General features: G+C 39.1%; 49 protein-coding genes. 12 read left to right on the top strand and 37 right to left on the bottom strand.

The annotated features are described in order from the left end of the window. Positions 1-166 precede the first annotated feature (166 nt). Positions 167-2,656, top strand: a complete 2,490-nt coding sequence (locus tag DVR12_RS27135; RefSeq protein ID WP_116978966.1) for a YfhO family protein — start codon at positions 167-169, stop codon at positions 2,654-2,656. Between the two features lie 116 nt (positions 2,657-2,772). Here the strand turns inward: DVR12_RS27135 and DVR12_RS27130 are convergent, their stop codons facing one another. Continuing rightward, positions 2,773-3,423, bottom strand: coding sequence for a DUF1349 domain-containing protein (locus DVR12_RS27130; protein ID WP_116978964.1), 651 nt, complete (start codon positions 3,421-3,423; stop codon positions 2,773-2,775). Positions 3,424-3,532: 109 nt separating this feature from the next. On the opposite strand from DVR12_RS27130, the gene DVR12_RS27125 reads away from it, so the two are divergent. Then, entirely contained in the window at positions 3,533-4,294 is a 762-nt protein-coding gene (locus tag DVR12_RS27125) for a response regulator transcription factor (RefSeq protein ID WP_116978963.1), read from the top strand. On the opposite strand, the gene DVR12_RS27120 is transcribed toward DVR12_RS27125, so the two are convergent. From DVR12_RS27120 to DVR12_RS27095, 6 genes are all read right to left on the bottom strand, one after another. Continuing rightward, the gene (locus DVR12_RS27120) at positions 4,291-5,046 is read right to left on the bottom strand and encodes a glycosyltransferase family 2 protein (protein ID WP_116978961.1); all 756 of its coding nucleotides are present in this window, start codon (positions 5,044-5,046) and stop codon (positions 4,291-4,293) included. The genes DVR12_RS27125 and DVR12_RS27120 overlap by 4 nt on opposite strands. Positions 5,047-5,049: 3 nt before the next feature. After that, the gene (locus DVR12_RS27115) at positions 5,050-6,297 is read right to left on the bottom strand and encodes a glycosyltransferase (protein WP_116978960.1); all 1,248 of its coding nucleotides are present in this window, start codon (positions 6,295-6,297) and stop codon (positions 5,050-5,052) included. Between the two features lie 4 nt (positions 6,298-6,301). Beyond that, the gene (locus DVR12_RS27110; RefSeq protein ID WP_116978958.1) at positions 6,302-7,300 is read right to left on the bottom strand and encodes a polysaccharide deacetylase family protein; all 999 of its coding nucleotides are present in this window, start codon (positions 7,298-7,300) and stop codon (positions 6,302-6,304) included. An 11-nt stretch (positions 7,301-7,311) separates the two neighbouring features. Then, positions 7,312-8,004, bottom strand: a complete 693-nt coding sequence (locus DVR12_RS27105) for a methyltransferase domain-containing protein (protein WP_116978957.1) — start codon at positions 8,002-8,004, stop codon at positions 7,312-7,314. After that, positions 8,001-8,936, bottom strand: a complete 936-nt coding sequence (locus DVR12_RS27100) for a glycosyltransferase family protein (RefSeq protein ID WP_116978955.1) — start codon at positions 8,934-8,936, stop codon at positions 8,001-8,003. The genes DVR12_RS27105 and DVR12_RS27100 overlap by 4 nt, the downstream gene beginning before the upstream one ends. Before the next feature lie 86 nt (positions 8,937-9,022). After that, the gene (locus tag DVR12_RS27095; RefSeq protein ID WP_158563390.1) at positions 9,023-9,694 is read right to left on the bottom strand and encodes a C40 family peptidase; all 672 of its coding nucleotides are present in this window, start codon (positions 9,692-9,694) and stop codon (positions 9,023-9,025) included. 146 nt (positions 9,695-9,840) lie between these two features. On the opposite strand from DVR12_RS27095, the gene dnaE reads away from it, so the two are divergent. The 6 genes from dnaE (at position 9,841) to DVR12_RS27065 (ending at position 18,386) form a co-directional block, all read left to right on the top strand. Continuing rightward, a complete protein-coding gene (dnaE, locus tag DVR12_RS27090; protein ID WP_116978952.1) occupies positions 9,841-13,485 on the top strand; it encodes a DNA polymerase III subunit alpha in 3,645 nt (1,214 codons plus the stop codon). A 104-nt stretch (positions 13,486-13,589) separates the two neighbouring features. Next, a complete protein-coding gene (gene trxA, locus DVR12_RS27085; protein ID WP_116978951.1) occupies positions 13,590-13,907 on the top strand; it encodes a thioredoxin in 318 nt (105 codons plus the stop codon). A 218-nt stretch (positions 13,908-14,125) separates the two neighbouring features. Continuing rightward, the gene (gene trxA / locus DVR12_RS27080; protein ID WP_116978950.1) at positions 14,126-14,443 is read left to right on the top strand and encodes a thioredoxin; all 318 of its coding nucleotides are present in this window, start codon (positions 14,126-14,128) and stop codon (positions 14,441-14,443) included. 98 nt (positions 14,444-14,541) lie between these two features. Then, on the top strand, positions 14,542-16,671 hold the full coding sequence (locus tag DVR12_RS27075; protein WP_147323554.1) for a M43 family zinc metalloprotease: 2,130 nt from the start codon (positions 14,542-14,544) through the stop codon (positions 16,669-16,671). Further along, positions 16,668-17,846 carry an aminofutalosine synthase MqnE gene (gene mqnE / locus DVR12_RS27070; protein ID WP_116978948.1) on the top strand — a complete coding sequence of 393 codons (1,179 nt, stop codon included), beginning with the start codon at positions 16,668-16,670 and terminating at the stop codon, positions 17,844-17,846. The genes DVR12_RS27075 and mqnE overlap by 4 nt, the downstream gene beginning before the upstream one ends. 18 nt (positions 17,847-17,864) lie before the next feature. Continuing rightward, complete coding sequence (locus DVR12_RS27065; protein ID WP_116978947.1) at positions 17,865-18,386, top strand: DUF192 domain-containing protein; 522 nt, start codon at positions 17,865-17,867, stop codon at positions 18,384-18,386. 516 nt (positions 18,387-18,902) lie between these two features. Here DVR12_RS27065 and DVR12_RS27060 read toward each other — a convergent pair. After that, complete coding sequence (locus tag DVR12_RS27060; protein WP_116978946.1) at positions 18,903-20,060, bottom strand: thioredoxin family protein; 1,158 nt, start codon at positions 20,058-20,060, stop codon at positions 18,903-18,905. 131 nt (positions 20,061-20,191) lie between these two features. Between DVR12_RS27060 and DVR12_RS27055 the strand changes: the two genes are divergently transcribed. Next, positions 20,192-22,075 (top strand): DUF4139 domain-containing protein, encoded by a 1,884-nt coding sequence (locus DVR12_RS27055; RefSeq protein WP_116978945.1) that lies wholly within the window; start codon positions 20,192-20,194, stop codon positions 22,073-22,075. A gap of 98 nt (positions 22,076-22,173) precedes the next feature. On the opposite strand, the gene DVR12_RS27050 is transcribed toward DVR12_RS27055, so the two are convergent. The 3 genes from DVR12_RS27050 to DVR12_RS27040 form a co-directional block, all read right to left on the bottom strand. Then, positions 22,174-22,554, bottom strand: coding sequence for a GreA/GreB family elongation factor (locus DVR12_RS27050; RefSeq protein ID WP_116978944.1), 381 nt, complete (start codon positions 22,552-22,554; stop codon positions 22,174-22,176). A 15-nt stretch (positions 22,555-22,569) separates the two neighbouring features. Continuing rightward, the gene (locus tag DVR12_RS27045; protein WP_199417218.1) at positions 22,570-24,135 is read right to left on the bottom strand and encodes an FMN-binding glutamate synthase family protein; all 1,566 of its coding nucleotides are present in this window, start codon (positions 24,133-24,135) and stop codon (positions 22,570-22,572) included. 273 nt (positions 24,136-24,408) lie between these two features. Then, positions 24,409-26,697, bottom strand: coding sequence for a DUF7133 domain-containing protein (locus DVR12_RS27040; protein ID WP_116978943.1), 2,289 nt, complete (start codon positions 26,695-26,697; stop codon positions 24,409-24,411). A 151-nt stretch (positions 26,698-26,848) separates the two neighbouring features. Here DVR12_RS27040 and DVR12_RS27035 point away from each other — a divergent pair, with 151 nt between their 5' ends. After that, positions 26,849-28,111 carry a NupC/NupG family nucleoside CNT transporter gene (locus tag DVR12_RS27035; RefSeq protein WP_116979007.1) on the top strand — a complete coding sequence of 421 codons (1,263 nt, stop codon included), beginning with the start codon at positions 26,849-26,851 and terminating at the stop codon, positions 28,109-28,111. 177 nt (positions 28,112-28,288) lie between these two features. Here the strand turns inward: DVR12_RS27035 and DVR12_RS27030 are convergent, their stop codons facing one another. The 16 genes from DVR12_RS27030 to DVR12_RS26945 form a co-directional block, all read right to left on the bottom strand. Beyond that, positions 28,289-29,206: a hypothetical protein gene (locus DVR12_RS27030; RefSeq protein ID WP_116978942.1), complete on the bottom strand. Its 918-nt coding sequence runs from the start codon at positions 29,204-29,206 to the stop codon at positions 28,289-28,291. Between the two features lie 15 nt (positions 29,207-29,221). Beyond that, a complete protein-coding gene (locus tag DVR12_RS27025) occupies positions 29,222-29,773 on the bottom strand; it encodes a hypothetical protein (RefSeq protein ID WP_116978941.1) in 552 nt (183 codons plus the stop codon). A 34-nt stretch (positions 29,774-29,807) separates the two neighbouring features. Continuing rightward, positions 29,808-30,806, bottom strand: coding sequence for an outer membrane protein assembly factor BamB family protein (locus DVR12_RS27020; RefSeq protein ID WP_158563389.1), 999 nt, complete (start codon positions 30,804-30,806; stop codon positions 29,808-29,810). Between the two features lie 52 nt (positions 30,807-30,858). Then, on the bottom strand, positions 30,859-31,257 hold the full coding sequence (locus DVR12_RS27015) for a hypothetical protein (RefSeq protein WP_116978939.1): 399 nt from the start codon (positions 31,255-31,257) through the stop codon (positions 30,859-30,861). A 329-nt stretch (positions 31,258-31,586) separates the two neighbouring features. Continuing rightward, on the bottom strand, positions 31,587-32,930 hold the full coding sequence (locus DVR12_RS27010) for a Gfo/Idh/MocA family protein (protein ID WP_116978938.1): 1,344 nt from the start codon (positions 32,928-32,930) through the stop codon (positions 31,587-31,589). A gap of 26 nt (positions 32,931-32,956) precedes the next feature. Beyond that, complete coding sequence (locus DVR12_RS27005; RefSeq protein WP_116978937.1) at positions 32,957-33,655, bottom strand: 3-keto-disaccharide hydrolase; 699 nt, start codon at positions 33,653-33,655, stop codon at positions 32,957-32,959. A gap of 10 nt (positions 33,656-33,665) precedes the next feature. Continuing rightward, positions 33,666-35,309, bottom strand: coding sequence for a RagB/SusD family nutrient uptake outer membrane protein (locus DVR12_RS27000; protein WP_116978936.1), 1,644 nt, complete (start codon positions 35,307-35,309; stop codon positions 33,666-33,668). Positions 35,310-35,335: 26 nt separating this feature from the next. Beyond that, positions 35,336-38,614, bottom strand: a complete 3,279-nt coding sequence (locus tag DVR12_RS26995; protein ID WP_158563388.1) for a TonB-dependent receptor — start codon at positions 38,612-38,614, stop codon at positions 35,336-35,338. A gap of 198 nt (positions 38,615-38,812) precedes the next feature. Continuing rightward, positions 38,813-39,844 carry a FecR family protein gene (locus tag DVR12_RS26990; RefSeq protein WP_116978934.1) on the bottom strand — a complete coding sequence of 344 codons (1,032 nt, stop codon included), beginning with the start codon at positions 39,842-39,844 and terminating at the stop codon, positions 38,813-38,815. 82 nt (positions 39,845-39,926) lie between these two features. Continuing rightward, positions 39,927-40,484, bottom strand: coding sequence for an RNA polymerase sigma-70 factor (locus DVR12_RS26985; RefSeq protein WP_116978933.1), 558 nt, complete (start codon positions 40,482-40,484; stop codon positions 39,927-39,929). A gap of 274 nt (positions 40,485-40,758) precedes the next feature. Further along, entirely contained in the window at positions 40,759-41,220 is a 462-nt protein-coding gene (locus DVR12_RS26980) for a hypothetical protein (protein WP_116978932.1), read from the bottom strand. A 30-nt stretch (positions 41,221-41,250) separates the two neighbouring features. After that, positions 41,251-41,838, bottom strand: coding sequence for an SMI1/KNR4 family protein (locus tag DVR12_RS26975; protein ID WP_147323553.1), 588 nt, complete (start codon positions 41,836-41,838; stop codon positions 41,251-41,253). A 92-nt stretch (positions 41,839-41,930) separates the two neighbouring features. Then, positions 41,931-42,524, bottom strand: a complete 594-nt coding sequence (locus DVR12_RS26970) for a hypothetical protein (protein ID WP_116978930.1) — start codon at positions 42,522-42,524, stop codon at positions 41,931-41,933. A 75-nt stretch (positions 42,525-42,599) separates the two neighbouring features. Continuing rightward, positions 42,600-43,010: a hypothetical protein gene (locus DVR12_RS26965; RefSeq protein WP_116978929.1), complete on the bottom strand. Its 411-nt coding sequence runs from the start codon at positions 43,008-43,010 to the stop codon at positions 42,600-42,602. Positions 43,011-43,394: 384 nt separating this feature from the next. After that, a complete protein-coding gene (locus DVR12_RS26955; RefSeq protein WP_116978927.1) occupies positions 43,395-43,697 on the bottom strand; it encodes a hypothetical protein in 303 nt (100 codons plus the stop codon). 332 nt (positions 43,698-44,029) lie between these two features. After that, the gene (locus DVR12_RS26945) at positions 44,030-44,233 is read right to left on the bottom strand and encodes a hypothetical protein (RefSeq protein ID WP_116978925.1); all 204 of its coding nucleotides are present in this window, start codon (positions 44,231-44,233) and stop codon (positions 44,030-44,032) included. Positions 44,234-45,131: 898 nt separating this feature from the next. On the opposite strand from DVR12_RS26945, the gene DVR12_RS26940 reads away from it, so the two are divergent. Both DVR12_RS26940 and DVR12_RS26935 read left to right on the top strand, forming a co-directional pair. Further along, a complete protein-coding gene (locus DVR12_RS26940) occupies positions 45,132-48,287 on the top strand; it encodes a SusC/RagA family TonB-linked outer membrane protein (RefSeq protein WP_116978924.1) in 3,156 nt (1,051 codons plus the stop codon). A gap of 22 nt (positions 48,288-48,309) precedes the next feature. Continuing rightward, positions 48,310-49,722 carry a RagB/SusD family nutrient uptake outer membrane protein gene (locus DVR12_RS26935; RefSeq protein WP_158563387.1) on the top strand — a complete coding sequence of 471 codons (1,413 nt, stop codon included), beginning with the start codon at positions 48,310-48,312 and terminating at the stop codon, positions 49,720-49,722. Between the two features lie 151 nt (positions 49,723-49,873). Here the strand turns inward: DVR12_RS26935 and DVR12_RS26930 are convergent, their stop codons facing one another. The 10 genes from DVR12_RS26930 to DVR12_RS26880 form a co-directional block, all read right to left on the bottom strand. Continuing rightward, positions 49,874-50,425, bottom strand: a complete 552-nt coding sequence (locus DVR12_RS26930; RefSeq protein ID WP_116978922.1) for a hypothetical protein — start codon at positions 50,423-50,425, stop codon at positions 49,874-49,876. 546 nt (positions 50,426-50,971) lie between these two features. After that, the gene (locus DVR12_RS26920; protein ID WP_116978921.1) at positions 50,972-51,493 is read right to left on the bottom strand and encodes a hypothetical protein; all 522 of its coding nucleotides are present in this window, start codon (positions 51,491-51,493) and stop codon (positions 50,972-50,974) included. A 187-nt stretch (positions 51,494-51,680) separates the two neighbouring features. Beyond that, positions 51,681-52,160, bottom strand: coding sequence for a hypothetical protein (locus DVR12_RS26915; protein ID WP_116978920.1), 480 nt, complete (start codon positions 52,158-52,160; stop codon positions 51,681-51,683). 168 nt (positions 52,161-52,328) lie between these two features. After that, positions 52,329-52,697 carry a hypothetical protein gene (locus DVR12_RS26910; RefSeq protein WP_147323552.1) on the bottom strand — a complete coding sequence of 123 codons (369 nt, stop codon included), beginning with the start codon at positions 52,695-52,697 and terminating at the stop codon, positions 52,329-52,331. A gap of 126 nt (positions 52,698-52,823) precedes the next feature. Further along, a complete protein-coding gene (locus tag DVR12_RS26905) occupies positions 52,824-53,252 on the bottom strand; it encodes a hypothetical protein (RefSeq protein ID WP_116978918.1) in 429 nt (142 codons plus the stop codon). Positions 53,253-53,343: 91 nt separating this feature from the next. Further along, positions 53,344-53,679 (bottom strand): hypothetical protein, encoded by a 336-nt coding sequence (locus tag DVR12_RS26900; protein ID WP_116978917.1) that lies wholly within the window; start codon positions 53,677-53,679, stop codon positions 53,344-53,346. Between the two features lie 252 nt (positions 53,680-53,931). After that, positions 53,932-54,546 carry a hypothetical protein gene (locus DVR12_RS26895; protein WP_147323551.1) on the bottom strand — a complete coding sequence of 205 codons (615 nt, stop codon included), beginning with the start codon at positions 54,544-54,546 and terminating at the stop codon, positions 53,932-53,934. A gap of 123 nt (positions 54,547-54,669) precedes the next feature. Next, positions 54,670-55,440: a toxin-antitoxin system YwqK family antitoxin gene (locus DVR12_RS26890; RefSeq protein ID WP_116978915.1), complete on the bottom strand. Its 771-nt coding sequence runs from the start codon at positions 55,438-55,440 to the stop codon at positions 54,670-54,672. Positions 55,441-55,942: 502 nt separating this feature from the next. Continuing rightward, positions 55,943-56,377 (bottom strand): hypothetical protein, encoded by a 435-nt coding sequence (locus DVR12_RS26885; protein ID WP_147323550.1) that lies wholly within the window; start codon positions 56,375-56,377, stop codon positions 55,943-55,945. Beyond that, the gene (locus DVR12_RS26880; protein WP_116978913.1) at positions 56,334-57,317 is read right to left on the bottom strand and encodes an RHS repeat domain-containing protein; all 984 of its coding nucleotides are present in this window, start codon (positions 57,315-57,317) and stop codon (positions 56,334-56,336) included. The genes DVR12_RS26885 and DVR12_RS26880 overlap by 44 nt, the downstream gene beginning before the upstream one ends. Between the last annotated feature and the right edge of the window lie 354 nt (positions 57,318-57,671).

Below are 57,671 nucleotides of genomic sequence, written 5' to 3'. Positions count from 1 at the left end.
GCATCCAACGAATGGCTATAATTAGTAATACGCAGGATCTCACTAACAAGAAAGCATAAATTACATATAAAAGCGAATTTTAACAGAAACCGTATCCAGCGCATATTGAAATTTCGGATAAATTACAGTTATTTTTGTTTCTTTAAAATTAAATCCAAAATATCCAATGAAGCAAAACTGGCTAAAAGCCATTCTTCCGCATCTGGCTGCGATAGGAATTTTCCTCTTCCTGGCATTTGCGTATTGCTCTCCTGTTCTTGAAGGCAAGGTCGTGAACCAGGGAGATATGAAGAATGTACAAGGAATGGCAAAAGAGGCAAAAGATTTCTACGAGGCTACAGGAGAAAGACCCTTATGGACAAACAGCATGTTTTCCGGCATGCCATCCTATGTAATCTATACCGGCCCCGGGGCTAATAAAATTGCCTATGTCAACAACCATGTAGTGTCTCTCTATACCCCAGCTCCTGTAAACATGCTTTTTCTGGCGATGCTTTGCATGTATATACTGCTTTGTGTATTAGACTTTAAATATTGGATAAGGATAATGGGGGCTATAGCATTCGCTTTCTGCTCCTACAACGTGATCATCATTGATGTAGGCCACATTACCAAAATGTATGACATCGCGCTGATGCCAGCTGTTATGGCAGGTATCATCCTTACTTACCGTGGCAGATTGCTGACAGGTGCTACACTTACAGCTCTGGCAACTGCAATGCTTGTTTATAATAATCACCTCCAGATTATCTATTATACCCTCATAATGGTATTATGCCTGGCTGTTGGTGCTTTTGTTCATGCCCTGAAGGATAAACAGATACCACAGTTTTTCAAGGCTTCTGCTTTACTCGTTGTTGCCGGTATTTTGGCTATTCTTCCTTCCATGGATAGTTTGCTGATCCTCCGTGAATATACCGATTACACCATGCGGGGTAGTCAATCTGAATTGACTTTAGATAAGGATGATATTAATCAGAAGAAATCTACCGGTCTGGATATCGATTATGCATACGATTGGAGTTATGGAAAAGCCGAATCCGGCACATTCCTGATTCCTGGTTATGTAGGTAATTCCAGTGGCCAGCGCTTAAGTTCCAAGTCTAATTTCGGGCAACAAATGGTAAGCCTGGGTGTTCCGGAAGCACAGGTAGAACAATTTTTAGGACAACAAAAGCTTCCACTCTACTATGGCGCGCAATCCAAAGGTACCTCCGGCCCTGTTTATGTAGGTGCCATTATTTGCTTCCTGTTTGTGCTTTCCATGCTCTTAGTTCGCAGCTGGCTGAAATGGTGGTTGGTTGCTATCAGCGCAATAGGCTTTATTCTCGCCTGGGGTAAAAACCTGGCGTTTATCAATGATTTCCTTTTCTATCATTTACCATTATACAACAAATTCAGAGCACCGGCTCAGGCCCTGGTAATACCTAGCTTTGCATTTGTAGTACTTGCCTGCTATGCATTACAGGAAGTGGTAAATGGCCAGTATTCCAAAGAACAATTATTGGCTGCACTGAAAAAATCGCTGTACATCACCGCCGGAACTATTGTTGGGTTTATTGTTATTGCCAACATGATCGGATTTACCAGCGCGAGCGATAGCACTATGCTGCAATATTTTGCTCAGATGATGGGTGGTGAGGAAAATGGAAAACTATTAATCCGTGCATTGGAGAAAGACCGTAGCAGCTTATTGCTTAAAGATAGCTTCCGTTCAGCAATATTTATCCTGATAGCTGCAGCTGCAATCTGGGCATTTATTCAGGGTAAACTGAAATGGCAGCCTGCAATTCTGATCATTACTGCTGCTGTGGCCATTGATCTTATTGCGGTTGATAAAAACTACCTAAACGACGAAAGCTTTGTAGATGATATGACCTACATGCAGGAGTTACAACCTACTGAAGCAGATCAGCAAATCAAACAGGACCCTGACCCTTATTACAGAGTTTTCAATGTTACCACTTCTCCATTCGATGATGCGTCGCCTTCTTACTGGCACAAAAACATCGGTGGCTATAGCCCTGCAAAATTGTGGATTTACCAGGATCTGATCACCCATCAGATTGCGAAAAACAATATGAAAGTACTCAACATGCTAAATACCAAGTATTTCATTGTTCCGGGTGCTAAAGGTCAGCCAATGGCACAACGTAATCCTGATGCTTATGGTAATGCATGGTTTGTAAAAGATATTGTTTGGGCCCCTGATGCCAATTCAGAAATGAAAACATTGGATTACCTGAATACACGCGATTCTGCAGTAATTGATAAACGTTTCCAGGCACAGGTAGGCAACTTTAAACCAGGAGCAGATAGCAGTGCTTCCATCAAACTAACAAAATATGGTCTGAATAAACTGGAGTATGCATCGCATAATTCACAGGATGGATTGGCTGTATTCTCTGAAATCTACTACCCTGCTGGTTGGGAAGCTACTGTAGATGGTAAACCTGCAGACATTATCAGAACTGACTACGCACTTCGCGCTATTAAAGTTCCGGCTGGCGACCATAAAATAGAAATGAAATTTGAGCCTAAGACTTACTTCAAAGGCTTGAAGATAGCTGGAATTTCAAGTATTACGCTGATTATACTGGTATTGGCGATGATAGCCTATGAGATATTCCGTTTCATAAAAACACAAAAGAATTAATTCAGATCAGATATCTAAAAAATAAGCTGCTCAATTGAGCAGCTTATTTTTTTTCAGACAATGAAGATAAAAACCTGCGGCTAACGCGGGTTTATATGTTTAATTACCAACTTCAATTACTCTGCATGCTGTTTCAACCAATTTAACCTGCGTTGATCGGGTAAATGGGTTACTTTAAATTCTTCAAATTTTGCCTGAAATCCTTTACCATCTGGCGATGCGGCCATTACTCCAACCATTACCGGACGGTTATCCTGCATGGGTGCATTCCTGGTCATTACATAATTTTTATCGTCGTACGAATAATAGATTTCAATTGCATCCAATCTCCTGACTGCTTTAACCCAAATAAACGGAGGAGTTTTATCGAGCGGCAAAACGCTCCAGTCACTGGTATGGTGCGTTACCACTGTACTTACATTATACTTACCCTCAAAGAATTCGATACCGGTTTTGATGTAATTCTCCTGGTCAATTCTGATCATTAAGCCCATTTGATCGAATCTTGCTTTATAATCACCGGTCAACTTCACCTTCACTTCAAATTCTCCACCATAAGTTGCATAATAAAATGGGGCATCATCTACCGTAAAACCGTAGTGGGAAATACGCCAATAATCTGTTTGTGGCGTAACAAACATCGACAAAGCATTGCCCTTAATATCCCATTTGGATGGTTCATTAAACCATTGCATCTTCTCCAGCGATTGCGCTGATAGTCCTTGCATCGCCGACATCATCAGTATACTTAAAGCTATCTTCTTCATATCATTTTATCAATTTAAAAATCACTAATTAACCATAGTAAATAACTAGTTTTGCAAAAGTAAATGCTTAATAATGAATGTACAATGGTTATAAATAACCATATTAACTATGAATATTTTACAACAGCTTAATGATAAATTACTCCTGCAGTCATTTGAAGATATAGACCTGCCTTCACAACTGGTTTACTGTCAGTTTATTGCTCAGGTTTATGCGCGCCTGGAGAATTCCATCAGTGTATTAAGCGATTTAAAAGCCAATAAAAGCTATATCTATACAGGCGGTACTGCTGCCGCTTTGGGGATCAGCTATCATGAAAAAAGTGAGGAAATAGCTTCCATCTGGGAAGAAGATATCTTTAAAAAAATACGGGAAGATGACCTTCTGAAGAAATATACCCTAGAACTCAGGTTCTTTCATTTATTGAAAAACCTGCCTGTGACCGAAAGGTCGGACTACCAGGTTGTAAGTACTCTGCATATGCTGGATAAAAACAATCAGTTGGTGAAGGTAGTACACAGGATGTTTTATGTTCAAAGCACAGAAGATGGAAATATCTGGCTGGCATTATGCCTCTATAATTTGTCGCACGATCCGGGCAATTCTGATGCCTATTACGGCGTAATTGTAAATACCAGAACAGGCACTGTGATTCCGCCGGATGAACATGAATTTAAAAATCTGCTGTCGCCCAGAGAAAAGGATATTCTTTCACTTATCAAAAGAGGCAAAAGAAGCAAGGATATTGCTGCTCAACTTTCAATCAGTATTAATACGGTGAACAGGCACCGCCAAAATATTTTAGAGAAGCTCCATGTACGAAATGCCATGGAAGCATGCCGCATCGCTGAATCTGTGAAGTTGATCTAATATCTCTTAGAGAAAATATATCTCAATCCAATAAACAGATGGTGAGTAAAATTTGGTAAATGGCCGTAGTATTTACTTAAAATCTTGTAACGTTCCTTCCAGGCAAGCTGCTGCCGTTGTTTGGAAGTACCACCGACTCTGAATCTGGCAACAACTATATGTGTATTACAAACAGAATGAGAACCTTTCAGGCTGCGAATCATCCAGTCGATATCTGCACACACCTTGTAGTTAAGATCATATAACGGACTTAATGACTTACGGATAATGAATGCCTGATGTGAAACCACCATGCCGTATTTCAGGCTTTTCCAGGTAAGCTGATCCGGTACTTTATGCGGAGTTTGAGTAGAACGAAGACCAATGTCTTTCCCCTCTTCATCCATAAACATTGCTTCTCCATAATAAACATCTGCATTATGGCAGGTCGACATCATAGCAGCAATAACATGCTCATCTGTTAGTACATCATCAGCATTCAAAAACAGCAAATACTCTCCTGTCGCCAATTGCATACCCTTATTCATTGCATCATAAAGTCCTTTATCCTTTTCTGAAACAATGGTTGCTATTTTAGAACGATATTTATTTACTACCTCCAGCGTATTGTCTTTTGAGGCCCCATCAATAATCAGATATTCGATATTCGGATAGGTTTGCGAAACCACGCTCTGAATGGTTGCTTCGATATATTTACCTGCATTGAAACATACAGTAATAATACTTACAAGTGGTTTTACTGAAACGCTCACTGGTCAGTTATTTTTAGATTTTATGACAGATTGAAATAGTTCATAGTACTGGCGTGCTACAACAGGCATTCCATAATTCGTGATTATATGAGCCCTGGCAGCTTTTCCAAACTCCTCACTGATTACAGGATTTTGGAGCAGTGTTAAGGTTTGCTTTGCAAATTGTTCCAGGTTACCAGGCGGAATAACATATCCGGTTTGCTGATCCAACACAATTTCCTTACATCCTCCAACATCAAAGGTAATACATGCCGTTTCACAACTTCCGGCTTCTATCAATACGTTTGGCAGGTTATCTGCGCGGGTCGGGTAAAAGAATATATCACTGGCACTGTAGCATTGCATCATTTTACTGGTTTCCTTCACATAACCGGTGTATATAGGTTTCAGATGTTTGAACGTTGCCGGTAATTCATCTCTACCTATCATTAATAAATGAACAGTTGAACTAAGCTGCTCATCTATTAGTTTCAATATTTGTAATAAATCGGCACCTCCTTTAAATTCGCTCTGGAACAACCGTTCAGAAACAAAAGTTATCACAGGTGCGCCTGCAGGTATTCCCAAAGCCTGACGGGCCAGTTCCTTATCCTGTGGTTTGAAATAATTTGTATCGATAGGATTTGGAATATGATAAAGAGGTTTATTCCTGGTCAACGGACTTTCTGTTGTCATCTCATATAACCAGTGTGACGGAGAAACAAAAGACAGGTCACTGTCGGCATACAGTCTTTTCTTCCTGTTTATTAAAAAATTGCCGGTTGGCAATCCCATCTTAGGTGAATGTTTATGTTCATTCTTCCCTACCCTTCCCTGTTTCCACGACTCTTCTCCAAAGGTATGAGCAGCATTCCCGGTTAGTGCCCACATATCGTGCAACGTCCATACCACAGGGGCTATTGCTGAAAGCTTTGGTAACAATGCCGCATCAAAGTAGCCACCATGAATATTGTGCAGGCTAATTACATCGGGTTTAAAGTATTGGGCATGTCTTAATATTGAACCGGTAGAAAAAGGGAAATACAGATATTGTAATCCGATTTTGTTGCTCAATACATTAATCCCTCTTTCGATTACATTTCTGATTGTTCCAGGTCGTGTAGCCGTTACATTTAGTCCTTTTACTTTATGTATACCGGCCAGGAAATGATTATGGGTATGATAATATTCTGCAAGTCCTTCTGCTATTCGTTGTGCCGCAATGGCTGCACCTCCGCTGTCTTCATATTTATTGATAAAAAGTACTTTCACCTAATTAATATTTAAAGAACTGTTGCATTTTATTTTTGAATTCCGGCAGTTCCCAGTTCCTTACAAGAATACGAGGCAAGGCGTAAGAGTTGCTCCACGAATGCACTTGCCCGTGGTAGTTGGCACATACCATTTTTAAACCGAGAGCTTTTGATGCCTTGATGCTGTCTGCATTATAGTATCGTTTGCTACCCAGAAACTTTCTGCTGCCAAAAGGATAGGAAAAATGTTCGATAGGAATGCGCAAATGCTCTTCCAATAAACGTTTTGATTCTCCAATTTCACTCAGTTGCTCATCGTACGACAGCATGCCTACAGCAGGGTGTCTGTGCGTATGGCAACCTATTGTAACGTAGGGCGACTGGCTCATTACCTTTAATTCATCCCATGTCATCATACGATGAGTGGGCCTGCCTTCAGCAGTAGTTCCAGCCCAATCATATAACTGCGCCATTACAGATTCTATTACATCAGGTTTGCAAAATCTCAGCACCTGTTGTAAAGCATAATAGGTTTCAGTAATTGCAGAGAAGGAGTCAGTTGGGTACTCCCATGCCTGGCCAGCTATATTGACATCTAATTTTAATGGTAACGGGTCTGTTGTAAGAAGTACCCGTTCGAGGTCATCCCACCAAAGTTCATAAGGAGTATTGAGCTTAGAGGTGGTGATATAAAACAGTGCCGGTACTTCATGTTTGGCATGAAGAGGCAGTGCTTCATGATAATTATCTGCATAGCCATCATCAAATGTTATAAAAACAGCTCTTTCGGGAAAGGGCTTTTTATTGATAACATGATCGAGAAATTGTGTGGCATCGAGAACATTATATTCAGCAGCCAGATGAGCGAGATGGGCATCATAATTAGCAGGTGATACTGCTAACTCCTGGGGGTCCTGCATGAGTTTTGTGACCCGGTGATACAGCAGGATCACTGCAGGGCGTTGCACCTTATTGGCAACATAATGTACAACATTGAATATTTTATCGCTTAATCCGCTCATCTGATTTTCGTTTATCTTTTAACAGCTCTTACTGCAATAATGATTGGATAAACAGGGTCCTGGTATTTTAATTCTTCTTCTGTAAGCTCTTCAACCGCCATGCCATGCAGGATAGCGGTACAGGTAAGCACATTGCCAAAAGAAGTTACTTCAATATTATCTGCACCAAAAACATCTCCAAAAACCCGGGTAGCTGATTGAGCTGTAAAACGCCAGTAATCGCCCCAGCGCTGTGCATCGTAGGCCGAAATTTGAGTAGCACCGGCCAGCGTTGCCAACAGCACTCCACCTGGTTTCAGTAAATGATAGGCTCCTTCAATTGCTGATTTAAAGTCGTAAATAAAATTGAAAGTCTGGGTACAGATAAAACAATCAATATTATTTTCGGGCAGCGATACCTTGTTGGTAAGATCACCTACAATAGTTACCTGATTACCGGCTTGTACGTGCAATACTTCAAAGCTTTTGACGTTTTCACCAAACTGTTTTGAGTAACTGCTTTCAGCTATTTCAAGTACGCTTCCTTTAATATCGGCTTTATGTGAGCCTAGAAAATTTTCTATATAATAACGATCTACGGGAGTGCCTCTATCGAAGCCAAAGGTTGTAGAAAGGGGCTGAAGTCTTCTCAGATTGTTCCAGGGTGCAGGAGCGATGATATCCCGCTTTACTTTCTTGAATATTTTCCTGAGCTTTTTAATCATGATCCTGCAATTTTTTTCCAGTATTGCTTTAATCTGTTTTTGATTTTAGCAGAAATTGTCATACCGGCATTATATCTGAGAAAATCTGCAAACACTTTTTCCATCTTCTCATTATTCTTTACAGGAATATCATTTACAGGTATTTCATGCTGATAGATTTCTGTATAAAGCCAATCTTCCTCTTTGAAATGATGGGTAGCAGCAGCTACGTTGCCATCATGTCTGACCAGTGAACGATTGGGATAAAGTGTAAGCATATCGTGAATATAAGCGGTTCCTCTCCATCTGATGGCCCAGGAGCTTACTTTTCCATTTTTATGTTGATGCAGCATTCTGAAGAAAGGATATGCTCCCCAGAAGTCGAACTGCCTCTTCAGCCTTTTGGCTTTGATTTGTTCAATTACTTTTTCGGTATCCGGTTCAAATTTGTTCCAGGCTCTGGCCCAGGTTCCCCATCCGAGGCTGCCCGGATCATGAATCAGGAAAGTAGAAGCAGTTTCACTGGCGGGTAGGGTTGCCGGGTAAAGGTAACCATGAACGGCCATCACCTTTTCTTCGTCAGCATATTTATTAAGCCCGTCATTCATGAATTTAAGGAAATAGGGAGAAACTGTAAGGTCGTCTTCCAGCACAATAACCCGGCCGTGGCGTGCAATAACTTCGGTAACACCATCAATTACGGCTGTTGCCAGGCCTTTATTCTGTTCGGCGGCCAGTATTACTACTTCCTTGCACCATTGTTTACTCCTAACAATTTCACGCACTTTATTGATTTGCGTTCTTTGTTCAGGACTTGCATTAGCTTTAGGACCGTCGCAATATACATAAAGGGTACTTTCACCGGCTTCTTTGTTCTGATTTAAATGTTGCAGTGTACTTAAAGTTAAATCAGGCCGATTGTACACAAATAATACGATGGGAGCTAATTCCATGATAGGTCTTATACTGCTGTTGCAGAGATCAAGTTAAAACAGTAAAAATCGGATAAAATTAACAATAAAACAAATGTATTGAGGGCTTATAATCTACCTCCTCCGGCATAATACTTCTTCCAGTATGGCTCTTTAAGATCGCTGATAATAACACCATTACTGGTAGAGGCATGCACAAATTTATCATTCTCGAGATATATGCCTACATGGGAAATACGACGGTGGTGAATTCTGAAAAATACCAGATCGCCTTCATGCAAGTCTTTGACACCCATTCGCTTAACCTGGGTAAACAAATCGGCCGAATTTCCCGACAATCCCATTGCGAAGACAGTATTCATCAGGGTATTTACAAAACCGGAGCAATCTATTCCTGATTTTGTTTTTCCTCCAAGACGATAGGGAGTTCCCCACCAATCTTCAATAAAACTGTATAAACGCTGATTCAGGACCTGTTCAACAGCTACATCCAACAGTTGTGCATATTTGAATTGCCAGCCTTGGGCCATTTCCAGGTTTGCACTGCTTCTGGTGATGTTTTTACTGATGCTGACATCTTTCTTCTCCGTTTTGGGAGTATAGGTATTACGTTTAGTAGAAATACCGTCTAAAAATTCTACCCGCCTGTTGGCGGCAGATTCTGTGGTTGTAGGTGTTGTGGCCTTTTTACTGGCGGTGGTTTTCTTCAGTGAAGCGCAAGAGCTAAGTGACAATGCACATATCGATAACTTCACAAGATGTCCCTTTACTCTGATCATAGTCGGTCTGGTAAAAATTTTCGCTAAAATACATGTCATTTCTCAAACTTTTGATTTTTAAGCGATTGAATTTTTAAGAAGAGTCTATTCTATTCAAAATCGAAAATAAACTCCTACTTTTGTCGCTTGACGAAATAGAATAGCCGATGATTTTTTCTCACTTACACGTTCACACCCAATTCTCCTTACTGGATGGTGCCGCAGATATAAAGTCGCTTTACAAAAAAGCGATGGCTTCCAATCAACCCGCCCTGGCTATCACTGATCATGGAAATATGTTTGGAGCCTTCCAATTTGTTGCAGAAGCCTATAACAACAAATTAAACCCAGGCGATCCAAAGGATAAACGCTTGAAAGTGAAGCCTATTGTAGGATGTGAATTTTATGTAGTAGAAAACCGGCATAAACGTGCCTTTACCAGGGATGAAAAAGACATTCGTTACCATCAGGTATTACTGGCAAAGGATGACGAAGGATATAGAAATCTTATCAAACTTTGTTCTTTAGGGTATATTGAAGGATTGTACGGTAAATATCCCCGCATCGATAAAGAACTGGTACTTCAATACCATAAAGGCTTAATTGCTACCACCTGTTGTTTAGGGGCATCTGTTCCGAAAACAATCCTGAAGCATGGAGAGGAAGCCGGTGAGAAGGAATTCCGCTGGTGGCTCGATATCTTTGGAGAAGATTTTTATGTGGAATTACAACGCCACGGAATCCCTGAACAGGATCAGGTAAATGTGGTGCTGTTAAGGTTTGCAGAGAAATACAACGTGAAGGTAATTGCTTCCAACGATTCGCACTATGTAGATCAGGCCGATTCCAATGCCCACGACATTCTACTCTGTATCAATACCGGTGAAAAGAAAAGCACTCCTACCAATAAAGAGTTTTCAGACGATGAGTCGTCTATGAAAAACAGAAGGTTTGCATTTTACAACGACCAGTTCTATTTCAAGACTACGGAAGAAATGACCCAGTTGTTTCATGATCTTCCGCAAGCTATCGACAATACGAATGAAATAGTTGATAAAGTGCAGTTGCTGGATCTGAAGCGAGACATTCTCCTCCCCAACTTCCCTATTCCCAAAGAATTCTTTACGCAGGATCAGTATTTAAGGCACCTGACTATGGAGGGAGCCCACAAACGCTATGCTGAGATGACTGCCGATATTGAAGAGCGGATCAACTTCGAACTTCAGGTAATTGAGAATATGGGATTTGCCGGCTACTTCCTTATTGTGGCCGATTTCATCAAGGCAGGACGTGATCTGGGCGTTTTCATCGGTCCTGGTCGTGGTTCGGCCGCCGGGTCGGCAGTTGCCTACTGTATTGGTATCACCAATATAGATCCTATTAAATACAACCTCCTGTTCGAGCGTTTCCTGAACCCGGAACGTAAAAGCATGCCCGATATTGATACGGACTTCGATGATGAAGGCCGCCAGAAAGTTATTGATTATGTGGTACAGAAATATGGTAAAAACCAGGTAGCACAAATCATTACCTACGGTACCATGGCCGCCAAAATGAGTATCAAGGACGTGGCCAGGGTAATGGACCTTCCATTACCGGATTCCAACGGCCTGGCTAAACTGGTGCCAGACAAACCCGGCATTCAGCTCAACAGGATCTTTAACGCCCCCCTGGAAGGTGAAAAGAGCCTTTCCGATAAAGAAGGGCTGGTGGGAGAAGATATTGAAAACGTAAAGAAGCTAAGAGAACTCATAAAAGGCGAGGATTTGCAGGGTGAAGTGCTGAGGGAAGCCTGCGTATTGGAAGGGTCGGTACGTAATACCGGTATCCATGCTGCAGGGATCATCATTGCACCACAAGACCTCTATGATCTGATCCCGGTATCTACAGCCAAAGATTCCGACCTGCTGGTTACTCAGTTTGAAGGAAGTATTATCGAATCGGCCGGTGTAATCAAGATGGACTTCCTGGGGCTGAAAACCCTTACCATTATCAAGGGCGCCCTGGAAATGATCAAGCAGAATCACGGAGTTGATATTGATATAGATTATATCCCGCTCGACGACGTCAAAACTTATGAACTGTATCAGAAGGGTGAAACCAATGCTACGTTCCAGTTCGAGTCGCCGGGGATGCAAAAATATCTGAGGGAGCTGAAACCCGATAGGTTTGATGACCTCATTGCCATGAACGCCTTGTATCGTCCGGGCCCTCTGGAGTATATCCCATCGTTTATCCGTCGTAAACTCGGGTTGGAGCCAGTACAGTACGATATTGCCGAAATGGAAGAATACCTGAACGATACCTACGGTATTACCGTGTATCAGGAGCAGGTAATGTTGCTCAGTCAGAAGCTGGCTGGTTTCTCTAAGGGAGATGCCGACGTATTGCGTAAAGCAATGGGTAAAAAGCAGATTGCTGTACTGAACAAAATGAAGGAACAGTTTATGAGAGGCTGTTCCGAAAGAGGGCACGATCCAAAGATTTGTGAAAAAGTATGGACCGACTGGGAAGCTTTCGCATCCTATGCGTTCAATAAATCCCATGCTACCTGTTATGCTTTCGTAGCATATCAGACAGCTTACCTTAAAGCCCACTACCCTGCTGAGTATATGTCGTCTGTTCTCAACTGTGCCAGCAACATTGAGAAGATTACTTTCTTCATGGAAGAATGTAAGCGTATGGGCATAGACGTATTACCACCGGATGTAAATGAATCGTTTAAGGGTTTTGCGGTAAACAAACAGGGACAGATTCGTTTTGGGTTAGGTGGACTTAAAGGAGTTGGTGAAGCAGCCATTGAGAACTTGTTGGAAGAGAGGAAGAAAGATAGCGCATTTACCTCCATCTTTGATTTTATCAAACGGGTAAATCAGCGTGCTGTTAATAAGAAATCATTGGAAGCCCTGGTGATGTCGGGAGCCTTTGATTGTTTCCCGGCGCTGCATAGAGCACAATATTTCCATAAGCCGGAAGGTGAAACAGTAACAGGTTTGGATAAGATTGTTAAATTCGGGCAGCAGGTTTCCGCAGGTGGTACCTCCTCCATTGGCAGTTTATTTGGCGCTGAAGAGATGCCGGATATCGAACCCCCGAAGATTGCCAATTGTGATCCTTGGCCGTTGATAATGAAGCTGAATAACGAGCGGGAAATCACCGGTATTTATATTTCTGGGCATCCATTGGATGATTACAGATTTGAGCTGAAGCATTATCAAATGAACAGTATCCAGGAACTGGTAGAGTATCAGGCAGAAATTTCAACGCCTGGTTCCACCGGTGGAAGAGCCAGGGAACGGAATTTCAGACTGGCTGTTTACATTACCAATGCGCAGGAAAGGATATCCAGGAATAATCGTCAGTTTGGTGTTATGACCATTGAAGATTATAGTGGTAAATTTGAGTTTGCTTTGTGGAGTGAAGACTTTATTCGATTTGGTCCTTATCTGAAGCCAGGCTTATGCCTGTTCATAAATGGCGGGTTTAAATCGAAACGCTTCAATGATAACGAATACGAGTTCAAGGTGAATGGTATACAATTGCTTCAGGAAGTGAAGAAAACGCATACAAAACAAATATATCTGAATACCATGCCTCAGATTGTTACCAGGGAAACAGTAGATTTTCTGGTAGAGAATGTAAACAGGTATCCAGGTACCACAATCTTACATTTACACCTGACAGACAGAGATTTGCAAATGCAAACAAAACTACATACGTTTAACAGAAATATAGAAATGAATGACGAGTTGGCGGGTTTCCTGCACAAACAACCGGATATTGATGTCTATATAGATTTAAACAATAAGTAAGATGCCAAAAATGCAGTAATTTGCATCCGGATCGGGATTTGATCTTATTAAGCACGTAAAAATTAAATCAAAACAATCATTATAAAAACATTAAATCATAGTATATGGCTTTAGAATTCACTGACTCAAACTTTGAAACAGAAGTACTGAAATCCGATAAATTATCTGTTGTAGATTTCTGGGCAGAATGGTGTGGCCCTTGCCGCGCAATCGGACCAGTAATTGAGGACCTCTCCAAAGATTATGAAGGAAAAGTTAATATTGGTAAAGTAAATGTGGACCAAAATCCTCAGCTTTCCATTAACTATGGTATCACCAGCATTCCTGCTATTCTTTTCGTAAAGGGAGACAAAGTTGTAGATAAAGTTGTAGGTGCAGTACCTAAATCAGTTTTGGAAAAGAAGATCCAACAGCATATCTAATCTTTGATATAATAAAAAGATTAAAAAGCGGCTCAAATTGAGCCGCTTTTTTTTGCGCAATTTTTTACGTTACAACAAGTTCAAGGGTTTCAAAGCACTAAGTTCAGATATTTCAAATATTGATATCTGTATAGATTTAAACAATAAGCAAGATGTCAAAAATGCTGTAATTTTCAGATCATCAAAACAATCATTTTACAAACTTTAAATCATAGTATATGGCTTTAGAATTCACTGACTCAAACTTTGAAACAGAAGTTCTGAAATCCGATAAATTATCAGTTATAGATTTCGGGGCAGAATGGTGTGGCCCTTGTCGCGCAATCGGACCAGTAATTGATGATCTTTATAAAGATTACGAAGGAGTAGTAAATATTGGTAAAGTAAACGTGGAGCAAAACCCTCAGCTTTCCATTAATTATGGCATTACCAATCTACCCTCAATTCTTTTCGTAAAGGGCAACAAAGTTGTAGATAAAGTTGTGGGAGCAGTACCTAAGTCGATTTTGGAAAGGAAAATCCAACAGCATATCTAATCGTGATATTATAAAAAGATTAAAAAGCGGCTCAAATATCTGAGGCGCTTTTTTTATGCGTAAATTTTTCTCGTATCTTCAGTCTCAAATTTACTTTTTTGCGTCGCTATTTACTTATCCTACTTATCTCTTTTACAGGCCTAACAACCATGGCCCAACGTAAATGCGGTACTGCTACCGCACTGCAACAAAGAGTCAAAGAGATTCCTTCTTTACAGACCCTAATACAGCAAACCGAACAGAAGTTGTTATCAGGGCAAAACCGACCGCATGTTGAAGCATTGCCCCAGCAAGTAACAATTCCGGTAGTGGTACATATTGTATTGGATGATACATCCATGGTTACTACCGCACAAGTGCTCAGCCAGATCGATGTATTAAACAAGGATTACAATGCCCTGAACCCTGATATTTCAAAGGTCCCCCCGGTTTGGCAATCCATTATTGGTAATACCAGGTTCAATTTTTGCCTGGCACAGCGTACTCCAGGCGGAGAACCAACAACGGGGATTGTTAAAGTTAAAACAGCTCCGGGGCAAAGCTATCCTATCAGTAATGCCGCTCCGGATGTAAAATATAATAGTACAGGGGGTTCCGATGCCTGGGATACCCGTAAATATCTCAATATCTGGGTTACCCGCTTAGCCAACAACTTTTTAGGCGTAGCCGCTCCCAGAGGCTTTGGCTATCCTTCAGAACAGGAAGGCATAGTAGTTCACTACACTGCTTTTGGTACAACCGGTAGTGTAGGGAATATTTATAACCTTGGCAGAACTTCTACCCATGAAATCGGTCATTATTTTGGGTTAAAACATATTTGGGGAGATGATAACGGCGATTGCTCAGTTGATGACGGTATTGCTGATACCCCACTTCAGGGCAATAACACCTATGGTTGCCCGAATTTCCCGGTACTGGACCTTTGCAGCCCAACCTACCCTGGTATTATGTTCATGAATTATATGGACTATACGGATGATGCCTGTATGCATTTATTCACCCAGGGGCAGGTAGATAGGATGCGTTACTTCATGGAAAACATGGTAGTAACCTTAAGTGCCTCGGATGGATGTAATCCGCCTGCGATGTTTGATTTTGATGCTTCTCTGAGCAATATTTCCAATCCAATCGGTAAAATCTGTGATCCCGGCTTTTTGCCCGTAGTATTGCTCCGCAACAAGGGCATCCAAACTTTAAACACTGTAACTATCTGGTACCAGGTCAATAATGGTCCGCTTACCTCTATGAAATGGACAGGAAACCTGGCCAGCTTTGCTGAAACTCAGGTAACTCTTCCTGCCGCCAACGTAGGAATTGGGAATTATGTACTCAAAGCATATACACAGTTGCCGAATGGCCAGGCAGATCAAAATGTGAGTAATGATACTGCTACTAGCAGGTTCAGATATGATGCTGAAGTAACCCTGCCTTTTGAAGAAGGGTTCGAAAATGACAGTTTCCCTCCTCCCGGCTGGGATATTTATAATCCAGACCGGAGCTTTACCTGGGAAAGGGTGAGAGATGTAGGAAGAAATAGTAATGCTTCTGCTTTGATGAGAAATCTTGGGTACAATACCAATGACCAGATAGACGATTTGCTTACTCCGGTAATAAATGCGCAGGGAGCCGATTCGGTATTCCTGTTTTTTGATGTGGCAGCAGCAGTGTATTCTGATCCTAATTCCCAGCGTAATAAATGGGATACTTTGCAAATACTGGTGACTTCCGACTGCCGTAAAACAGGAGAAATGCTGTATTCCAAATGGGGGCCAAATCTGATTACCAGACAATCACCTACCCAAACCGAGTTTGTACCTACGCCACAGGAATGGAGAACCGATTCGGTTGATTTAACCGCTACTGCACTTAAAGGAAAATTTCAAGTAGCCTTCAGAAATATATCAAATTCAGAGAATAATATTTATATTGATAATATAAGAATTGTAAGCAGATCTCTCAATCCGCTCCTCAGACAAAACGGGGTTTTACTAAATCCAAACCCTAGTTCCGGTATTTTCTGGCTCACATTTTATCCCTGGCCACAGGATCTGATGCAGGTTTCTATTTACAACGTTCAAGGGCAATTGATAACCAGTCAGCCTGCCTCGGCTGTCGGAGCAAACAACCGCATGACCTTTAATTTGGTAAATGAGGCAAATGGTGTTTATTTTGTAAAATTAATTTACAGGAACGGGGCTAAGACCATCAAATTAATGAAAGTAAGATGACGATGAGAAATGATAATCCGGCTGTTTCAGTGCTCCTTCAGCAACCCAATCTAGATACGGAGCTGAAACGCATTGCTGAAAAGATCCTCCAACAGGAACGTATTACGCCCGCTGAAGGGCTCACCTTATTCGAGAAAGGCGATATCGGTATTTTAGGCGCTTTAGCCAATCATGTCAGAGAAAGGCTACATGGCGATAAAACCTACTTCAATCGAAATTTCCATATCGAACCCACGAATGTTTGTGTATTTACCTGTCATTTCTGCTCCTATTCACGTTTATATAAAAATCGTGAAGAAGGCTGGGAATTGAGTATAGATCAAATGATGGACATCGTAAAAAAATACGATGGACAACCAGTGACAGAAGTACATATCGTAGGTGGAGTGCATCCTAAAATGCAGCTTGATTTCTTCGTGGAGCTGATCCAAAAGATCAAAGCACATCGTCCGGATCTGCATATTAAAGGATTTACAGCTGTGGAACTGGATTATATGTTCCGTAAAGCTAAAGTTAGTGTAGAAGAAGGGATGCGCATTCTCAACGAAGCCGGTCTCCAATCGATGCCGGGTGGTGGTGCCGAAATTTTTGCACCTGAGGTACGCGCTAAAATCTGTCATGATAAAGTAGATGCCGATGGATGGCTTGCTATCCATAAAGCTGCTCATCAAAGAGGAATGCATACCAATGCCACAATGTTGTATGGTCACCTCGAAACGTATGCCCACCGCATCGATCATATGGAACGCTTACGCCAGCTACAGGATGAAACAGGTGGATTCAATACCTTCATTCCGCTGAAATTCAGAAATAAAGGCAATGATATGTCTGATATTCACGAAAGTTCCATCGTTGAAGACCTGAAACTTTATGCCGTAGCCCGACTGTATATGGATAATTTCCCTCATCTGAAAGCTTACTGGCCAATGTTAGGCAGAAATAATGCCCAGCTTACCCTTTCATTTGGTGTAAACGATCTGGATGGAACTATCGACGATACTACCAAAATATACTCAATGGCTGGTGCGGAAGAACAGTCTCCTTCTATGAATACCGCACAACTGGCCATGCTTATTAAACAAGCCGGCAGACGTCCGATAGAAAGAGATACTGTTTACAACGAAATAAAAGATTATACCGATATGGTATTCTCTGAAGAAGAATTGGCTCACTAAACAATCGTGTTCCCTTTTATGCAACTACATCTAAAATGTATTCTGATCGCCAGTTTGTATGTCGCAAGCTGCAACAACTCCAATACCAGCAGTAACAATGCTTCTGAAACTCCGGTTACTGAAGCAAATGTAGAAACCAGCAATGGCTCTGCATTCCGTAAAGAGGGAACCCTGGCTTTTGTTGCTAAATCCGGCGCCGATACTCTTCGCAAGATCGATATACAATTAGCGCAAACCGACGAACAAAGAGCAGATGGCTTAATGTACAGAAAGTCGATGAGCGACGATCAGGGAATGCTGTTCATCTTCCCCGATATGGATGAAAGATCTTTTTGGATGAAGAATACCTATATCTCTCTGGATATTATTTATATTGATGACAAGTTTGAAATTGTGTCGATCCAAAAATATGCAACTCCATTATCAGAAGAAGGACTTCCTTCTTTCAAGAAAGCAAAATACGTTTTAGAAGTAAATGGAGGGTTTTCCGATAAATATCATATAGCCTTCGGCGATAAGATCGTTTATCAGAAATTGTAAAATTCTTTCTTAAATAGAAAAAGCGGGAGTTTCAGGTTATCCTTGAAACTCCCGCTTTTTCTATTGATAGATTAATGATTTTTTTGGGTTGATTTGATTGATAAATTTTATTAAGAAGGAGCAAGCTCAATGCTTTAAAGTTAAGGTTCCTGTTTCTATAATTTGGACTTCTGTTTGTTTTCAAAACTTTTGTGACCGTAGATTGGGCGGGGGCAAGCTCCGCCCCTACAGGGTTTCATCAAAACCGTGGTTTCTGGCTGGTAGACAATTTTCGTTTAAAGTCAATCTTTTGATTTCAATTCCATAAAGAAATAAATCAACAATACAGAACCTGCAATTCGATGAAACCCTGTAGGGCACTACACTTGCCCCCGCCCTGCCAATGGCCGCGGAAAGTAAATCCAACAATCAGACATCAAGAATCATGAAATCTATTCCCTTAACTTAATAGCATTGGACTTGCTCACTCCCTTTCAATCTATCTATAATCAACACAATCATCAACCTAAAAATTCACTACAACGACGCAATCCTTTTCTTCAAATCCTGTTCCTGCCCCGTTAATCCCATTACTCCGGCTTTAAGCGCTGCCCAGGTAAAATACTTCTTAGCCTGATCTTTATTTGAATTCATCGCCATGTCTCCAACGCTACTAAGAACTTCTAGACTTGAATGTTCGTTCAGTGTTTCATCTGCCCAGTTTAGCAGCAATGCTTTTACATCCGGATTGTTCAACTCTTCACGGCCATACATTGCAATCATCCTGATATTATTGCTGCTCCGGTCTTTGTTGGCAATGGCAAATTCGATAAAAGGTTTAGTTTGTTTATGCGTTCTCACGAAGTAGCTGAAAGCAAAATCCATTTTAATTTTATTCCAGTCATCGCCCGTATATTCTTTCGATTTTTGCGCTATAAATGCTTCGAAGGCTGTTGCATCATAAGTAGCTGGTAAGGCTTTCAGATCAGCAGACATTAGCTTGTCTAAAATTCCAGCATTCAGATCTTTTCCAAAACGCTTGTTATATTCATTCCGATTTTGAAGATAATAGTTACGCCACTCAACCGGCATTTTACGACATATAGACATCGCTTTGGCCGACATTTCACTCATCTTATCTTTTTGTTGTTGCATGAAAGCCAGTACAACTGAATCTGAAGGCAATACCCTCTTCTTGGTATAAAGATTCTGATACCAGTCTGGCCCTTCCTTTACAATTTTAGTAGCAAATCCATTATGAAACTCAGATTTCTGGTATCTGGAATTAGCCTTCTTTAAAAACTCAAGAAAGTAATCGGCATCATTATATCCAAGGTCTATATCTACCAGCTTACCTTCCGGGGAAATCACCAGAAAAGTTGGGAAGCCATGTAACATATAACGGGAGCAGATATCAAAGCCAAATTCTTCCTTGAAGACATCAAAGCCTGTGTTAATGAAATTTTGCTTCATATACTCTTTTACCTCCTTGCTTGGAAATACTTTAACGTCCATTTCCTTGCAGGCAATACAGCCTTCGAAATAGGTGTCTACAAAAATTGGCTTATGTTCTTTTTGAGCTTTGGCTAACAATTCTTTCCAGGAAGCCTTGATAAATTGAGTGCTATCCTGGGAATAGGCAGCACACGGCAATAAACCTGCCAGTAGCAGGAATTGGATGGTTTTCTTAATCATCTTACTTTTTTTAATGGTGGTTTGGTTCAAATGTAGCAGGTCATATGCCTGCTCATCTGACAAAGAAACTAAAAAAATAATTATCTTATGGAATTCTATATAATCTATGCATCATCCCCTAAACGATACCCATGAATAAGTTTATATTTCTTATTGCAGCATACATGCCCATTGCGGTGATTGCCCAGCCAAAGAAACAAACAGTAAGCACTACAATCAGTAAAGTAACCGTATTTATTAAAGGCGCTCAGATCACCAGAACCGGCAATGTTTCACTGGCAGCTGGCAACAACCAGGTGACTATTACAGATGTCTCGCCCGACCTCGAAGAGAAAAGTATCCAGGTAAACGGAGAAGGTGATTTCTCCTTATTATCTGTATCCAGGCAACCAAATATTATCCGGCAACAGACAAAAAGAACTGAAATCGCGAACCTGGAAGCTCAGTTGGAAAAGTTGACACTGCAGTTGCAAAAAGAGCAAAGCAATGAAGAAGTATATAAAGAAGAAAAGAATATGCTTGTTAAAAATCAGGCTGTAGGTGGAAATAACGGATTAAAGGCTAATGATTTAAAAGAATCGCTCGATTTACAACGTGCCCGCTTAACTGAAATTCTGGCTAAACTCATTGAAATAAAAGAACGTATTATTAATACCAGAAAGGATATCTTGCTTGTAAATGAGCAACTAACAGCCTTAAATAACAAAGCAAATACCGCCACCAGCGATATTATTCTGGATATTAATTCCAAAAGCCCGGTTAATGGTAAGATTACAGTAAGTTATGTAGTAAAAAATGCCGGTTGGATTCCTTTTTATGATATAAGAGTAAAGGATATCAATAATCCATTAACCATGCTCTATAAAGCAAGCGTTTACCAACAATGTGGTGAAGATTGGAAAGATGTAAAATTGGCTTTAAGTACAGGTACCCCTGATGAAAGTAATACGAAACCAACATTGCAGCCCTGGTTTTTAAAATACTATAGCTCCATTGAAGATAGAAATAATGCCAAAACATTGGTCAGCAGCCTATCTCCGGGAGAAGTATCAGGAACGGTTGTAGATGATGAAGGACATCCACTTCCCGGTGTGAGTATTCAGGTAAAAGGCCGCAATTATGGTGCAGTTACTGATGCAAATGGTTCCTATAAACTGCAGGTTCCGCCAGGGAATAATAATCTTGTATTTTCTTACATTGGGTATGAGCGACGTGAATTAGCAGCCAACAACATGATGAAGGTGAAGCTTACTCCACAATCCACAACCTTACAGGAAGTAGTAGTAAGCGGATACGCAGCAGATGGGGAGATTGTTTCTGCACTTAGTGGTAAAGTGGCAGGACTAAATGTTACCAAAAAACGTCAGACCTTCAATGCTCCTGAAGAGATTCCTGAAATTGCAACTCCCACTACCATCACTTTCGACATTCCAATACCCTATTCTATTCCTCCTGATGGTAAAACCTATAGTGTTGGAATTAAGGAACTGGAAATTGCAGCCAACTACCAATACTATGCAGTGCCTAAAATTGAAAAGGCGGCGTTTCTGACTGCAGCGATTACAGATTGGGAATCGTTAAATCTGTTGGATGGAGAAGCCAGTATTTTTTATGAAGGTACTTATATTGGTAAAACACTGTTAGATCTGCAGGCCGGAACTGATACACTGCAAATATCATTAGGGAAAGATAAACAGGTAATTGTAAATCGTACCCTGTTGAAAGATGAGAGCAAAAAGAATTTTATGGGGTCAAAAACTACTTTCTCCAAGGCCTGGGAAATCAGTATCCGTAACAACAAAAAAGTGCCTATCAATATAACAGTACAGGATCAGTTGCCAATAAAAACCAGTTCAGATATGGAAGTATCAAAAGCTGAATATGATGATGCAACAATAGATAATGAGTCCAAAATATTGAATTGGGTAATGAAACTGGCACCTGCTGCAGAACAGAAGAAGCGTTTAAAATATGCGATTACTTATCCTAAGGGATCTATAGTCAATGCAGAATAATTAAAAAAAGAAGGCTGTCACGACGTCGTGACAGCCTTCATCATCATCAACCTTCCCATGACAGGATTATTCGTGTATTCGTACTTAAACACGATCTTTTACTGTGCTGCTTCCTGTGGTGCAGGAGTAACACTAAGAATATGTAATTGAGTTTTGCCGGCAGGCACTTCCCAATCAACCACATCTCCGGTGCTATAGCCCAATAAGGCAGTACCGATTGGTGATAGGATAGAAAGTTTGCCCAGCTGAATATTACTTGCTGCAGGCAATACTAATTGCACACTTCTGACAGCACCAGTTCTTTCATCTTTAAACTGTAAGGTCGAATTCACCTGTACTACCTCATCAGAAACTTTGCCTTTCCTGACCACGGCCCGTTCCAGTTCTTCTTTCAGTTTTTCACTTCCAGCAGAATGATAGCACAAGGTTTTCAAAATGTCGTAATCATGTTGCGATACTATGATCTGTTTCTTTTTCATGATATCCGGGTTTTATCAATTGTTAACAGAAGGCCCCGGGTACAATGCAGCACCTGAAGTACTTGCATGATCCGGTGCATATATTTGTTCGTATGATTTTATATCGGTTCTGGTGATCCGTCTGAATAATGCTGAAGGCGTTACCTGCGTTGGATGCTGGAAGCCACAGGCTCCCATTAATTCTGCCAATGCGGCGATGGTATTTCTGTGATAATTAGCTACCCTGATTTTCTTATCCGCTACATTAACAGCCTGGTACAAATGCGGGTCCTGTGTTGCTACACCAACCGGGCAGCTACCGCTATCGCATTGCAGGGCCTGAATACAACCCAATGCCAGCATCATCCCTCTTGCACTATAACAGGCATCGGCACCCATAGCCAATAATTTAAGTATATCGAATCCTGTAATTACCTTACCGCTGGCCATGATCTTGATATGAGAGCGCAGACGATGGTGTTTCAATAAATTAACCACCAAAGCCAAAGCATCATAAAGAGGCATTCCAACAGCATCGGTAAACTCGAGTGGCGCCGCTCCGGTACCGCCTTCCGCTCCGTCTATCGTGATAAAATCAGGATAGATTCCAGTATTTACCATAGCAATACAAATACGTTCAAACTCATCTGCACGGCCTATACATAACTTAAAACCAACGGGCTTGCCACCGGAAAGTTTTCTCAGTTGTTGTAAAAAAGCTAACATGCCATATTCGTCGGAAAAAGCGGTATGTCCGGCTGGCGACAAAACATTTGTTCCAGGCTTAATTTTTCTGATTGCTGCAATTTCAGGAGTATTCTTCGCAGCAGGTAATACCCCTCCTTTTCCTGGCTTAGCACCCTGACTCAATTTCAGCTCTATCATTTTCACAGCTGGTTCACTTGCTGCAGCAGCAAATAATTCGGCTGAGAAATTACCTTTATCATCGCGGCATCCGAAATATCCGGTACCAATTTGCCAGATAAGGTGCCCTCCATGCTGCAAGTGATAAGGACTAATTCCTCCTTCACCTGTATTATGCGCGAAACCTCCTATTTGAGCCCCTCCATTTAAGGAAGCAATAGCTGTTTTACTTAATGCACCATAACTCATTGCGCTGATATTGAGTAAGCTGGCATCATAAGGCTTATCGCACTGCTTATTACCGATGGTTACTCTTAAATGATCAGCCGATACTTTAACCGGGAATGCTGAATGGGCCACCCATTCATACCCTGGTTCATACATATTATCCAAGGCACCAAAAGCAACGGTTTGTTTTACATCTTTGGCACGTTGATAAACAACAGCACGTTGACGACGGTTGAACGGGCGACCATCGGTATCCGATTCGAAGAAGTACTGTCGCATTTCCGGGCGAATTTGTTCCAGGAGATAACGTGCACGCCCTAAAAGCGGATAATTGCGCAATAGCGCATGCTTACTTTGAAAGCGGTCATAGATCGTTAGCAATGTTAATCCAACTGCTACCGGCAATAAAAACCAACCACTTAAATAACCTCGTGAAATGCTTGCAGCAACACCTGCGTCTAGCAACAGGCAGATCAAATAGATTGCCCATCGTGCCATACGATGATTCATAAAAACTGATTTTATAAGATTGTTTTGGTAAAACGTAAAATGGAACTTCGCTGCCTAAAATAGCAGTCTATTCCCCCCGGGTCAATAAGAAAAGCATTATTGTTGCCCGGGTTTAATTGTTGAAGTCTTTAGGGCAAGATAAAAATGGCAATAGGAATCCCGCTATACCTGGAGCGGTACAGAATAACAAAATGGGTAATATGTTATTTGCCGAATGCAATGTGTTAATTCATTGTATCCGGCAAATATACGGGTTTTATTATCAATAAAACATTAATTAGTTAATTCAGCAGCTGTGAAAGGTTTCTGCCTTCCATTATACTGCTTACGTATCTGCTGCACATCAGCAGGAGCAACTTTCCCGGCATTATTTTTCCATGCACTGCGTAAGAAAGTCAGTAATTGTGCAATATCTACATCACTAAACTCATCACTTGCTCCAATTCCTGGCATATCGCCATTAATTTCAGGAGCTTTATAAACTTTACCATGTACTTCTACCGGGCCCGTTAATCCAAATAATACAATTGAAATAAGTTTCTTTTTATCGCCTGTCACCCAGTTACTTTCATTTAACGGAGGTGCCATTGCTGCAATACCTTCACCACTCTTTCCGTGGCAAGTCTGACAAACAGTATTAAATACCTTGTAGCCCAATGGATATGTTTCTCTCAGTTTATCCATTTTCTTAGCATCTGCCTGAGTATCCATATGTTTTAAAACTGTTTGTAACTGACGGCGTAATGCAAGTGTAGTATCCGGATTCCAGCCGATAACCTGTTTCAGCAAGGCTTCTTCCCTACCCGATGCATTATTTACAATTGCCGCACTGATATAACGGTTAGGGGCATACGCTTTTATCATTCGTTCTTCCAATGCCTGACCGATCGATTTATTAATCTTAGTAATAGCAGGAAGTTGGTAGGCGATAACAGGAGCTAAATAACTATTGTTAATAAGAGTATCCAGATCCAGGATAATCACATTGATATTTGAACCATTCATTACTGCCGGTAAAGCAGTAAGTGCCTGCTGCTTCAGTTCTGCATTATCTTTCTGCCAGATCTTTTCCAATACAGGAAGTGACAGGCTGTGAAGACCTTCCAAAGTCCAGAGGGCATGAATTCTGGCCAGCTGATTTTCCTGTTGCTCCAGTAACCCAAGCAATGCAGGTACGGCTGATTTATCGGCCCGATCTACGAGCAATTGTTGCGCTTTATCTCTGATTGTTCCATTAGCATTTTTCAAATACTCCACCAGGGAAGCGGTACTGGTTTCCATAACCGGCAATACCGGGTGGGTACCTTTAGGAACTATTCTGTAAATACGGCCACAATTTAGTGGTAATGTAAGGTTCCTCATCTTAATCTCATTCTTTAAATAGGGAGTGAGATAAGTTTTATGTTGAAGAATTCCTCTGTACATATCTATAATATATAGAGCTCCTTCAGGGCCGGTTTGTAGAGCCACCGGGCGAAAACGCTCATCGGTACTTGCCAGAAACTCTTTACCCTGATAGGCTTGTACCCCTCTTACAACATAGCTGCTATCTGAAAGGATATTCCTTTTAATAAGGTTTGCACTTGGTTCGGCTACAAAGGCATTGCCTTCATAACCTTTAAGCAGTTGGTCTCTGTAAATAGTTGGACCGCAGGCTGCTGTAAAACTCACCAATCGCAGGCTATCATTCAATGTGGTTTTCTGGTATCCTCTGTTAACACCCGGAGTAGCTCTGATTGGATAGGTACGATTATCCGGAACAATTCGCTGATCGAAACCGGCTGCATTCTGCTGGTGTGAATTATTGGCACCTAAACCAGGAGAGAAATAGTCGCCCAAGAGGTTTTCTGAGTTATTATTATAATATAAACGGCCGTAGTTGTCCTGGGCTATACCCCATTGTCCACGGAAATGGGTATTTTCTTTCAGCCATTTATTACCTTGTTTGCGATAGCGTTTATCGGATTTGGCATTATAGATCCAGTTATCCATTCCACGAAGCAAGCCATTAGGCTGATGCTCAACATTTCCTCCTGCGGCATATTGGTCATCTACCAATGTGCGTTTTCCGGGTTTATCGTTGTTGTTTTCGATATACCAAAGTTGAGGAGGTGTGGCAACCAGTACTCCGTTTTCAACCAGGCATACTGCCCGTGGCAATACCAGGGAATCCAGAAATACGGTTCTTTTGTCCATCACCCCATTTTTGTCGGTATCTTCCAGGATAACAATCTTTCCGTTGGGTTGCTCCTCTCCTGTACCAACGGTATCGGGCATAAATCCTGTCATTTCAACTACCCACATTCTTCCTTTTTCGTCGAAAGTTGATATAACGGGAGCCACGATGAGTGGTTCTGAGGCTACCAGCTGAACTTCCAGGCCCTCATCATATTGCATATGTTTGATGGCTGTCTGGGCATCCAGAACGGGAGAAGTGGCAAATTCCTTACGTGCAGCGATGGAATCCTGACCTGGTTGATGTGCTGTGTTTTTCTTGCCTTGCTCACAAGCTACTAGGCCAAATAATAACGCGGTAAAACTTATACTTTGTAGACGGCTCATTTTTTTTAAATCGATTGCAAAAGCTAAAAATACACTACTGATTGAATTTTTAACGAAAAATTACATGAGAGGAGAATAATGTGGTTGCGCGACCTATAAAAGGCTTATCTTCGTCGCCTGATTGCATACACTTTACGATTTATTTGCATTTATGGAACGCTTTCAAGGCATTATAGGCATTGTGCTGATTTTAGGGATCGCCTTTTTATTTTCCAACAACAGGAGTAAAATTAATTACAGATTAGTTTTCAGTGGATTAGGATTACAATTAGCCATTGGTCTGTTGGTATTTAAAGTACCACCTGTGACCTGGTTTTTCAAAAAAGTGGGAGACCTCATGGGTTTGCTCGAAGGTTTTGCCGCCAAAGGCGCCTCCTTTGTATATGGAGGAATTGGTGTAAAACAATTTGATGGAACCATAAAGGATTATACAGGAGGTGGATTTGTATTCGCCTTTAATGTAACCGCTACTATCATCCTTGTATGTGTATTAGTGGCTGTATTATACCATTTTGGAATTATGCAGCGGGTAGTTGCTGTTATTGCCAGAGCAATGAACTTCATTATGCGGGTAAGCGGTGCAGAAGCACTAAGTAATGTTGCCAGTGCATTTGTGGGCCAGGTAGAAGCTCAGGTAATGATTCGCCCCTATCTTTCAAGCATGACCAAAAGTGAACTCCTCGCATCTATGAGTGGTAGCCTTGCTTGTATTGCCGGCGGTATTTTAGTGGTGTATGTAAATATGGGTGAACAAGCCGGATTACATATTGCTCCATTCCTGATCACAGCCAGTTTAATGGCAGCACCAGGTGCTTTAGTGATTTCCAAAATCGTTTTCCCCGAAACAGAAGAGAGCCAAACAATGGGCCGGGTAAAACTGGAAGTAAAAAGTAATTATACAAACGTAATCGATGCCATTACCCATGGTGCCGGTGATGGTTTCAAAATAGCCATGAATGTAATTGCCATGCTCATTGGATTCATTGCATTTATAGCGTTTATCAACTGGGGCCTGGTAAATATCGGGCATCTGTTGCATCTCAACTTTGAGCTGAGTCTCGACTGGATCTTCGGTAAACTGTTTATGCCAATGGCATGGGCAATGGGAGTACCGGAAGGAGATGTACAAAGCGTAGCCACCCTGCTTGGGCAGAAACTCACTATTAATGAGTTTGTAGCTTTCAAAAGCCTGACCAGCAAGGATGTGCCTGTATTAACAGAAAAAGGTCTGGCTATCGTAACTATTGCCATTGCAGGATTTGCAAACTTCAGTAGCGTAGGTATGCAGATTGGTGGAATTGGTGAACTGGCTCCCGACAGAAGAACGGATCTAGCTAAATTAGGCCTAAAAGCTTTGCTTTGCGGAACACTGGCGTCTTATATGTCGGCTACCCTGGCTGGTATGTTGCTATAAATTATTTTTATTGTAAATAAACAAACTCCCTGTAGCCTTTCGGTACAGGGAGTTTTTATTTTGATAGATGCTTATCAGAGATCCACCGATATAGGCTATCTGAAATTCATCTTTATAAAAACGGATTTGCAATCAGCCATTATTATTTTCTTTTTGATCCTCATTATATTTTGATCTTTATCTGTCAATCTTATACCACTCATTCAGATAGGGTTGTATTGTCAAATTCCTGGAAGAATCTACCAAAAACTTATCATCATTATATTTATAAAAAATGACTTTATTCAACTCCGGAGCAAAACGGATATAATTAATGGAATTATTTTCATCTAAGGAGCTGATACAATAATTACTATTTGAGTATTGGTATCCCGGGAATTCAGTGATTATTGCGTTGTTATTATGAAAAAACCGAATCAGGAATCCTTTGTGGGGCACAAATGCAGAATTAGTTACCTGCGGTGAGCAAAAAATCAATAAATAGCATTCATTCAAAAATGTAAAAGTATAGAATGCTGAAATATAAATGTTTTCATTCCCTAGTAAATCAACCTTGCCATAGAGGGAATCCAGATGATATTGCCTCCCATTAAGATATAATGTATTCTTAGCTAACGAATTGCTTTTTTCAGTTCCAAATGAATAACTATTGTGTATTGGATCTATAGAACAATAAATGGTGTAGTTCCTAATTTTTATAATAGTATCAGCATTCTCGAGTGTAGAAATTGATACAGATTTTAAGTATTTCCTTCGGGTAATTAAATCATAGGAAAAAATATTGCTGAATTCTTTCATAGAATCCAATTCGGTCTTAGAATAATCAATTTTTCCATATCCAAAGTCTACATAAACAATCGAATCTGTTCCGGAATTATGCTGTTTATCTGATCCAGATTTGTTGCCACAACTTGCCAACAACACAACAGCTATTATCATGGAAATACTCAGTAACTCATTTATACTGGAATCATCAACCAATATATCTTTAAAGGAACGCTTAAATCTACCACCCAGCCATCTTACAAATGCTCCTGGAACCTTCAGGACAATCATGATAAATGATTCAATAGTTATATCAAAAATTGTCTGCATATGCTATAAATGATTTCATATTCCACCAATTTCAATTTTCCAGGAATTATTCTCTTTTCTGAAATAAAATTTCAGGTTACTATCACTCGAACACTCCACTTTAATATACTCTTTTGGAAAAAATTGATATTCAATACAAGTGCCATTAGAACACCTATATTGAGATCCTTTTTTTAAAATTCTATCTACAGTAGTAGCCCCTATTATTTTTTGGAATGTAGGATCGAATACAAAGTTGTAAAATTCAATAATCTGATTGCTATTAATATCAAAATTTCCATACATCTTCTCGTCATTTATAAACCTTACTGTATCGCAGTCATATGCAAATCTGAATTGTACAGGAAAGATTGCATGTATCGGAAAATCCAGGTGTTTAATAACCTCTTGCTTATTGTTGGAAATAACATTATCTCTGAATTCATTCCAAAACTGACTGAAAGAGGTAGTATCAGGTAAACTAGTATCTAATTCGAAGCTTTCAGACTGAAAAGTATTCAAATTATCAGGCGCGGCATAAGAGATTAATGAGTCTATAATCAGAAATAATACTAAAAAAAGCTTCATAGTATGAATTAGGGTCCTGGCTTCCAATGGTACTTCAATTTACGATGTACCACTTATTCGTGTATTTAAATATCAATAGTGCTGAATATTGTAGTTTCTGCATTTGAGCTATTTTATTCGATTTTAATGCATATGCGCTTAAATGGAAGGAAGCATCAGAATAAACTATAGTATCAGCTATCATAAACATCTGATTACCGCTTAGTTCGGTCTTTTCATCAAGATCTGCCAAGGTATCGATCTTATTATTCCGAAAATCAAACGAGCATAATTTACTATCGTATGAATAAAAATAAATTATGTGTTTATCAATAATTGGAATTTCACGTTCTTCATACTTAAACTCTTGTTCAAAGTCTGTTCTACCAGTTTGAGTATCCAATACTAGTATTTTCCCTCCTTTATAATATCTATTACTCCCAATGAATAGCTTTGTGCCATAAATTATACCTGGACCAAACAAGCCTTCCTTATTATTGGGGAGTTGCCATTTCAATTTCCCTGTTATTTTTTCATACACGCTTAAAGCACTGTTTTGCCAGTTACTAATATAAATATTATCCTCATCGTAGGTTAGTGGCCACGGAGAAAGATCAGGTGAATGTGTTTCCTGAAAACTATAATTCAAACTATATAAAATAGCTCCAGTTCGGGTATTAACGCCAATAATTCCAGCTCCTTTAATACTAGCAACAATAATTGAATCTTCAACAAAATCGAAATTACTGCAACGCCCATTCAATTTTAAACTCCAGATAGTATCCCCTGTTCTGGCAGATAAACAGACAAAATTTTCATTCGAAGATGGAAAGTAGATATTGTCTTTTTTAAACACCGCCTTAGCATAACATAAATCCTGTAACTTCCTGCTATAGGTAACCTTCCCGACTTTCAGATCATAGATCTTTAGAGTTGTATCCCAGCATGAATAGATCAAACTATCATTGAGTTGAGTAATTGTATTATCAATGGCATGTAACTTTAATATCTGGGTTGCCGGAATTGGTTGTTTTTTAGCGGTACAAGCTGTCAAAAAAACTATTATAATAGAATAATAAGCTCTCATTTGCCAAATTCAATATTTACTAGTGGTAAACCTGTAGCCCCTTTGTACACACCATAACAATACTATCTGATTGCAATGACATTCTATATACTTTGTTTTTAGGGTCTTTAAAATAAAACAGCCGGTATCGTCTTGCAAGGATATTATTAGAAGATTTTATCACCAGGTACCGATCATCTTCATCTTTTTCTATTTCCCAGGTACCATTTTCGGATCCTTTAAAGTCATATCTGGGTAGACTAACCTCTCCATTATTGTCAAAAACCATTGAATTTACACTTAAATAGACCAATCTATTAGCATCCCCAATTCTTATTACATCTATAGCCCACCAGCCTACCAGCTTCCTTTTGTCTTTACTACAAGCGGATATTAAGGTTGCAAAAGAAATTAGTAGAACAATAAATTTACCTTTCATTATTAATTAATTTTAATCTCCTTGGGCAATTCTACAATTGTAGCTCTATTAGGTATTACTTACATGGGGCTATCACAGGTACAACAACACGATATAGGAAAAAAAATTAAATAAAATCACGAAACACTTGAATTAAAAGCATTTCCATTTTATTTACCTAATATAAATAAAATATTTAAAAGTTAAAATAAGGAGAGAAAAACGGATTGATCTGCAAGTCGTATACCCGTTGAAGTAGTAAATGCCGGATATTTAATAAAATGGAAAACTCTAAATAAAAAAGCGCGGAAGAAGAATCCTCCACGCCTTATTCTTTAATTCACGTATTGCTAGACTTTTGGCGCCCAACCTGGTTCATACTGCCGGCTCCAAAATTTATTTGCTGCCGGATCATTCAGGATATGGCCATTACGTTGGTCTATTTTTAAGGTATGTCCTACGCGTTGTGCGATGTTACCCAACTGTACCCACAACGTACTCTTATGCCCTACTTCTACATCAGCATTAGGCACTTTGCTTTCACGAATACTGTCGATAAAGTTGGTTACGTGAATAGCATCCAGTCCTTCACTCGGACTGGCCGTATTACGTCCATCAATTACTGCATCGGATTTTATTTCTTTAATAATCTTATTTTTCTGATCGTAAATGGTATAACTATTTCCTCCAGTACTCATGCTGCCATTTTCGCCGTAGAATATCACACCACGATCGGCACCTTCTACCAGACGACCATTACAGCTGCGTCCTTCCCATAATACCGTTACATTATCCGGACAGTTATAGGTGATCAACTGAGTATCAGGAGTTTCCCAGTCGTCCTGGAAATGGAATCTTCCACCGGTTGAATTTACCAGCAGCGGGTAATCGGCTTTCAACCCCCAACGGATTACATCAATTTCGTGAGTACCATTGTTCAGCGCTTCACCAGTACCCCAATGCCAGAACCAGTGCCAGTTGTAGTGAATGAGATTACTGCGGAAAGGTCTGCGCGGTGCAGGACCTTGCCATAGATCATAGTTAAAGCCTTCAGGAGGAGAAGTGAGTTCACCTTTTCCAATAGATCCGCGGTTGTTGGTATACCATGCTTTAGCCATATGTACTTTACCAATCACACCGTTATGCAACTCCTGGATACCTTGAGTGAGCACAGGCCATGAACGGCGTTGGCTTCCCATCTGTACTATACGCTTATACTTACGAGCGGCAGCAACAGCCATTTCACCTTCATTTGGGTTATGGCTAAGCGGTTTCTCTACATACACGTGTTTACCTGCCTGGCAGCCCATAATTGTAGCGGGGGCATGCCAGTGGTCAGGAGCAGCTATCGCCAAAGCATCAACGTTTTTATCGGCCAGGGCTTTACGGAAATCCCCCTCTGCTATAGGATCGTTGGTACCACCTGCTTTCTTAATTGCCGCCAATCCTTTCTGAATTGCTTTCGTATCTACATCACAAACATAATGTACCTCTGTATTTTTCTGCTGAGTGAAAGCACGTGCGAGGAAAGATCCACGTCCGTTACACCCCATCAGCGCTACTCTTACTGTTTCATTACTGCCTACAATGCGCGCATAGCTTTTAGCTGAAAAACCGAGGCCTATACCGCCGAATGCTACGGCAGCAGAACCAGTTGTCAGTTTTTTAATAAAATCCCTCCTTGTATTTTCCATATCAGATCAAATATTTTTTGAGATGATTACAATGCCTTGATTTTGATGTTTCTGAATGCCACTTCATCACCATGCTCCTGCAGGAGTATAGGCGTTTCAGTTACCTCCGAAAACCCTTTGATATTCTTATACTTACTGGCAGCTACCAATGCTTTAAAAGCATCACTTCCTCTTTCAAACTCCACTACTTTTACACCATTAAGCCAGTGTTCTACGTGTGTACCTTTAGAAACGATACGGGCTTGATTCCACTCTCCTACTGGTTTATTCTCTTTACTGGCAGATGCGGTGATCAGATCATACAAGGATGCCTGCGTGCGGTTTCCATTCATCCCCAATTTAGCATCAGGGTGATTCAGATCATCGATCACCTGGAATTCCAATCCGAGTGAGCTATTAGGCAGCAGGTAATATTTAATACCGCTATTGGCACCTTTGGTAACGCGGAAGTCGAGCGACAATTCAAAGTCTGTATACTTCGTATCTGTAATGATATCGCCACCATGACCACTAGCCGGATCGGTTTGCAGCGTATAGTCTTTAATCACCCAACCTTTTTCAGGAAATGGTTTACCATTCGCTGCTTTCCAACCGTTAGTTGTTTTACCATCGAACAACAGGTGCCAACCCGCCTTCTTTTCTTTCTTTGTCAGTGCCGGTTTTTGTGCCACAGCAACTACTGTACTGAAGGCACAAGCCGTAAATAACAGAATTACCTTTTTCATTCTAAATGGTTTAGTATCCTGGATTTTGTTTAAGATTTGGATTTACACTCAGCGTATTATTTGGAATAGGGAATACTATACGCCAAGGCTCGGATTGTTTTTTATCCCATCCCGGATCAGTGAATTTTCCGAAGCGAATCAGGTCATTACGTCTCCAACCTTCCCATGCGAATTCACGGCCTCTTTCATTGAGCAGTTCATTCAGGGTAAGTGTACCTACAGTGTATTCTGCTTTTGGATCACCAGGGGCAAAATCTCTTTTACGTACAGCATTCACCAGATTTACTGCTTCCTGAGTAGCCTGACCACCATTTTTACGCATAATGGCTTCTGCCTTCATCAGCATGATATCCGACAGTCGATATACCGGAGCATCATTACTCATCTGGCTGATCTTACTTCCTTTTTGCAGTTCGTATTTCACGTTTCTTGCACCATGGAATTCCTTTGCAGTAATCATGGTAGCGGTATCGCCAGGAGCGTTAACGAAATAAGGGTCCAATACCAATGGTTTACCTTTTTGCGCACCACTCAGACATTTTAATGGCGTAACTCCATCGGCTGCGAATTGCGGACCAACCAACCATTGTTCTCTGCGCTTATCGGTAGCACCAAAAAGGCTAAAGAAATTGTTGTGAGTCATCATACGGTTTTGTGGTGTCCAGGTGAAACCGTATGTTTTCTGGTGTTCCTGATGTAACACTTTATAATTCCATCTCATTTCCGTAGCGTAAGTTGTATCATAAACCACTACAAAAATGTTTTCTTTAGATACCTCATTCTTGATCTTAAATGGATCATTCCAATTGGCATCCAGTTGGTATCCACCCCCACCGGAATAGTTAATTACTTTATCGCAGTAGGTAATACAATCATCCCAACGAGCCTGCCCGGGTTGCAGACCACTGGCGGTAAGCGTTCCGCTATATACCTGCGCATTCAGGTATAATTTGGCCAGGAGTGCCCATGCTGCAGGTTTAATCATATGTCCGTATGTGTTAGGTGCTCCTTTGTCGAGCAACTTATCCATATTGTTCACTACTTCCTTCTCGATATATTCGAATACTTCTTTTCTGGATTTTGTTTCAGGATACAATGGTTCTCCTACTTTTTCGGAGATAGGAATATTACCCCACATATCCATGAGCAACCAGTAGTACCATGCACGATAGCAATGCATTTCTGCAAGAACCATGTCTTTATCCAGACCTACGTTTAGTTTCTGGAAGTTTACAGACTCCATATTTTCGAGTGTAGAGTTGGTAAGCCCAACACCTCTGTAGATCGCATCCCAGGTATTTTTAATTTCAGAGTCGTCGGGTGTCCAGGTATGCCAGTGCATACTTACGATCTGATCACCACCATCAGCTGGCGCGTTACCATCGCGATACGGCATTGCTGCTTCATCGGTAGTTAAGGTATTCAGGTGCCAGATACGATACTGGTAACTTCCAACTATATGGGAATACGGACGAATGTAGTTGGCAATTACTTCTTCTTTGGAATTAAAGAAGGATTCCTTGGTAACACTGCTGTATACCTGTTCATCGAGATTAGTACAACCGCTCATTCCGATGCTGGCAGCACAGCCTAAAAGGCCTGCTAGTACTATTCCTGAGCGTTTTTGTTTTATATATTGAAATGACTTTTTCATGTGTAACTCTTTTTTCTGGTGATCAATTAAAACCCAACATTAACGCCTACAGTAAGGGTACGGGTACGCGGATAGAAATTCATAGTTCCGATACCTGGTTCCAATCCGTTTACTTCGATATCCGGATCACGACCGCTGTAACCGGTGAAGGTCAGCAGGTTTTGGCCAGAGACATACAAACGGGCCTTACGTACATACTTGATTTTGTTGGTATTGAAATTATAGCCCAGGGTAAGGTTATCCAGTTTAACGAAATCACCTTTTTCCAGGAAGTAGTCAGAATATGCATATGATCCGTTGATTGGCTGATCCAATCCTTTCTTCAGGAAGTTATCAGAGAAACGAATTTTGTTCATATACACCATATCAGTGATATTCAGGATATCGAACAGGAAGCTACCTCTCAGGAAGATCGACAAATCAAAACGACCATAAGAAAGGTTGTTGCTCATGCTCATGAACATTTTAGGCAAACCATTTCCGATGATTTTTTTGCCCTGTGCATCCAAAGACGGATCTTCTGCCTGCGTATAGAATATCCATTGGTTTTTACCAGGACCCTGTTTGTCGTCGAATCCTTTAAACACTTTACCATAGAAGTTACCGATAGCCTGACCAGCTTCACGGCGGAAAGCATTACCCATATTATTAGGTAGACTGTAATGCTCAACAGGCGCACTGTTGGCCGCTCCATAGGAAGTAGATACCAACAGGTTTTTATTATAGGAGAAAGTAAAGCTGTTACTCCAGGAGAACTTCTTATTTTCAATGATGTTGGTATTCAATCCCAGTTCCACCCCTGTATTTCTGATTACACCAAGGTTTACCACACTGGTTTGTGCAATGAGAGATGGCACAGGTGCGGTAGCATCCAGGAGCAGGTCGGAAGTTCTGCGATTATAAATATCGAGGCTACCGGTTACACGACTATTGTGGAAGGAGAAGTCGATACCAAAGTTGTATTCAGCTTTCTTTTCCCAACGCAGATCCGGATTAGGATTGGAGCTGTTGGAAGCGCCATATGTAGGAGTAAATGCACCATTCCACAGGAACTGAGCACCAGTAGTGAGGGTTTGCAGGGAAGCATAGGAACCCAGCCCCTGGTTACCAGTGATACCGAATCCGGCGCGAATTTTCAGGTCTTCAACCAGGCCTTTGCTGAAGAAAGACTCCTGACTGATGCGCCATCCTGCATTTACAGCAGGGAACCAACCCCATTTGTTATTTCTACCGAATTTAGAAGATCCTTCACGGCGTACAGAGGCAGATAATAAATATTTATCATCGTAGCTATAGATACCTCTACCAAAGAATGCAATCAGTTTGCTGGAGCTCTTGCTGCTACCCAGGTCGGAACCGGTACCTGGAGTTGCTTTGAAGGCCTGTCCGGCACCCAGGTTATTATAGCTCATTGCATCGGTGAGGAAGTTCTGGTTAGAAACGTTGAAACCTTCAGACATAAAGTCCTGGTAGCTGTAACCTACCAATCCGGTGATATTTTGTTTACCTATTGTTTTAGCATAATCGAGGGTATATTCAAAAGTCTTATCGTAATCGAAAGAAGTGCTACGGCTGGCGTTTCCATTCTGACCATTAATTTTGCTCTGCCATGCATCGCGTGACTGGTAGTAGTAAGAGATAACATCTCTGCGCTGCATTGCGAAGAAACCACTTACATTGAGTCCGGGTGCCAGGTTCAGAATACCTTTCAAACTTCCGTTCAGGTGTTTGATTCTTTCTCCGTCTTCGGTTTGCATGCGTCTTGCATAAGGGTTACCTACGCGGTCTACCGGATCTTCGAAATAGGAACCATCCGGGTTAAATACCGGGAATGTAGGGTTACGACCTACTGCATCCCCGAAGAGGGTATTATCGGTTTTATTGTATTGAAGGAAAGAGGTAGCGAAGTTACCCTGGATTGTTAATCTGTCGTCGATAGCTTTCTGAGTGAAGTTCAGACGTGTATTCACGATCTTTCTCCAGGTGCCGATAGCGATACCATCGAGGTCGCGATACGAAACAGCAGCACGGATGTTGGATTTATCTGTACCACCGCCAACAGAAATATTATGTACCTGACTCAAAGGCTTTTTAATCAGGGTTTTGAACCAGTCGGTATTTGCACCACCATCATTGAGTATAAAAGTTGGATTTATTTTTTTGTACTCTTCGGCATATGCACGGTATTCGTCAGCAGTGAGTACACGAGGGAATTTGTTTACCTGATCGGTATAAGCATATCCGTCGTAGTTTACGGTTGCAGCGCCATTTTTAGCACGTTTGGTGGTGATGATAATTACACCATTGGTACCACGGGTACCATAGATAGCCGCTGCGGAACCATCTCTCAGTACGTCCATAGAGGCGATATCTTCCGGCGAGAGGTTATTGAGGTTGCCACCAGGGATACCATCAATTACGATGAGTGGTCCACCACTTCCTTTAACGGAGGATATACCACGGAGCTGAACGGAAGGTTGTCCGTTTGGATCGGTACCCTGGTTATTTACGATTACGAGACCAGGCACTTTTCCTTGCACGAGTTGCATTGGAGAAACAACGGCACCGCGATTGAAATCTTTTTCAGAAATGCTGGTGATGGCACTAGTTACGTCGGTTTTGCGTACGGCGCCATAACCGATAACCACTACTTCATCCAGTTTTTTACGGTCCTCTTCGAGAATTATTGCGAATCCTGTTTTGTTAGCCACTGGCACTTCCTGAGGGAGGTATCCGATAAAGGAGAACAGGAGGATTGCTTTAGTATTGGGAACTTTTATGGAAAATTGTCCATTTGCATTTGTGATCACACCGTTGCTGGTACCTTTTACCACGATGGTAACACCTGGTAAGGGTTGACCGTCGCGAGTAGTTACAGTACCTTTTACAGTAATTTCCTCGGCAGCGGTGGCAGTGTTCATGTTTTTACCGGCATTGGCGCGGTTATCAGGAATGATAACGATATGCCTGTCGGCGATGGTGAAGGTGGCATTAGTACCTTTCAGGGCTTCTGTAAGGACAGTCTCCACACCACAATCGATTGCATTTAAATTGATTTTTTTTGTGACATCCAGTTGATCCTGTTTGTAGAAGATGGAATAGTCGCTGTTGTTTTCTATAACCCGGAACACTGAATCGAGCGTGCTGTTTTTGACCTTAACAGTCATTTTTGTGTGCTGCGAAAATACAACTGATGCATTCGCCTGCACAAGACAGCAAAACGTGAAAAATGCAGAAAGTTTCATAGCGAGCGGAATTTTTGGCCGGCACCATTGGGGTGCTGGTAAAAAGGATTTTTTTTTCATACTTTTACTTTGGTTGAGTATTGTTGATGACGATTTTAAAGTTGTATCAGCAATCATCCAAACGGGGAATGGTCCTAACATTTCCCGTTTTTTTTGCATAGGTGTAACTATAGCTATTGCCTGATACAATGCATTCCGAGTACATGAACAATCATGTAAATAAGTCTTGTGTAAGTGCTACAGGGATGGCATTCCTGTTTATTGCGGCGTTTTAGCCGATTGTTGCCAGTTGATAAAAATTTCGTTTCCAGTGTAAGTGTAAATAACAGGTGCAGTGAGGCGGATTACATCCAACGCTTTCCATACTGTTTCATCATCGTAGAATTTACCGGTGAACTTCAGATTCCTAAGGCTGTCGTCTCCCAGTTTTATTTTTATACCATAAATTGCTTCCAGTTTTTGTGCCAGTTCTCCCATGGTAATACCTTTGAAAGATAATGCCTCTCCTTTCATCTGCATACTGCGGGTAAGATCGGATGACTGCACACTCATCGTTTTATTTTCACGGTCAAACACAGCTTCATTTCCGGCTTTAAGTACCTGTACTTTTCCAGCACTATCATATCCTTCAATCTGAACGGCTCCTTTAACCAGGGTGGTTACAGAAACAGGATTACCCGGATAAGCCAATACTCTGAATTCTGTTCCCAATACCCGCACGGCATAGTCAGGAGTTTTTACGATGAACGGGGCTGCGGCATTTTCTGCTACTTCAAAATATGCTCCACCAGTAATTTCAACCTCCCGCCGATCTGTTCCAAATGCTGAAGGGTAGCGTAACACAGTGTTTCCATTCAACCAAACCTTTGTACCATCTGTCAACACCAGTTGCATACGCTGTCCTTTTGAAAGCGTTACCTGGTTATATCCTGCCACAGGAACTACTTTGTTATGAGAGATAAGTGTATACCAGGTGGTACCAGCTATCAATAACACAGCAGCTGCTGCGGCCCATTTCCACCAGCCGGTGTTGTGGCGGATGGTCAGGTTATTTTTGGGAGTGAGCATCATTTGCCGTTGCATTTTTGCCCATTCCGCTTCAAGATCTATCTGTTCATACATGGCTGATTCTGCCGCCTCTTGCCATAATTTTTTCCATTCATCGAGCAATTGTGCGTTAGCAGGATCCGCTGCCTCCCAGGCTAATACTTGTTCTACTTCCGCATCTGTAGCGGTTTTGCCCAAGTATCTGCTAATTAATTCCAGGTCTGTTTGATCAATAGGTTCCATAAATTACTTACAAGACATAAAAAGATAGGGGTACCCTTACGTGGACTAAAAATTTTTTTTCGGGGGATAATTATCAGTGTTGTTATAGTAGTTTCAAAAACATCAACAACATTGACAATGCACTGGCCAATTTTATTCGCAATACCCGTAAAGCCTTGCTGATCTGAGCTTCTACAGTTTTTACAGAAATTCCCAACCGGGTAGCGATTTCACTATATTTTAATTTTTCGAAACGACTTAATATAAATATGCGTTTGCATTCTTCCGGGAGCAATTGTATGGCGGCGTAGATCTGTTGACGTAATTCGGCATATTCCATTCTCGAATTCACTGCATCAGCCGTTTCCGTGAGCAGGCCTTCCATTCTTTTTTGTTTGGTTTTGTTTCTTTGCAATTCATTCAGGCAACTGTTTCTAACGGCATTAAAAAGATAAGATTTCAGTGCAGTATGGATCTGCAACGACTCTCGTTGCTCCCAGATATTTAATAATACAGCCTGTACAATATCTTTTGCCTGTTCCCGATCATCCATATAACCATTGGCAAACCCTGTAAGTGGAATAAAATATTTTCGGAATATTCCCTCAAAAGCAAGCTCGTTATCAACTTTTAAATAAGTTAACAGTTTTTGGTCGTCCATACCCTGACAGTGTGATTTAGAAATGTTTGCTCTGGTGTAATGCGTGCATTAATGGCCAATATACAAAGCCCGCTCCAATATAACAGCTTTTTTCCAGTATCGGGCATATTCGTATGTAATCAATGTATTTTAGCCAGGTGTATGGTCAAGGCTAATTTATTTGCTTCGTTTATTCGAGGTAGTCATATTGGTATACCTAATATATCTCCATATTTAATATTTTGCAAATACATGCCCTAACTCCAAAAAGCAAATGAGTTGAAATACCAGCGGTTTAATCTAATTTATAATCACAATTCAATACACCCACAACTGTTGCTAAATCCAGAGCCATCCTCTCCTGCTTCTTGCTTAAATGAAAGAGCTTTACATACTCACCTCTTACCAGGTATTCATATCTATAAATTGTGACAACAAAGATGTAATTATTGGATTTTAGTTTGATGGAAATTAACATAATATGATCTCTATTATAACTAAGTGGCTCATTGATATAGTCCTTCAACTGGAGCTCACCAGTTTCAATAAGATTGATACAGTGTTTAAACCTTTCATTCGAATAATTGCCTAATACTGCCATTCTCCCTTCCAAAACATCTTCCATAGAATATTCGGTATACTCCTTTAATACATTGTCGATAAGTTGACAGGGCAACCTATCTAACCATTTTGTATTTAACTCCTTTCTTACTTTGGATTTCTTAAAAATGGTTTTAAAGAAATTAAGGAGAATCATTGTTATATGATTTTATGAATGACTGAATAATTATTGCTTCCAATAGGTTGATTTGGTATTTATTCCTCTAATAATTCCTGTCCAAGCTTCAATGTTAATGTCCAGGCCCGAGTTTTCATTATATTGGAAGACATTACTGTTGAAACATTCTGTTATACTCATTAGCATCGCACTAACAGAATCGAAATAGGAATACATCGGATTTAAAGACAGTGCACTTTTTGAATATAAAAATATCATTTTATGCGTCTTACTTTTTGAATCGGAATTATATAATAGAAAGTCGCCCCCATAGTTACCGATTATTGGAAAGAAATTCTTTTTCCATAAATGATATCCATCATCAGGATTACATAATGAGCTTGCATACTCTAATGGTAATATTACTCCTTCTGCACTGTAATCATATAGGATTGTATATTCGATGGGATTGTAAAAAATTCCGTTTTTCCAGGAATACAATTCAACTAATTCCTCATCATAAATATTATGGGATTCTAACAAAGATAAAATCTGATTTTGGTCCAGGGGTTCATTATGTTTGTTGTATAAAAAAGTGGCTTTTTCGGCTATAACTTTATCAAAGTTGTTAAGAATAGATGTAAAGTTTTCTTTCATGTTATGATTAGCATTACAATGTAATGCCTGGCTGGATTCTATAAATTTCGATAGATAATTTTTCTCCATTATACAGGTACTTTAAACAAGTATTATCTGAGCTTATGAGCACTATTTAATGTTCCAATAAGTTGGGTTGAATATTTAGAAGCAAACTCAATATACTCCTGATCAACCACTTTGGTAAGCATTGCCTTTTTAATTGGACTACTAAAAACTCTAAGGCTCACAATTGTTGAAGGAAAATTTTCATCATTATAATAGAATCTCAAAGTTTTAGTTTCTCTTTGACCAACGTGCATTAGCTTACCCGGGATAATGGCGTTGGGAATAATAGAAGACCTAATGCTTTTACTAATTGGTTGGATAATGTCTGAAAGCTCAACTTCTGTTTCAAAAATAGTACTATCAATTTTATAAATGTAAACAGGAGTTTGATGTATACTTCCCCAGGTATTATCGATCCAAAGAGTATCTAACGAATGCTTAATTACTGGTATTTCTGGCAGCCATAAATCGATAGTTGAGTTATTTCTAAATAAGAGCAGATACTCAAATTCAGTGACCTTAATGCATTCATAGGAAACACTATCTGTGCTATTCTGACAAAATCCGGATTTTGAAAATAGCAAACATACAAACAGCATCATGGAATATTTAAATACTTTCTTTTGCTGATTCACCATTTATTCATTGGTTTATTTACAAGTTTTGAAGTTGATAATTCTTTACAATAGTCGAAATGACAATATGTTTTGAAATTAAAACTTTCTTATGGGCTCAAATTCAAACTTTCTCTTTTCTTTATTGTACCAGGATACTATAGAGGGTAATTCAATATTATAATAGACTGATAACCAGCCCAACATAGCATAGTACAAGCCTTCTTCCTGAAAGTATATAGGGTTCGTTACTACAGATTTAATGTGCAAGCAAATTTTCATGTTTGGCCTTTTCCTCAGTATTTCCATCGATAATTCTGAAATTGCCGGCTTGATATATTTATCTAATTCTTCAATACTTAAAAAAATAATTTCATCTTCTAGTTTAATATAGATTTGCTCAGATAAATAGATACAGCCAGTTCCTAATTCAGCATTAACTAATTCATCAATATCCAGAAAAATTGCAATTCCATTTATGCCTTTTAGCAGAGTAAATTTATGTACCATTATCTGTTAATTATTCATATTTGTGAATGTCATTCATTACTCAAATATGCCTTTATGTGTTATTTTATAATTCAACATTAATCCCAGATAAACGATAACTATACAAAATATTAGTACCCCTAAAGCTGTAAGTGTCTTCTTTCCTTTAACGGCATTTTTAAAAAAATGCCTTATTATTAACCATGTTGGAAGAAAAACAATAAATACTAACAGAAAATACAATATAAAAATGACAGCTAAGGCACTGTCATTAAATCCACTTAATAATTTCATATTCATGCTTAAAATAACAAAAAACTGAGAATAATCGTTAGAATGCATTAGTCCTTACTTTTGCAATATTATACTCCTTCAAAACTTTGTATTTATCTTCATATCCTATCCTCAAATTTTGATAGGCCAACAACTTAATACTGATATTGCAATATGCCTGATATCTGTTTCATTCACACGTAATCCACCAACTGGGTTATATCTGATAAACAATACATAATTATACAAATCATTGCATTCGAAATCGTTTGGCTCTAATCGTAAGTCGACACCCAAAAACGTTACTCTGTAATAAATTCCACCTACTACATTCAAACTATCGCCCTCGTCGATAACCGAAATACCAAAGGCTTTCTTAAAAACAATTTCTGCCACTACTTCCAGAGGTTTATCAATGTTCAGGTATAGTCTCATAATATTTCATAGTTAATAGGTTTGGGTTGAGGTTTAAAAATTCTATAAAAGGGATTCTGTTCAGATTAAAAACCAATCCATGCATAGAGAATTATAAAAAAAAGTAAAATGCTTACCAGCACAGTAATACCTAAGCCCATAATAATCTTTGTTGCTGCAGACTTTTTTGTTTTCCTAAATACCATGATAAATATCCCTACTATAAAGACAACCCCTATTAAAAAACATAACACAAAGAAAGAAGTGATACTCTCCCAACTCATAGATGTTAGTTGTACGATACATTCCATTATTTAAATTCTATTTGATTCAGATTTTTATTTCACAAATTATTAGATTTCTTGCCAATCAGCTTCAACATTTTTATATTGGTCTGGGAGCAATCTAATTGCATCTTCAACAGTACCATAAGGTCCATCCTGAGGCGACTCCCAATTTTTATCGCTGCTAAATCTATATAGATTTCCTGAATTCTCATATTTGCAAATGGCAAGTCCGTATACTTCCTTCCTTTCCTGGCTGTCCAATATCTCCAAAATACCAGCAAAGGCTTGATTATAAGTTCTTAAAAGAGAATTGTCTGTATTACTGGTATTTGTAAATCCAGATAAGGTTATGAAACCATAAAGCGGTATTGCCTGGATTTACGTATAGTCATATATGATAAAAGGTGTCATTTTTGATTCTGGCTTTGTTTATGCCACCTAAGTGGTATTTGTTTAATTCAGACGAATCGTTTATATTGCATTTGTATTAATAAACTGAAATCTAAACCAAAGAACTAAAATCTGAGCTGCTGTCAACTATAGATAATCTGTTACTCAATTAATTATGAATTTCAATGTTTTACTAGAGGTTTTTGCTTAGGAAGTATTTCATACAATAGATTACTATACTTTACAACGTCAATGTTAACTACGAAATATGTTCCTGTACTTTGTACAGCGCCAGCTTAATGCCATGCTGGTGAATGGCGTATTTCAATTACTTGTATTAAAATGCAAAACAGCATTCAATGATTTATTTAAACCAAAATCTGGAAGTACCAAAAACAAAGCTATTCTCATAAATGGGATGAATACATATTCGTCATAACAAAAAGTGTTTGCTTATGAAATTATTCTGGTTACCCCAAGGGGGACTATGAGATGTTTTTGCTGTTATTGAAAATGAGAGGAACCCTTGAATAGCCTGTAAGGCTATGAGAATCGCTATGATTATATAATAAATTAAACTTTTACACCAAGATCTGATTATGCAGATAAATAATAGACTTTAAATAAAACAATCAGTTTTTCCTGCACTTGCAAGGTATGCTTATGGAATCAATGTAGTTACCGGTTTGGTGACTAACGGCTATTTATTGCGTGTTATTTAAACATAATAAGGAATCCTAAATATTTTATCAACTAAAGTTAAGCTCAATTTTTATTTATGAAAAAAACACTACAATTTTTGTTACCCCTGTTGCTAATTGTATTTCATACAATAGCACAGGATCGTACCATAAGCGGTATTGTAACATCAAAAGAAGGCAATTCTCCTATGCCCGGGGTAATTGTGCACATTAAGGGCACAGCACTGGGGACCAGCACGGACCAAAGTGGTAAGTTTACATTAAAGCTAACTAAAAATGAAGTGCTGGTATTTAGCTTTGTTGGTTATATCGAACAGCAGATAAGTACTAATAACCGGACAAGCTTTAATGTTTCTCTGGAAACAGATCGCCGTGCACTCGAAGAAGTGGTGGTGGTAGGTTATGGAACCAGACAAATTAAAGATCTCACTGGATCAGTTGGGGTGATAAAAGGAAATAAACTCGCTGCAGAAGCTAATGTGAGCTTCGATCAGGCGCTTTCCGGTAAACTGGCCGGTGTGCAGGTAACCTCCAGCGGTGGCCTATTGGGTGATGGTATTTCTGTTAGAGTACGTGGTGTAAACTCTATCTCCGGAAGTGCTTTACCTTTATTTGTAATCGATGGAGTACCCATGATTCCGGAAGAAAATCTGAATCTTATGAATAGCGGTAATGGAACGCGTTTTAATCCATTATCTATGATGAATCCGAATGATATCCAGTCTATTGATGTTTTAAAAGATGCTGCTGCTGCTGTATTATATGGCTCCAGAGCAGCAAATGGAGTTGTATTGATAACCACCAAAAAAGGTAAACAAGGAACTGCAAAAATTTCATTTGATTCTAAAGTAAACTGGAGTCAGGCTACTAAACTACCAAGCTTGCTGAATGCACAACAGTTTACAATGATCAATAATGAAAAGATTGCTAATGCTGCGAATAAATTTGGTAACAATGTAATCATCGCAAAAGACACTGACCTGGATGGCGACGGAAAACCAGACGAGACAAATTGGATGAAAGCTTTGTATAGAACCGGTTTCGCACATGATAATGCAGTATCACTTTCTGGCGGTAGTGAAAAAGCTACTTACTATGCCTCTGCCAGATACGTTGATCAACAAGGTATCGTCTTTGGCAACCAAATGAAAACCGGCCAGGTACGTGTGAACATGGACGTTACACCTACCAAGTGGTTGAAAGCCGGAATTAATGTAGGTTATGCTAAAACATTCAACAAAGGAGTATTGAGTGATCGTTATTTAGCAGGTGTTGGTGTTTCTGGTATGAATGCATTTCCTAATGTGGCATTATATGATCCGAACAATACAACTGGTTTTAATCTGACTTCTAACGGCTTATTAGGTCTGGGAAATAACGTGACCACCGTAAACGGTACCAAACTTGTTTCCAATAATATTTCCAATGTATATGCAGGTATTGCTATGCAACGGAATGAAAATACGCCGCAGAATATGACGGGTAATGCCTACATGGAAGTCTCTCCTGTTTCCGGATTGAAACTGACTACCAAGATTGGAGTAAATTACCTTAGCAACTTTGAAGATCAGTACAGCAGTCCATATATTAATGGTTTGGGTAGTGCATATAATGGCATGGTACAGGACTATTTCAGAACTAATAACCAATGGGTATGGCAGAACTTTGCCACCTATGACCGCACTTTTGCAGATGCACATCGTGTATCTCTTACTGTAGGTGAAGAATCACAATTCAATAAGGAACAGCAAACCTTTGCTGGTGGTAACGATTTTGCAGATCCTTTCTATCAAACTCTTATTGATAATACCTATACTGGAATTATCGGAGGAGAAACGTCACTGTGGTCTGGCGGAGACCTGAAATCATGGGGAATCCAATCTTATTTCGGCCGTATCGGCTATACCTTCCGTAACAGGTACATGATTGAAGGCGCATATCGTACCGATGCTTACTCTGGTTTTGGTATTGATTCACGCTGGGGTAAATTCCCGTCAATTTCTGCTGGCTGGGTTGTAAGTGAGGAAAACTTTATGAAAAGCATTCCTGTTATCAGCTACCTGAAAATACGCGGGAGCTATGGTAGGGTTGGTAATATGAATGGTATCGATCCTTATGCTTCCCGTACCCTGTATGGCGGTGGATTATATGCTTCCCAGAATGGTTTTGCCACTTCTCAGGCTGGTATCTCTACCCTGAAATGGGAAACTTCTCAGAAGACCGATGTTGCGCTTGATATACATCTCTTCAAAGATCGTATCGGTATCGTAGCAGAATACTTTAAGAATAATATCAATGGTTTGTTGCTTGATGCACCGGTATTATACACAGTAGGTATACCAAATGCTTCTGTATATACGAATATTGGCGCTATGAGCAATAATGGTTTTGAGTTTACTGTTAATGCAACGGTATTAAGCCTTAAGAATTTCAACTGGACCAGCTCTTTGAATTTCACTGCAATTAAAAATAATATCAAAGCACTTGTTAATAACTCAGACCTGCTTGATCCTAACTTTAATCCAGGTAGGGCAAGTGTTGGTAAACCACTAGGCGAATATAAACTAGTTCGTTGGGCTGGTGTAGATCCTGCAAATGGTAATTCCAGGTTCCTGACAAGTGATGGTAATGTAAAATCCTATGACCCCGTAGCTCAAAAATGGTATGATGCTGAAGGAAAAGTAACTACTGCTATTGGTGGTGGTGATGCTGTTTACACTGGCAAAACCGGAATGCCAAAATATTATGGTGGTTGGGATAACAATTTCAGTTATAAAAACTTCGAGCTGGGCATTTCATTGGTATACACCGGTGGCTACTACATTTATAATTCTACCCGTGCAGGTATGTTGAGCAATAGCTTCCAGAACAACTTAACTGAAATCCTCGACAGATGGACTTCCGCAGGTCAGAATACCAATGTGCCAAAACTGTATATGATGGATAACACAGGGAACCAGACTTCTACCCGTTTTCTGGAGAAAGGTGATTTCCTGCGTGCCCGCACTATAAGTCTCGGATATACATTCAGACAACCTGTATTCACCAGACTGGGCTTCAATAACCTGAAAGTATATGGCCAGGTATATAATGCCTTCACAATCACTGGTTATTCCGGAATTGATCCTGAAGTTAACTACAACCGTAACAACACCAATATTGCAACAGCAGTGGATAGCCGCGGCGTACCGCAGCCAAAAACTTATACCCTGGGCTTAAATGTTGGTTTCTAAAAACTTGTTTCAATCAGAACACATGAAAAAGATGAGATTATTATTTAATATAGGCATGGTTGGATGCATGCTGACTTTAGGTTCCTGTGAAAAACAAATTTTTAAGGAACCCTATGCATACCTTTCCCCGGCTGATGCATTCAGCACACCCGATAAAATCAGTAAAGCTGCCACTGGTATGTACGACCAGCTGCAAAATGCTAACTTCTTCGGAGGAAGAGTATTGGTCTATGCAGACATTAGAGGTATAGACGCTGGTGTTCCGGCATATTTCGGCGACGTACCTAAATTTAACACCTTGTTATCTACTAATTCGTACGTTAACGATGCCTGGAGAGGTGCTTACCGTACAATTTACGAGGTAAACGTTTTCCTGAAAAACCTGGCTGCCAACCCGGGTAAAGTGTCCGATGCACAGGCCGCTCAGTATACTGCTGAAGGAAAGTTTATCCGTTCCCTGGTATATTTCTACCTGGTAAACCTCTGGGCGCAACCATATAAATTCACTTCCGGTGCCAGTCACCTCGGTGTACCTCTGATACTCACTGCTTCGGATGATCCGTTTTCTGCTTCTAATCAGGTTCCCAGGAATACTGTAGCAGAAGTATATAATCAGATTGAAAAAGACCTCCTGGAGGCAGAAGCCGCCCTGAATTACCCGAATAACACCCGTGCTTTTGCAGATGTGGCAAGAGCTACTAAAGGTGCTGCTCAGGGATTACTGATGCGTTTATATCTCTATAAGGGAGATTACCAGAAAGCATTGGACTATGCTAATAAACTGATCACTTCCGGAAAATATGCCATGAACACAGATGGTCCGGCAACTGCTTTCCGGAATTTTACCACCAATGAAAGCATTTTTTCAGTTGGCATGAGTGGTGGCGATAACCCTAATACTAACAACGCATTAGGACAGCATTACTCTCCGGATGGCAGAGGCGATATCGCTATCAGCCCTGATTATGTAAACTTGATGGAGGCTACCGATAAACGCAGAACAGACCTGGTAAGAACTTATGCTCCCGCACCTGGTACTTTATGGTCTACAAAATATGTAGGCGTGGCAGATTGGGTACCCGTACTGCGTTACAGCGAAGTACTGTTAACAAAGGCAGAAGCATTGGCTAATCTGAACACTGCTGTAGATGCAGACGCTGTGGCACTTGTAAACCTAGTGCGTAGCAGGTCTAATGCTACCCCTATCGCTGCTCCAGCCACCAAACAAGGGCTCATTAATGCTGTAATCCTGGAAAGAAGGATTGAACTGGCATTCGAAGGTCAGGGTATCCTGGATTTCCTGCGAACCGGAAGAAATATCCCTGCACATGCTACTGTGAATGAACAGGCTTACGGCTCCGATTACGTGGTATTTCCGATTCCGAAATACGAAACAGATATGAATCTGAAGCTGGATCAGAATCACGGTTATTAATACGATTGAAAACCTGAAAATAAAGGGGCTGACCAAAAAGTCAGCCCTATTTTTTTGCCAAAAAAATCTTGAAAAGATCTAAATGGAAGTTTTTATGATCATTTTGATTTAGTCTTTCTATTTTAGAACAAAACCGCCGAGCATCCTATTTTTAGTTATCCAATTTAAGAAATACTATTTCTTTAATCTGTAACTTATCTGGTATTTCATTTAGAGAGCTGACACCTTCAGTTAATGGGGATGTTTCTGGAAGATCCAGCAAAATGTTAATTCTTTTATCCCTTTTACTTGTCAGAGCAAGGACACCATCTGGGGAATTATTCAAATTTGTCGAATCAATGCTATCTTTTACTTCTTTAAATTGGCTACCTACACGGTAATTACCTTTACCAATACTTTCATCTACAATCGTAATTCTTGAAATTACAGTTTGATTTTCCCAATTCGTCTCCAAAATAGCCAGTAACCTGTTATTACCTCTTTCCTTAAGTAATACAGCTTTCCACTCAACGCCTTCATCCTCAATAACTGTATCTTTTAAATTGTACTTCTCATTCAGGACTAAATTAATTCTTACCTGCTCGATTTTACTATCTAAAATACTGTCTTTCAATACATCAAAGATATCTTTCTGAGAGCTTTCACACCCAAACAATATAAAAACTACAAAAGCTATTACTCCTATGCATTTTACTCTATTCATATTAAACCATATTTATTGTACCACTTTGGCCTAACATCATTAATCCATTGCCCGATCTTATAACCTTCGCTGCTTAGTGGAGTATTATTTTCCAACTAATTTCCTGCCTACTCAAAAAGACCAGGTTCTTCCGATGCGTTTATGGTAATTGGACCTGTAAACCCTTTAGGTTTTTCAGAAGATTCTTCCCTTTTTTTAGATCTATTTTCAGGAAGCATTGTTCCATCTCCTTAAAAACTCACTGTGACTCTTTTGCACATATTTCTTATTCTCTGAATCAATAGACTTACCTTTTTCATCTACTGCATCAACATGCAAATAATACCCTACCACCTGTAATCTATTGGTACACAGACTTTATAGGCACACTCAAACGTCTGGCAGCTATAACCAACGCCTAATCGGAGATTAACGAACTCCCTGATAAAGATAAAGAGTGCATTTACTCCCTCCTGGATGCTTTCCTTGCTAAATCTAAATTGCAAGCTATTTTAAAATAAAAAGCGTAGCCTAACGACTACGCCCAATATTATTCCCCTCTAAAAACTAGTGACTTCTCCAGGAAGGAAAACCAACTGTATCTCTTGATTTTACAAACTTCTCATAATCAATCAACAAACTATCTCTTGGTGGATCTATATGTACAGTTCCCTTATAAACTAATCCTCTCTTATAAGGATAATTATAAGCTGCTGTATCAATATCTATCACTTCGACTACATGTGACTTATCATCTAAAGCATAGTCATCCATCAGATAGACTGGGTTACTGAATGATAAATATTTGATTGAAAAATTAATCACCGCCCCCCTATCCTGCTTTTCTGATCTGGAATAAAATTCAATTAATGCACTAGTATCCCTACTATTGCTTACATACATTGCAGGATTCAATGTTTTATAGTAAGTATCATAAACATAAACCTTCTTATTATCCTTCACTCGTTGATACATTTTCTTTCCATCAAACCGTTCATGTAAATAAGAAGAATACCAAGTAATTCCAACGACAACAAATATAACCACCATTGAAGTGATCCATATTTTAAACTGACGTTCGTTAAACATATACTGTTTTTATTGAGGTAATATATTCTAAAATTCCAAATCTACTAATTATCCTTTGTTTCTTCTTGCACCTTATAATCATAACTTTTCCAATTATTTACCGGTTTGATTTCTAATAGGCACTATCAAATTTACACTCAACTGATCTAAATTCTATTATTAATTGAATTATATGATATCTTGTTCCCTAACGTTTTTTTCCTGGCAGAATAATAGGTGTAGTATCTATTTCATATTTATCCAAAACTGAATAATATGCAACTTTATCATAACCAAATAATTCCGCAAAACTCAATTCAATTTTCAAACTAATAAGCCGTGGTTTTGCTGCGCTAGTATCCTTTGATAGATCAAATGGTACTGTAACGATAGTCTCTCCATCTAATTTCCCATTTCTTATTTGAAATTTAGATTGATCTGGAATTCCATATTTCTGAAAATAGACCGCAAATTTGTTTAACTGATCTTGAAATATAAAACTATCTACCCCAAAATTTATTGGATCCATTGCAATTAATCTCCTTAAGCTATCCTCTTGTTTCTGCTCCAAAAACATCAAAAATTTATGAACAGTTTGTATTCTAGGATCTGGTTTAACAGCATTCTGGCATTGAGAAATAGTCAAAAAAAATAAAACAGATAAAGCGGTAAACAAAAATTGATTCATGATAATTTCGGTAATTATTTATACTCATAATCAAATTAATTCGAAAGTTTAGCCTGAAAATTATTACAAGAATTTATGCATATGAAAAGTAATAATCCCAAACTTTAAACTAGTGGATTTGACTAATAATTAATAGTCCACTTAAATCAAAACAATAAAATAGAATTATCAATATTCTAATTCTCCTCCGTTCTTTTTGTAAATATCCCTTATTTTATTATATTCTTTTACAGCGTCAGGTTTAATTGTTACCTGGTTTCTAATCTCCAACTGTATACCTAAAAACATAACCTGTAATGTATACTGAGCTTTGCTTACAATTTGGCTTGAAGAAAGACCTTTATCCCAATCTTTAGATAATGGAATGGTACCATCCATCACGTAATTAACCAAATCTGCTTTTCCTTGTCCTGTTCTAAATGATTCATCTACATCAACCAAAAGGCCTGATTTAATTGATTCATTAATAATATTTGTAGCCGTATAAAATCCAGCTCTGGCCTTCTGTTCACTTCTGAGGCCTTCCATTTTCCTCATTGACAATGTAATAAAGTACTAAAAAACTAAAAAGACATTTGATAAATAGCAAACCCGGTCATCGACTGGGTTTGCTATTTATCAAATGCGGCTCCCAATGATAGACAACCTCTATTATATCATTATTTATATGTTTTCATAAATTGGGAAACCAGCAAGCAATCCTTTCTCATCAATCGATTTTTCTTCAACTAGAATCAAAATCAATTTATCATTAATACTTGGTTCAAGCTGCAATAGTAATCGCTTAGCTTTTTCAATTGTAGAATAATCCAATCCTGCAAAACCGAAACAAATACAATCAGCCTTTTCAAGATTTCGTAACAATAAATTAAACAAGATATTCGGTAATGAATATTCTAACCAACCAATACATGTAATATTATATTTATTCAATACTTTAGCAAATTTTCCTTTACGAAATTTCCATTTTGGATAGGAATATATCTTAAGACTTCTTTTAAAGGGGCAGTTTATAAAAGCTAACTTTCCATTCACTTTTATACTTTCAGCTTCTCCATAAGTGCTGACTACAAGTCTATAAATATTTCTCATTTTTATTATGCTGGAAAAGGAAAAACTGTAAAATTAGTGCTATGATAAGTTGTCGCAGGTTGCAAACCCAATCACATTAACCTTTTACACACTATCTAATTCTTTTTTTCAAAGATCGCAACTCATTGATTAAAGAATAATCATAACTATGCCAATTTGCTAAATAAAACAGATGTCCATTATTCTTCGTTTCATGAACCAGATTAGGACTAAATTTAGGCATGCGTTTAATGCACCGTGAATACGTAACCCAGCCAATTCCGTCTACATCCCCTCCGATATTACTTCTTAATGCCTCGGAGCTAAACACTGTTTCAATCAGCTTAATAGTATCTCGTTCTTTACTTACAAACATTGCAGGATTTAGGGCTCCATAAAAGGTGTCATAAACAAAAACTTTCTTATTATTCTTTATTTGACGATACATTCTCTTTCCGTCAAATTTCTCATATAAGAAAGATATAACCCAGGAAAGGTTAACTACAACAAATATTACGGCCTTTGCAGTGATCCATGTTTTAAACTGGCGCTCATTAAGAATAAATTACTAATTTGAATATCGTGGAATTTCGTACGTTCTTCAATTACCTCGATAAATTCCGTCTATATCAATACCATCACTTTATCTATTAATTGCAAACTGATATAGGAATCCAACTGTTTAGTTTACAATAAACATTCACCAGCAATAACCAATTGGTACACAGACTTTATAGGTACTATCATATTTACACTTAACCGATCTATTTTTATCATATTTAAATCGACCACCCTTAAGTCCAAAATAATGTACAGAGTCAATTTGTTGATTCAAAAGGAACAATTCACCTTTATTAATTCCGATACTGGTAGCTAAATCATCATTATAATTCACTTCATTAAATATAATATGGGCATTACCCTTCGTGGCTGCATTTATAATAATATTTACTGTTTGTCCATTTTTACCAAGCATTGGATTCATGGAGAATAAATAATACTTTTTACCTAAATACTTAAACTTCCTGATATCCTGAAGTTCATATATCACATCCCGAAAATTTGTATTCCTGGTAATTGGCATTTTGTTGTCATCAATTTGAATAAAGTCTTTCGAAGGATTATTAGATAAATAAATCTTTACATTCTTTTGAGGTAAAACGTAAAGAAATCCATTATTGATTCTTTCAACGTCATAACTAAGACTTCTACAGTTCAGTCGTTGCGAAATTATATCCTGCAAACCATCATCTAAACATTTATATTCCTTATTATAAATAAATAGAAAAAATGACAACATTAATATAGATTTCATTTTCTAATACATTTATTTTTTTGAGAACAGGGAAGTTCTTTCTAATACAATCGTACTCAAAGGACTTTCAGAATTAGGCAAGTTTGCTTAATAATACATTACTCTTTTAGACTATTAAAGAGTTCAATCAATGCTCAAATCTATGGAACTTGAATCTGATCTATTTATTTTATCATTGTAATAATCAACAATGATTGTTACAAGGTATCTACCTTTTTCTTTATACCTTTTTTCCAATGAAACTTTTTTAGCATATGGTAGATTATGAATTTCTTCCATTGAATATTCCTTTGAAGATATTTTATTAGGTACCTCTTCTTTATTCTCCTGTACCCTAACCTTAAAAGAAACCCCCTCAGGACCCCCCACAAAACAGTACATTTGAAACTCATCCCCAGCCTTCAAACTAGATGAATTATAAGCGATATAAATAGGCGCACCTTCCCATTTTACAATTTGTCCAGTCGAATCATAATTTACTAAAAAAAGTCTCCCTCCACTTAGATTTAGGAATTCAAAACTTCTAATTACTCCATTTTCATAATACAATTTCTGTTCTCCAAACCTATTGTGAATAAACCAGTTTTGTTGTTCTCGAATATTTCCATTTCTAAAATAATAAATCCATGTGCTATCTTTTTCCGCATCAGTGTAAAACCCTGTAGTTTGTAATTTCCCATCCGGATAAAATTTACTATACCTTCCATAAAAAACGGAATCCATATTCATTGTATATTCCTCATCCAGCTTATTGTTTTCATCAAAAATCTGCTTAATTAAAATGTTCTTTCCATCAATGACTTTCTTTTCTATCCGCACTTTGTTCATATTAGAGCAAGCAGCATTTAATAGTATAAGAATTAATAAAACAAATTTTCTATTTTGTACTCTCATATTATTTATTTCTTTTTGTCTTTCGTTGTACCTGCTTCAATAGCCATTAATTTATCAAATGCACCTGTACTATTATTCATATCGGCATATTCTTTATTCTCTTTAATGCAACATTTTTAAACAAAAAAACATTGGAGCTTAACTGAACGTCCATATTATTGTTGCAGTTCCAATTTAATATTTCAAAACATTAAGTGTAAGAAGAGAATCTGATACATTGTAAAAAGCCAAAATAGATTGATTAAAATTCAGATTATTGGCTCCATAACAAATAATTTCCGGAATACTATCAATGAATATGTATGCATTTTGCATAGACCTACCAGATTGTATGTAATGTAATTTGGTATCCTTGCAGCATTGCTGTAAAATCTTACATATCAAAGAAAGTTTGGAATGTTCAACCTTGCTTTGATATGTAAACTGAATTTTTCTCTTAAAAATCGAAGACAAATGTTTATTCCTGCGGCAAGATCAGACCTAAAATGTACCGTTTTATAATTTATTTGTCTACACAATTTAAAATCCAAAATAAACTATCAGGTATTTCCAGTTCGTAAGAAGTGAAATCACTTGGGCGTATCATCATTTTGTTTTCCGAAGGATCCTTTGAATTATATATAACCGGTAGAGATTTGCCAATAAACTGTCGATAAGTGTCAGGCCGAATCCCAATACCTGAAGCTTGATTTCTGTACTTTTTACCATCAACATAGAATTCATAGTTAAATGCCAACCTCCCTCTATAATCCCATCCCCGTTCAATAATGATACCTGTTGTCCAATATCCATTCTTATAAAGTCTGTTTTCCCTCTGGTTTCCCAACCAGAAACCACAGGTAGAGAACATCAGTGCTAAAATCACCATCCCAAACTTCTCATATCTCCTCAACTCATTTATCTTCTTTGAGAGCATCATTAGCTTTTTTTTGATCATTAAGATTAATTAGCATATTACCAAGTGAAGTACCAAAAAAGAATGAGGTAGCATTTCCACCCACCTCTCCAAAATGAGGTGTTAGTGCATTTGCGCCTTTACCGGCGGCAACATTTAAACTTCCTCCAACAAAAGTTTCAAATCCCCAGCGAGATATAGTTTTATTACCTAATAAAGAATTTGAAAATCCACTTTCTTGAGTATACTCCGCTGCTGAACCAATAGCAGCAGTTAATAACGGATTTGAAAATACTAAGTTTGCAGACATACTTGTATAATTAAATCTATCTAAACGTATTTCGCCGGTATTAATTAATTGAAAAGTTGATTGAACTGCCCCATCGGCAACTACTCCACCTATACCACTTCTCAATGTATTAGTAGCAACCAATGCAGTAAGGCTCGCTGTTCCGCTTGGGAAGGCTAGCGGTCCGGCTAATATGCCAGTTGCAATTCCTTTAAATATAGGATCATTAACAGCACCCTGCCCATAGTTAGGTCCTCCTCCTCCAACAGGCCCCATTATCGTCCTTAATGTATTCAACCGAATACTATGGTTTATAGCCCTTGTACGCTCTTCATTGCAAGATTGGCAAGATTCTGATGGAATAAACATTTGTTGCAGGCTCTTATTCCAAGTGTTCATTTGATAACTTTCAATAAGTATTTCATTATTAACTTGTAGAAACAATTTCGATTTAACCGATGATAATTCCCATCCTGCACTTTCTAACCCATATAAATCGATTGCCTGTATTGGAGTATTACTAGCAAATTGATATGGCGTTAATTCAGGATACTTCTTAGTTATAGGATCCACACTCAAAAACTTCCCTATCCTCGGATCATACATACGCATTCCATAATCCTGCTGGTTCCCCTCTCCCTTTACCTCATTATCATTCTCCTTCCCGTTAAACCCATAACGATAGCCTCCCATCGACAATAAACCACCATTACCAATTGAAGCACCGATTTTTAGTCATTTGTCATCATACATATAGGTGTAACTCTATAAATAAAGAATTCTAAGTGAGTTACTTTTATTTCTTATTTGAACAGCGAATGAAAAAAGAAACAAACATAAGAATGGGCTGTAGTACACTCAAAGAGTTTTCATAATTTGTTCATATACAATTACCAGAAAATGCCTTGTCTGTAAATAGATCAATATCAAATATGTAAACTTATTTCAGGACAAGACCCTAAATCAAAATCTATAAATAGAAAGACGAAAAACTGAATCTGAAATATTAAAATAAGCAAGAGTGGAGGCGTTAAAATTAATATTGGA

This window comes from Chitinophaga silvatica (assembly GCF_003419895.1).
Taxonomy (GTDB): domain Bacteria; phylum Bacteroidota; class Bacteroidia; order Chitinophagales; family Chitinophagaceae; genus Chitinophaga; species Chitinophaga silvatica.
Note: the sequence above shows the minus strand (reverse complement) of the source record. Positions and strands in the feature narration are given on the sequence as shown.

What these genes read in the sequence shown, in the direction of transcription:
- DVR12_RS27010 (WP_116978938.1), bottom strand. Translation starts at nt 32,930, where the DNA reads ATGGAAAATACAAGGAGGGATTTTATTAAAAAACTGACAACTGGTTCT.
- DVR12_RS27105 (WP_116978957.1), bottom strand. Translation starts at nt 8,004, where the DNA reads ATGATTAAAAAGCTCAGGAAAATATTCAAGAAAGTAAAGCGGGATATC.
- mqnE (WP_116978948.1), top strand. Translation starts at nt 16,668, where the DNA reads ATGACGATGAGAAATGATAATCCGGCTGTTTCAGTGCTCCTTCAGCAA.
- DVR12_RS26970 (WP_116978930.1), bottom strand. Translation starts at nt 42,524, where the DNA reads ATGGTGAATCAGCAAAAGAAAGTATTTAAATATTCCATGATGCTGTTT.
- DVR12_RS26905 (WP_116978918.1), bottom strand. Translation starts at nt 53,252, where the DNA reads ATGAGAAATATTTATAGACTTGTAGTCAGCACTTATGGAGAAGCTGAA.
- DVR12_RS27125 (WP_116978963.1), top strand. Translation starts at nt 3,533, where the DNA reads ATGAATATTTTACAACAGCTTAATGATAAATTACTCCTGCAGTCATTT.
- DVR12_RS27100 (WP_116978955.1), bottom strand. Translation starts at nt 8,936, where the DNA reads ATGGAATTAGCTCCCATCGTATTATTTGTGTACAATCGGCCTGATTTA.
- DVR12_RS26940 (WP_116978924.1), top strand. Translation starts at nt 45,132, where the DNA reads ATGAAAAAAACACTACAATTTTTGTTACCCCTGTTGCTAATTGTATTT.
- DVR12_RS27025 (WP_116978941.1), bottom strand. Translation starts at nt 29,773, where the DNA reads ATGAAGCTTTTTTTAGTATTATTTCTGATTATAGACTCATTAATCTCT.
- DVR12_RS26980 (WP_116978932.1), bottom strand. Translation starts at nt 41,220, where the DNA reads ATGATTCTCCTTAATTTCTTTAAAACCATTTTTAAGAAATCCAAAGTA.
- DVR12_RS27000 (WP_116978936.1), bottom strand. Translation starts at nt 35,309, where the DNA reads ATGAAAAAGTCATTTCAATATATAAAACAAAAACGCTCAGGAATAGTA.
- DVR12_RS27030 (WP_116978942.1), bottom strand. Translation starts at nt 29,206, where the DNA reads ATGCAGACAATTTTTGATATAACTATTGAATCATTTATCATGATTGTC.
- dnaE (WP_116978952.1), top strand. Translation starts at nt 9,841, where the DNA reads ATGATTTTTTCTCACTTACACGTTCACACCCAATTCTCCTTACTGGAT.
- DVR12_RS26890 (WP_116978915.1), bottom strand. Translation starts at nt 55,440, where the DNA reads ATGAGAGTACAAAATAGAAAATTTGTTTTATTAATTCTTATACTATTA.
- DVR12_RS26910 (WP_147323552.1), bottom strand. Translation starts at nt 52,697, where the DNA reads ATGAGGAAAATGGAAGGCCTCAGAAGTGAACAGAAGGCCAGAGCTGGA.
- DVR12_RS26885 (WP_147323550.1), bottom strand. Translation starts at nt 56,377, where the DNA reads ATGATCAAAAAAAAGCTAATGATGCTCTCAAAGAAGATAAATGAGTTG.
- DVR12_RS26880 (WP_116978913.1), bottom strand. Translation starts at nt 57,317, where the DNA reads ATGGGAGGCTATCGTTATGGGTTTAACGGGAAGGAGAATGATAATGAG.
- DVR12_RS27130 (WP_116978964.1), bottom strand. Translation starts at nt 3,423, where the DNA reads ATGAAGAAGATAGCTTTAAGTATACTGATGATGTCGGCGATGCAAGGA.
- DVR12_RS27065 (WP_116978947.1), top strand. Translation starts at nt 17,865, where the DNA reads ATGCAACTACATCTAAAATGTATTCTGATCGCCAGTTTGTATGTCGCA.
- DVR12_RS26935 (WP_158563387.1), top strand. Translation starts at nt 48,310, where the DNA reads ATGAAAAAGATGAGATTATTATTTAATATAGGCATGGTTGGATGCATG.
- DVR12_RS27005 (WP_116978937.1), bottom strand. Translation starts at nt 33,655, where the DNA reads ATGAAAAAGGTAATTCTGTTATTTACGGCTTGTGCCTTCAGTACAGTA.
- DVR12_RS26955 (WP_116978927.1), bottom strand. Translation starts at nt 43,697, where the DNA reads ATGAGACTATACCTGAACATTGATAAACCTCTGGAAGTAGTGGCAGAA.
- DVR12_RS26895 (WP_147323551.1), bottom strand. Translation starts at nt 54,546, where the DNA reads ATGAAATCTATATTAATGTTGTCATTTTTTCTATTTATTTATAATAAG.
- DVR12_RS27060 (WP_116978946.1), bottom strand. Translation starts at nt 20,060, where the DNA reads ATGATTAAGAAAACCATCCAATTCCTGCTACTGGCAGGTTTATTGCCG.
- DVR12_RS27040 (WP_116978943.1), bottom strand. Translation starts at nt 26,697, where the DNA reads ATGAGCCGTCTACAAAGTATAAGTTTTACCGCGTTATTATTTGGCCTA.
- DVR12_RS26915 (WP_116978920.1), bottom strand. Translation starts at nt 52,160, where the DNA reads ATGAATCAATTTTTGTTTACCGCTTTATCTGTTTTATTTTTTTTGACT.
- DVR12_RS27045 (WP_199417218.1), bottom strand. Translation starts at nt 24,135, where the DNA reads ATGAATCATCGTATGGCACGATGGGCAATCTATTTGATCTGCCTGTTG.
- DVR12_RS27015 (WP_116978939.1), bottom strand. Translation starts at nt 31,257, where the DNA reads ATGAAAGGTAAATTTATTGTTCTACTAATTTCTTTTGCAACCTTAATA.
- DVR12_RS27110 (WP_116978958.1), bottom strand. Translation starts at nt 7,300, where the DNA reads ATGAGCGGATTAAGCGATAAAATATTCAATGTTGTACATTATGTTGCC.
- DVR12_RS27095 (WP_158563390.1), bottom strand. Translation starts at nt 9,694, where the DNA reads ATGATCAGAGTAAAGGGACATCTTGTGAAGTTATCGATATGTGCATTG.
- DVR12_RS26985 (WP_116978933.1), bottom strand. Translation starts at nt 40,484, where the DNA reads ATGGACGACCAAAAACTGTTAACTTATTTAAAAGTTGATAACGAGCTT.
- DVR12_RS27035 (WP_116979007.1), top strand. Translation starts at nt 26,849, where the DNA reads ATGGAACGCTTTCAAGGCATTATAGGCATTGTGCTGATTTTAGGGATC.
- DVR12_RS27055 (WP_116978945.1), top strand. Translation starts at nt 20,192, where the DNA reads ATGAATAAGTTTATATTTCTTATTGCAGCATACATGCCCATTGCGGTG.
- DVR12_RS26975 (WP_147323553.1), bottom strand. Translation starts at nt 41,838, where the DNA reads ATGAAAGAAAACTTTACATCTATTCTTAACAACTTTGATAAAGTTATA.
- trxA (WP_116978951.1), top strand. Translation starts at nt 13,590, where the DNA reads ATGGCTTTAGAATTCACTGACTCAAACTTTGAAACAGAAGTACTGAAA.
- DVR12_RS26920 (WP_116978921.1), bottom strand. Translation starts at nt 51,493, where the DNA reads ATGTTTAACGAACGTCAGTTTAAAATATGGATCACTTCAATGGTGGTT.
- DVR12_RS26930 (WP_116978922.1), bottom strand. Translation starts at nt 50,425, where the DNA reads ATGAATAGAGTAAAATGCATAGGAGTAATAGCTTTTGTAGTTTTTATA.
- trxA (WP_116978950.1), top strand. Translation starts at nt 14,126, where the DNA reads ATGGCTTTAGAATTCACTGACTCAAACTTTGAAACAGAAGTTCTGAAA.
- DVR12_RS26995 (WP_158563388.1), bottom strand. Translation starts at nt 38,614, where the DNA reads ATGAAAAAAAAATCCTTTTTACCAGCACCCCAATGGTGCCGGCCAAAA.
- DVR12_RS26965 (WP_116978929.1), bottom strand. Translation starts at nt 43,010, where the DNA reads ATGGTACATAAATTTACTCTGCTAAAAGGCATAAATGGAATTGCAATT.
- DVR12_RS27135 (WP_116978966.1), top strand. Translation starts at nt 167, where the DNA reads ATGAAGCAAAACTGGCTAAAAGCCATTCTTCCGCATCTGGCTGCGATA.
- DVR12_RS26900 (WP_116978917.1), bottom strand. Translation starts at nt 53,679, where the DNA reads ATGTATCGTCAAATAAAGAATAATAAGAAAGTTTTTGTTTATGACACC.
- DVR12_RS27050 (WP_116978944.1), bottom strand. Translation starts at nt 22,554, where the DNA reads ATGAAAAAGAAACAGATCATAGTATCGCAACATGATTACGACATTTTG.
- DVR12_RS26990 (WP_116978934.1), bottom strand. Translation starts at nt 39,844, where the DNA reads ATGGAACCTATTGATCAAACAGACCTGGAATTAATTAGCAGATACTTG.